The organism is Mesorhizobium sp. M1143 (assembly GCF_040318435.1).
Classification (GTDB): Bacteria; Pseudomonadota; Alphaproteobacteria; order Rhizobiales; family Rhizobiaceae; genus Mesorhizobium.
Genome location: NZ_JAMYMJ010000012.1, coordinates 1 through 56,297, shown reverse-complemented (window position 1 = coordinate 56,297; position 56,297 = coordinate 1). Strand labels below are relative to the sequence as shown.

The window sequence follows — 56,297 nt, the reverse complement described above, 5'->3', positions numbered from 1 at the left end:
ATCGTCATGTTATTAACTGGTATAATCACCTTACCACGAATTGAGGAGTTGAACAGGGCTTTGATGAGGCCATGCGGTCGTCTGTTTGGCATTCCGCTCGCACGTGGCGGGCCTATAGCTGCCTGGGTCCCTGGTCTTCCCAGCCCGAAAACGATCCCTGCGCTGCGACTCCTGGTAGCGCCTTCAGGATCCAGTCACGCGCCGGCGTCGTTCTTCAACCAATTGAAACCGGTAGCGGTCGCGCACGAACTCGTTGAAAAATTGCCCTTTCGAGAAGGCGGCCCGGAACGCCGCATAGGTCTCGGGCTCGACCTCTTCATAGTCGTAGCGGGCTCCGCTCGGGACGAACCAGACCGAGAGGATTTTCGTCGACGGGTCGTAATGGGTGTTGCGGATGGCGGTGGACGGCATGTCGAAATCCTGCTTCGTCCCCAAATCTTTCGCCCCAAATCCTGCTTCGAACATGCGTAATGCCGCAACGATGCGGAGGTTCCGACAGGGAGGCGCACCACAACGCCGAATCTTGCCCGGGTGGCGAGGCTTCCTATCTCTCCGTCAGATGGCACAGACGAAATCCAGTACAACAGCGTATGCCAGCCAGGGCGATCTCTTCGGCGCGGCCGACACGCTGCCGGAAGGATTTTCTTACCGGCCTAGCCTGATCACAACGGACGAAGAGGCGGAACTGGTCCGTCACCTCAATGAACTGTCCTTCAAGCCGTTCGATTTCCACGGCCACCTTGCCAACCGGCAGGTCGCCGGCTTCGGCTGGCGCTACGACTACGACCGGCGCCAGGTCGTCGAAGCGCCGCCCATCCCGAAATTCCTGCTGCCGCTTCGCGACAAGGTCGCGGATTTTGCCGGCAGGCAGGCCACGGAATTCGCCCAAGTGCTCATCAACGAGTATCCGCCGGGCGCGGGCATAGGTTGGCATCGCGACAAGCCGCATTTCGATCTCGTCGCCGGCGTCTCGCTGCTGGCGCCCTGCAGCTTTCGGCTGCGCCGCAAAAACGGCTCCAAATGGGATCGCGAGACGATCGAGGTCGAACCGAGGTCCCTCTATCTCATGGACGGTCCGGCGCGCCACGAGTGGGAGCACAGCATTCCGCCGGTCGCCGGTCACCGCTACTCCATCACGCTGCGCACTCTGAAATAGGCGATACTCCAAGCCACGCAGCAGCCGCTCTGGAAGGCCGAGCGCTGTTGTGCTTCGATTGCACATGAGCGTTGACCGCAGCAGAATTTTAGTTACCCGCGTAGCGCCCTTTCTGTGGGCATGCCTGTCCTGCCTGCTGGCTCTGCAGTGGCTCGTCGACCTTGGCATGGTCGGCTTTCCCGACGGATACATAACGCCCTATGCAAGAGCAACGAGCACGCTGTTGCATGTCCTTGTCTGGGCGTGCCTGGCTCAAAGTCTCTACTTCGCTTGCCGAGCCTTGTTTGGCAAACGCTTCGAGCCTGCTCCTCTCTTCCTGCAAATCCTGATCGCCGCCGCACTGACTGTCGTGCCGGCATTCATCGTAAAACACTGTCCGCGGTCTCAGGTATGCAGCAACATCTATGAAGCGCTCACGAATACGATGATGGACGACGGCACCGGCGGATGACGTTGTGTCTCCAGTAACTGACGAGAGTTAGAACTTTGGCGTCGCGCCGCGCGGTGGCGGTAAAACCTGGAGGAACCATGCGAAAGATCCTGGCATCGATGCTGCTGTTCGCGGCAGCGCTATCTGCAAACCCCGCTCGGGCGCTGGACAGTACCATCCCGCCGGTTGTCGTCACACCGCTTGCCGATCGCAGCCAGACGGCGTCCAGCCAGCCGATCGTGCTGCCGCAGAAAAATGTCCAGGTCCTGGTTTCAACCTATGACATTGCGGTCGGTGCCACTCTGCCGGTGCACAAGCACCCGTTTGCCCGCTACGCCTATGTCGAGGCCGGGACACTCAAAGTGACGAATGTCGAGACCGGCAACAGCAACACCTACAAGACGGGCGATTTCATCATCGAGATGATCGGCCAGTGGCACCAGGCCACCAACATCGGCGACGGCCCGGTCAAGCTGCTGGTCATCGACCAGGTCGAACAAGGCGCCAAGAACACGGTGCTGCGCCAGTAATTGCGGATCGGCCGGGTTGCCGGGCTGGCCCAAGCAGCGACTGGCTGTTCCGGCTTCCCCACCAACCGAGCCGATGCTAGGGCTGGCCGTCATGCAATCATGAAGGATCGCCCCTTGGCCGGAAATGCTCGCCCCCTGATCGAAATCTGCGTCGAAGGCATCGATGGACTGCTGGCTGCGCAGGCCGCCGGCGCCGACCGGGTCGAGCTCTGCGCCAGCCTGGTCGAAGGCGGCATCACGCCCAGCCTCGGCACGGTGCGCGCCGCACTCGAGAGCGCGACAATTCCCTTCCATGTCATCGTGCGGCCGCGCGGCGGCGATTTCCTCTACAGCGAGGCCGAATACAGCTCGATGCTCGCCGATGTCGCAGCGCTTCGTGACCTCGGCGTCGCCGGTGTCGTCGTCGGTTGCCTCAATGCCGACGGCACCATCGATGAAACCCGCATGGGCGCACTGGTCGATGCCGCCGGTCCGCTCGCCGTCACCTGCCACCGCGCCTTCGACATGACGCGCGACCCGGCCGAGGCGCTGGAAGCGCTGATCCGCTGCAAGGTCGGCCGCGTGCTGACCAGCGGCCAGAGGGACACCGCGGTGGAAGGCGCCGGCCTGTTGGCGGATCTCGTCCGCCAGGCCGACGGCCGCATCATCATCCTCGGCTGCGGCGCGCTGGACCCCGAAAACATCGCCGGGGTGCTGGCATCAACCGGGCTGACGGAACTGCATTTCGCCGCGCTCAAGGACGTACCGAGCGCCATGGCCTACCGCAACCCGCAAGTCGGCATGGGCGGCGGCGATCTGGACCGCGAATACCGCACCACAGTCACCGATGGGGCGCTGGTTGCCGCGACGATTGCGGCGGCCAGAGCATGATGAGCGAAGCCGTGACTGGGCCGTCGCCGATCAGCCGTGTCTCGCCTCAGGACGAAGCAGCCATCCTCGCACTCAACAACGAGCACGCCGCCGAACTGTCATGGCTCGAGCCGGAACGGCTGTCCTTCCTGCTTGGCGAAGCGTTTTACGTCAGGCGCATCGGCACGCTCGAAGCCTTCATCATGACCTTCGACCAGAGTGCGGCCTACGACAGCCCGAATTTCCTCTGGTTCCGCGAGCGCTATCCACGCTTCGTCTATGTCGACCGCGTCGTCGTCGCGGCGCAAGCGCGCGGCCGCGGCCATGCCCGCCGGCTCTACGAGGATCTGTTCGGGGAAGTCGCCCGCGCGGGCCACAGCATCGTCACCTGCGAGGTCAATGTCGAACCGCCCAATCCGGCTTCGGACGCCTTCCATGCGGCGCTTGGCTTCGGCGAGGTCGGCGAAGCGGCGATCCATGGCGGCCAGAAGACCGTGCGCTACTACCTCAGGCAGATCGCGGGCTGACACATCGCTGGGCGCCACAGGCCCTTGTGGCCCGCCTGTCACCAATTCCGGTTCAGCCAGGCCCGCGCGGGCTTCTCGACCAGATAGTAGCTGCATAATGCACAGGCGAAGACAGCCGCCAGCATCGGGATCGGTGCACTGCCCTGCTCGGCGACGAATTTGTAGAAGGGCTGTTGCCAGAGATAGAGCGAGTACGACCATAGCCCGATCATCACCATCGGCCTGGATGAAAGCAGGCCGGTAAGATGCCAGTTGCTGGTGTCCAGCGTATTGACGGCAAGCGCCAGCAACGGCACCGCCAGTAGGTAATGGATCGGCGTCGGCACCGGATCGAGGAACAGCAATATAGCCGCCGCCGACACGAGGCTGACATAGGGGCTCGTCAGGAATGCCGGCAGCCGGTCATCGTGCTTGAGCAGGCAGATCGATGCCGACAGCAGGATCGAGGCGATATGCACATCGGTGCGCCAATAGCTGTGCTCGTAATCCATGCCGAGTGCCCAGTACGAAATGGCGCCATTGGCCATCGCCAGCAGCGACAGCGTCACCAGCAGCCGAACGACATTACCCCGCCCGGTCACCACCACGCTGATCAGCGCCAGGATGATGTAGGCATGCTCTTCCACGCATAGCGACCAGATGTGGTCGAGCGCGCCGGCGCGGGTGATGAGAATTCCGGCATAGTTGTAGGTGAATGTCAGCGCCGTCAGCGCCGCCTTCCATTTGAAGCCGATAAAGGTGCCGGAGAGCCCGATCATGGCTGATGTCACGAACACCAGCAGCGCGGGATAGATGCGCGAAAAGCGGCGCTTGAAGAATTTTTTCAGCGGAAAGCGTTCGATGAACAGGATCTCGCCCATCAGCCGGCCTGAAAGCACGAAGAAGAACTCGACGCCGAGCACGCCGAGATTGATCCCGGGAACGGGGAAGAAATGGCCGATCAGCACCAGTGCGATCGAAAGCCCGCGCCAGCCATCGAGATAGGCCAGTCTTGCTCTGGCTGCTTTGTCGGCTGTGGCCCGCGGCAGGGCAACAGACGCTGCGGAGATGTCGGCCATGCCGATCCTCTACGACGCAAGATCTTGGCGCAGCTCACACCGCCGCGCGCAGAATCCACCCCGTGTTCCGCCAAGCTATACATATTGCAGTGCAATATCAGATTGTGCAAGTGCGAGAATGGGGCTGGGCAGTCCCTTGGGAAGTATGCGCCTGTTCTTGCACGGGAATTACCTGAAACAACGGATTTGCGCGTGGCAGCGAACCCGCAAGGACTGGGCAGTTACAGCCCGCCGCAGACGAACAAAGGGGCCGCGATGGCCCCTTTCCTTGTCAGTAGCTTTATGATGTCAGGCATTGGCTGCCGCCACCGCGCGCTTGGCCATCACGGCGATCAAATTGGCGCGGTATTCGGCCGAAGCGTGGAGGTCGGTCATCAAATTCTTAGCCGGCACTTTCACGCCGTCGAGCGCCGATGCGGCAAAATTCTTCGCCAGTGCGGCTTCGATCTCCTTCGAGCGGAACACACCGTCATCGCCGGCACCGGTGACGGCAACGCTGACCCCGTCCTTGCCCTTGGCCACGAACACGCCGACGATCGCATAGCGCGAGGCCGGGTTGCGGAATTTTTCGTAAGCAGCCTTGGCCGGCGCGGTAAAACTCACCGCGGTGATGATCTCGCCTTCTTTCAGCGCCGTTTCGAACAGGCCGGTGAAGAATTTCGCGGCTGAAACCTCGCGCTTGTTGGTGACGATGGTGGCGCCCAGCGCCAAGAGCGCCGCCGGATAATCGGCGGCTGGGTCGTTGTTGGCGACCGAGCCGCCGATCGTGCCCTTGTGGCGCACCGCCGGATCGCCAATCAGCGACGCAAGGTGCGCAAGCGCCGGACAGGCCTTCCGCAGCTTCTCGTCATTGGCGACGTCGTAATGGGTTGTGGCGGCGCCGATGGTGACGGTCTTGCCCGACACCTTGACGCCTTGCAACTCCCTGATCCGCGACAGGTCGATCAGGTCGGACGGTGCGGCGAGCCGCGTCTTCATCGCCGGGATCAGCGTCATGCCGCCTGACAAAAGCCTGGCGTCGCCGCTCTTCACCAGCTTGGCGGCGTCGACGACCGAGGCGGCGCGGTGGTAGTTGACTGCGTACATGGGATCCTCCCTTGAAGTGGTTAGGCAGTAGTGAGTAGGGAATAGGGACGCTGTCATCTCCGGCGATGCCCATTCCCTACTCACTACTCCCTACTCACTCATTTCTTCGCCCGTATCGCCGCCCACACCGTCGACGGCGAGGCCGGCATGGCGATGTCCACAATCCCCAAAGCGTCGGTGATGGCGTTGATGACCGCCGGCGGCGAGCCGATGGCGCCGGCCTCGCCACAGCCCTTGATGCCGAGCGGATTGCTCGGACACGGCGTGTTCGAGGTCGACACCTTGAATGACGGCAGGTCGTCCGCGCGGGGCATGGTGTAGTCCATGTAGCTCGCCGTCAAAAGCTGCCCGCTATCGTCATAGTGAGCGCCTTCCAGCAGCGCCTGGCCGATGCCCTGGGCGATGCCGCCATGCACCTGGCCCTCGACGATCATCGGGTTGATGATGTTGCCGAAATCGTCCGCGGCGACGAACTGGACGATCTCGGTCGTGCCGGTTTCCGGATCGATCTCGACCTCGCAGATGTAGCAGCCGGCCGGGAAAGTGAAGTTCGCCGGATCGTAGAAGGCGGTTTCCTTCAGTCCCGGCTCCATGCCTGCCGGCAGATTGTGAGCGGTGTAGGCGGCAAGAGCCACCTGGAACCAGGGCAGGCTCTTGTCGGTGCCGGCAACCTTGACCTCGCCATTCTCGATGACGATGTCGCCCTCGTCGGCCTCGAGCAGATGGGCGGCGATTTTCTTGGCCTTGGCCTCGACCTTGTCGAGCGCCTTGGCAATTGCCGACATGCCGACCGCGCCCGAGCGCGAGCCGTAGGTGCCCATACCCATCTGCACCTTGTCGGTATCTCCATGGACGATCGAGACCGAGTCCAGTGGCACGCCAAAACGCTGGTTGACGAGTTGCGCGAAGGTCGTCTCATGGCCCTGGCCGTGGCTGTGCGAGCCGGTCAGCACCTCGATCGTGCCGACGGCATTGACCCGCACCTCGGCCGATTCCCACAGACCGACGCCGGCGCCGAGCGAACCGACCGCCGCCGACGGCGCGATGCCGCAGGCCTCGATATAGCAGCTCATGCCGATGCCGCGCAGTCTGCCCTGGCTGGCGGCCGCCGCTTTGCGCTTGGCAAAGCCGGCATAGTCGGACGCCTGTGTCGCCGCATCGAGTGAAGCGCCATAGTCGCCGGCGTCATAGTTCATGATGACCGGCGTCTGGTGCGGAAACTCGGTGATGAAATTGATGCGCCGCAACTCCGCCGGAGAGACCCCAAGTTCACGCGCGGCGGTCTCCATTGTCCGTTCGAGCAGATACGTGGCTTCCGGCCGCCCTGCCCCGCGATAGGCATCGACGGGTGCCGTGTTGGTGTAGACGGTGCGCACATTGGCGTGGATCGTCGGGATGTTGTACTGGCCCGACAGCAGCGTCGCGTAGAGATAGGTCGGCACGCAAGACGAGAACAGCGACATGTAGGCGCCGAGATTGGCGATGGTGTCGACTTTGAAGCCGGTGATCTTGTTGTTCTTGTCGAACGCCATTTCGACCGTCGAGACATGGTCGCGGCCATGTGCGTCGGTGAGGAAGCTTTCGGTGCGGTCGGCGACCCATTTGACCGGGACGCCGGTTTTCTTGGACGCCCACAGGCAGACGATCTCTTCGGGATAGATGTAGATCTTCGAGCCGAAGCCGCCGCCGACATCGGGCGCAATGACGCGCAGCTTGTTTTCCGGCGCGACATTGTAGAAGGCGCTCATCACCAGCCGCGCGACATGCGGGTTCTGCGACGTCGTCCAACAGGTAAAATGGTCCTCGGCCTTGTCGTAATGGCCAAGGGCCGCGCGCGGCTCCATGGCGTTGGGAACCAGCCGGTTGTTGACGATCTTCATGCGGGTGACATGGGCCGCCGCCTGGATCGCCGCGTCGGTCGCCTTGGCATCGCCGATCTCCCAGTCGAAGATAAGATTGTCCTCGGCTTCGGCATGGACCTGCGGCGCACCTTTTTGCAGCGCCTTGGTGGCATCGACCACCGCCTTCAATTCCTTGTAGGTGATCTCGACCGCTTCGGCCGCGTCGCGGGCCTGGCCCTTGGTTTCCGCCACCACGATGACGACCGCGTCGCCGACATAGCGCACCTTGTCGACGGCCAGCGGCGACCACGCGCCCATCTTCATCGGCGAGCCGTCCTTGGAATGGATCATCCAGCCGCAGATCAGGTTGCCGATGCCGTCGGCCTTGAGCTCCTTGCCGGTCAAGACGCCGATGACGCCGGGCATCGCCTGCGCTCGTCTGACGTCGATCTTCTTGATCTGAGCATGCGCGTGCGGGCTGCGCACGAAAGCGGCATGCTTCATGCCGGGAACCACCATGTCGTCGACATAGCGGCCGGCGCCGGTGATGAAGCGTTTGTCTTCCTTGCGCACGACCCGAGCGCCGATACCTTCAATGCCCATAGGAATTCCTCCGGAATAGCGAATAGTGAGTGGCGAATAGTGATTAGTGAGTGGGGAATTGTGCTCGGAGCGGTTCGGCTAAACCGACTACTCGCTACTCCCTATTCGCTACTCGCTTCTTTCTTACGCTGCCTGTTTCGCCCTGCCCTTCGGCACCTTCGCCATAGTCTGCGATGCGGCGAGGATCGCCTTGACGATGTTGTGGTAGCCGGTGCAGCGGCAGATGTTGCCTTCGAGATCGGCGCGCACCGTCGCCTCATCGAGGCCTTCGGGATGGCGCGCGATCATGTCGGTCGCGGTCATGATCATGCCCGGCGTGCAGAAGCCGCATTGCAGCCCATGATGTTCCTTGAACGCGGCCTGCATCGGATGCAGGTCGCCGCCATTGGCAAGCCCTTCGATCGTCACCACGGTCGACCCGGAGGCCTGCACGGCCAGCATCGAACAGGACTTCACCGCCTTGCCGTCGACATGCACGACGCAGGCGCCGCATTGAGAGGTGTCACAACCGACATGCGTTCCGGTGAGACCAAGATTTTCGCGCAGGAAATGAACCAGAAGCGTTCGGTCCTCGGCAGCGCCGCTGATCCGTTTTCCGTTCACGACAAACGAAACGTCCGACATGCATCCTCCCTGGGTATGACCTTGGTAGTCATGCTGCCGATGCGGCTTTGGCGCTCGGCCATGCGCTATTGGTACACTGCACAAAGCGCAAAAAACACACGGCGCTCATTGTACTTTCGGTCATGGAGAAAACGAAAATCATGGGCCTGTCCGCCCCATTGCCAAAGAGCGAATAGGGGGCAACAATGCCCTCGACGCCAGCGCGCCGAGAGACATAAAACGGGCGCGCGCAGGAAGCGTCGGAGGATATCGGGAGGAAGCCTCTGGCCAGTTCACGGACGAGCTATGCATCCGGTCTGTCGGCGCTCACCACCGACGAGCCCGACGCCGATGCATTCGCCCTGGCGGTCGCCGTCGAGGCCGCAGCCATCGATGCCGGCTTTGCCCTGCTGTTCTTCTCCCAGAGCCTGTTTGACGCGAGCGTCCTTTCGCAAGGGCTGAAGACCCACGCGCCGACGCTGGCCTACGCCGCCTGCTCGACCGCCGGCGAGATTACCCCCCAGGGCCTGGAGGAAGGCCATGTGCTGGCGCTGCTCTTTCCCTCCGCGTCGTTTTCGGCGGTCAGCACCATGGTCGACAATCTCTCCTCGTCGGGCATGGACAGGATCACTGATGAAGTCGAGGCCCTGCGGCGCCTACTGCGCGGGCGCCTCGGCTGTTGCCATACCAAAAGCACCTTCGCGCTCTGCTTCATCGACGGCCTGTCCTTTGCCGAGGAAGCGGTGACCTCGGCCATCCATTGGGGGCTGGACGACATCCCGCTGCTCGGCGGTTCGGCGGGCGACGACCTCAAATTCGAAACCACCAGTCTGATTTCGAACGGCAAGGTGGCGTCAGACAGCGCCATCATCGTGTTGATTGCTACCGAAATTCCCTTCCACGTCTTCAAGACCGACAATTTCATCCCCACCGACGAAAAGCTGGTGGTGACGGCATCCGACCCGGACCACCGCACCGTGCGCGAGTTCAACGCCACCAATGCGGCCGAGGAATATGCAGCCTCGGTCGGCATCGTTGCGCAGAACCTGACGCCGCTGAGCTTCGCCTCTCACCCCGTTGTGGTGAAGGTGGGCGGCGAATACTACTGCCGCTCGATCCAGAAGATGCATCCCGACGGCTCGCTGTCGTTCTTCTGCGCCATCGACGACGGCGTCGTGCTGTCCATCGCCCAGCCCAAGGACATGGTGGAATCGACGCGCGCCGCACTGCGCGACGTCGAGGAGCGGCTCGGCGGCATCGACATGATCCTCGGCTTCGATTGCGTGCTGCGCCGGCTCGACGCCCGCAACCGCCAGGTGTTCCGCGACATTTCGGAGCTTTACCGGGTCAACAATGTCATCGGCTTCGGCACCTATGGCGAACAGTATCGTTCGATGCACCTCAACCAGACTTTCACCGGCATCGCCTTCGGCGAACGCCAGGCGGCGGAATAGCCCATGCCGCTCAGGGACATCGACGACGTCGACAGGCTGAAGAAGATCAACGCCGCTCTGGTCAGCCGCGTCGAGCGCTCGATGGACCAGCAGGGCAATGCCTTCTCGCTGTTCCAGACTGCAATTTCACTGGAAAACCGGGTGCGCATGCGCACCGAGGAACTGCACTCGACCTTGCGCCGGCTGGAACAGTCGAACATCGACCTCAGCGCCGCCAAGGAAAACGCCGAGCTGGCGAACCTGTCCAAGACCAGGTTCCTGGCCGCCGCCAGCCATGACGTGCTGCAGCCGCTGAACGCCGCCCACCTCTCGGTCTCGGCACTGGCCGAAGTGCAGACCAGCGACGAGGGCAAGAAACTCGTCCGTCAGGTCGAGCGCTCGCTGGAGACGATGGAAGACCTGTTGCGCACGCTGCTCGACATTTCCAAGCTCGACGCCGGCGTGGTCCAGCCCGACATTGGCGACGTCAATCTGGAGACGTTGTTTTCGTCGCTGCGCTCGGATTTCAAGCCGGTTGCCAAGCTGAAGGGGCTGACACTGAAATTCCGCCCGGTCAGCGCCGTGGTGCGTTCGGACCGCACGCTTTTGCGCCGCATCCTGCAGAACATCCTGTCCAATGCGCTGCGCTATACCCGCTCGGGCGGCGTGCTGGTCGGCACCAGGCATCGCGGCGACACCATCCGCATCGATGTCGCCGACACCGGCTGCGGCATTCCCGACGACCAGCGCGAGGCGGTGTTCGAGGAATTCCATCGCGGCTCCGCCATTCCGGCCGATACCGGAATTTCCGGCGGCGGGCTGGGGCTGGGCCTTGCCATCGTGCGGCGCATGGCCGCCGCGCTCGGCCACCCCGTGACGTTTTCGTCGAAAGTCGGGCGCGGCACCATCTTCCACATCGATGTGCCGGTCGGCATCGGCGCCAGCGCCGACGCCATCGCCAGCCTTGCCGAGATGGAGCGGCCGCGCGGCTACGGCCTGTTCGGCACCAAGGTGCTGCTGGTCGAAAACGACGCCGATGTGTTGCAGGCGATGACCTTCCTGCTCGAGCGCTGGCAGTGCCTGGTGCGTGCCGCGACCTCGACCGAGGATGCGCTCAGCCTGCTCGGCGACACCGACTGGGTGCCCGACATCGTCATTGCCGACCAGCATCTCGACGACGGCGACCTCGGCACCGCAACAATAGCCGAAGTGCGCGATTATCTCGGCCGCGCCGTGCCGGCGCTGATCGTCACCGCCGACGGATCGGAGGCCGTCGCCAAAGCCGCCCGCGCCGCCGGCATCGAACTGATGCGCAAGCCGCTGAAACCGGCGCAGCTAAGGGCGCTGCTGGCGCATCTGCTGGCTTGAGCCCCATACCCTCCCCTTGATGGGGAGGGTCGGCGCGCAACGCCGGGGCGGGGTGCAGCGCCAAGGTCCCCCACCCCGCTCCGCTTCGCGGATCGACCCTCCCAACAAGGGGGAGGGTAAAGATCAAAACCCGGCCTGATCGCGAAACAGCTCCGCATTGTCCAGCTTCGACACCTCGATCACCGCTTGCGTGCGGCTGTAGACGTTGAGCTTGCGCAGGATCTCCGAGACATGCGCCTTGACCGTGGTCTCGCCGACCTGCAGCTCGTAGGCGATCTGCTTGTTGAGCAGGCCTTGGCGCAGCATCTGCAGCACGCGCAGCTGCTGCGGCGTCAGTTTGGCCAGCCGCTGCACCATGTCGGCGCGGTCGGCGCTGTCGGCGTCGGGCGGCTGTCCCTCATAGGTCTCCGGCACATAGATCGCGCCCTCCATCACCGAGCGGATTGCGGCCGCAAGATCGCTCTTGCGCGCCGATTTCGGGATGAAGCCGGCAGCGCCATAGGACAACGCCTCGGAGATGATCTTCGGCTCCTCATAGCCCGAGACGACGACCACCGGCAGCCGCGGATGGCGGGTCCTCAGCTGCAGCAACCCGTCAAAGCCATGCACATCGGGCATGTTGAGATCGAGCAGCGCCAGATCGAACGGTTTTATCCCACCCAGGAGATCGAGCGCTTCGGCAATCGAGCGCGCCTCCACCGTGTCGACTTCCGGGTACGCCATCTGCACGGCGCTGTGCAGCGCCTCGCGAAACAGCGGATGGTCGTCGATGATCAGAAACCGGGCGCGATCGTTGATTGCGGTCATGGTGTTTGTTTCAGTTCTCCGTGGGCACGATACTCCCGCTGGTATGGCCAGCTTATTGGCAAATAGTCTATCGCCATCTTAACCCCCGGAGGCGAAGCCGACTTTATCCGACAATCAAGGCGCAGCTCGTGCTTTTGCGGACGCTGATGCCTTGCCCGGGGGTTCAAATCGGTCAAATGTGCCGTCAAGATCCCAAGCAGAGACCCGCGCATGACAGACTTCGTCCTTCCCCTGCCCGCAACACCATCGGTCGCCGTCGCCGGCTCGGCCGAGCGCTTTGCGGTGCGCCGCATCTTCTGCGTCGGCCGCAACTACGCCGCGCACGCCCGCGAACTCGGCAATGACGAACGCGACCCGCCCTTCTTCTTCACCAAGCCGGCCGATGCGGTGGTCGATAGCGGCACCACGGTCCCGTACCCGCCTTTGACCAAAAACCTGCACCATGAGATCGAGCTGGTGGCGGCGATCGGCAAGGCCGGCTTCCGCATCCCGCGCGCGCAAGCGCTCGACCATGTCTGGGGCTACGGCGCCGGTATCGACCTCACCCGCCGCGACCTGCAGGACGAGGCCAAGAAAGCGGCGCGGCCGTGGGACTGGTCGAAGGCCTTCGACCGCTCGGCGCCTTGCGGCCCGTTGGTATCAGCCGCCAAATCCGGCCACCCGCAAAAGGGCCGCATCTGGCTCGCCGTCGACGGCACGGTGAAACAGGAGGGCGACCTCGCCGAACTGATCTGGCCGATCGCCGATATCGTTTCGATCTGCAGCGGTGCGGTTGTACTACAACCGGGCGACCTGATCTTCACCGGCACGCCGGCCGGCGTCGGCGCGGTGGTGCCGGGCCAGACGATGACCGGCGGCGTCGACGGCATCGGCACCATCGAGATCACTGTCGGCCAAGATTCGATCGGCCAAAATTCCACCGACAAGCCGTGATCCAATGAGCGACCTCGTCCTCCACAACTACTACCGCTCCTCCACCTCCTATCGCGCACGCATTGCGCTGGAGATGAAGGGCCTGACCTACGATTACGTGCCGCATCATCTGCGTCATGGCGACCATCTGGAGCCGGCTTACCTGGCGGTCAATCCGCAGGGGCTGGTGCCGGCGCTGATCCTGGGCGACGGCACGCTTTTGACGCAGTCGCTGGCGATCATCGAATATCTCGACGAGACCCATCCCGAACCGCCGCTGTTGCCGAAGGACGCGCTCGGCCGGGCGCGCGTGCGAATGTTGGCGCAGATGATCGCCTGCGACATCCACCCGGTGAACAATCTGCGCGTGCTGACCTCGCTGCGCACTTTGTTCGGCGCCGGCGACCAGGATGTCATCCACTGGTTTCGCCACTGGGTGAACGAAGGGTTCCAGCCGCTTGAAAAGATTCTGGCTTCATCGGATGAGACCGGCACATTTTGCCATGGCGACGCACCGGGCCTCGCCGACATCTGCCTGGTCGCCCAGATCGCCAGCAACGCCCGCTTCGGCGTCGACCTGACACCCTACCCCGAGATCTCGCGCATCCACGCCGCCTGCATGGCGCTGCCGGCCTTTCAGAAGGCGGCGCCGGAGAATCAGATAGATGCCGAATAGGCTCACAATGCCGGAGCAGAGCACGGGGAGTTGCCGATGAAAGCCGTCGTCTTCGAAAAATTCGGTGAGACGCCGAGAATCCTGACCGTGCCGGATCCGAAACCGGCTGCCGACGGCGTCGTCATCAAGGTCGAGGCGACCGGGCTCTGCCGTAGCGACTGGCATGGCTGGATGGGTCATGATGACGGCATCACGCTGCCGCATGTGCCGGGCCATGAACTGGCCGGCATCGTCGTCGCCGTCGGCAAGCAGGTGACCCGCTGGAAGGCCGGCGAACGCGTCACCGTGCCGTTCTGCGTCGGCTGCGGCCGCTGCTTCGAATGCAATTCGGGCAATCATCAGGTCTGCGAACAACAAACGCAGCCGGGATTCACCGCCTGGGGATCGTTTGCCGAATATGTCGCCATCGAGCATGCCGACACCAATCTCGTGCGCCTGCCCGAGGAGATGGAGTTCGCCACCGCCGCCAGCCTCGGCTGCCGCTTCGTCACCTCGTTTCGCGCCATTGTCGACCAGGGCCGGGTGACGCCGGGGGAATGGGTGGCGGTGCATGGCTGCGGCGGCGTCGGCCTGTCGGCGATCATGATCGCCAGTTCCATGGGCGCCAATGTCATCGCCATCGACCTCACCGACGAGAAACTGGACTTCGCCAGAAAGATCGGCGCCGTGGCGACCATCAACGCCTCGACCACGCCGAACGTGGTCAAGGCGGTCAAGCAGATCACCAATGGCGGGGCGCATATGTCTATGGACGCGCTCGGCCACTCCACGACCTCGTTCAATTCGATCGCGAACCTGCGCCGGCGCGGCCGCCATGTGCAGGTCGGCCTGATGCTGGGCGAACACGCCCGCCCGCAAGTGCCCATGGACAAGGTGATCGCCTTCGAGCTGGAAATCCTCGGCAGCCACGGCATGCAGGCCTACCGCTACCCCGCAATGATGGAGATGATCCGCACCGGCAAGCTCAAGCCCGAACTGCTGGTCGGCAGAAAGATCAGCCTCGACGAGGCGCCTGCGGCGCTGATGGCAATGGGCGGGTTCGAGGGGATTGGCATTGGGGTGGTGACGAAGTTCTAGGGCGGAGTCGCCCTCCACCACCAAACCCCTAGCGTGCAAACTTCTTCGCCCCGAACACGCAAGCCACCACGCCGAGCGTGACGACCACCATCAGCGGGCTGACCTGCTCGTGCAGCAGCGACGCTGCCAGCGCGAGGCCGAAGAAGGGCTGCAGCAGTTGCAACTGCCCGACCGCGGCGATGCCGCCTTGCGCCAGGCCGCGATACCAGAACACGAAGCCGATCAGCATGCTGAACAGCGAGACATAGGCGAGACCGACCCAGGCGCCGGAGCCGACGCCGGCAAAGGATGGCGGCAGCGTCGCAAAGGTCAGCACAAGCATGATCGGCAGCGAGATCGCCAGCGCCCAGCAGATCACCTGCCAGCCGCCCAGCCTGCGCGACAATGCGGCCCCCTCGGCATAGCCCAATCCGCAGACGATGATTGCGGCCAGCATCAGGCCGTCGCCGACAGGTGAGGCCGTCACGCCTTGCATCAGGGCAAAACCGGCGACCAGCGCGCTGCCGATGCAGGAAAACAGCCAGAAGGCCGGGCGCGGACGCTCGCCACCGCGCAGCACGCCGAAGATCGCGGTGGCCAGCGGCAGCAGGCCGACGAAGATGATAGAGTGGGCAGAGGTGACGTGCTTGAGCGCCAGAGCGGTGAGCAAGGGAAAGCCGACAACCACCCCAAGGGCGACGATCACCAGCGACAGAAAATCGCTGCGCGCCGGGCGCTTCTGCTGGAACAGGACGAGCATCGCGAGACCAAGCAGCCCGGCAATCGCGGCGCGGGCCGAGGTCAGGAATGTCGGATCGAACTCCGCCACGGCGCCGCGCCGCGCCGGCAGCGAGCCTGAGAAGATCAACACGCCGATGAATCCGTTCACCCAGCCGCTCGCGGTCTTGTCCATTCCAGGCTCCATTGCTTTCGCCCTCTATCGGGCACGTGCCTATGGTGCAGCCAGAGACAATGCAGTACAATTCCATCAAACTGTAATGGCTGATTGAGCAATACAGATGACTGGTCTCGTTCTGGAAGTCGACACCGCACGCACTGTTGCCGCGGCCACTCTGGTCGAAACTGTCATGGCGACCATCCGCCAGCGGATTGCCGCGCGCAGCCTGACGCCGGGCGCGCGGCTGCCTTCGATCCGCGCCTTCGCCAAGGCCATGCAGGTGTCCAAATCCACCGTCGTCGAAGCCTATGAGCGGCTTGCTGCCGAAGGCGCGATCCGCTCGCGGCCGGGCTCGGGTTTCTATGCCGCCGGATCGCTGGCGCCGCTATCGCTGGCCGAGATCGGCCCTCGGCTCGACCGCGCTGTCGATCCGCTTTGGGTTTCGCGCCAGTCGCTGGAAGCCGGCGACGAGATGCTGAAACCCGGCTGCGGCTGGATGCCGGCCTCATGGATGCCGCAGGCGGCCTTGCGCCGGGCGCTGCGCACCGTGGCGCGCGCCGACGATGTCGACCTCGCCGATTACGGCACGCCGCTCGGCCTGCCGCCGCTCAGGCAATTGCTCGCGCGGCGCATGGCTGGCCACGGCATCGAGGTCTCGCCCGAACAGATCATGCTGACCGAATCGGGCACGCAGGCCATCGATCTTCTGTGCCGCTTCCTGATCGAACCCGGCGATACCGTGCTGGTCGACGACCCCTGCTATTTCAATTTCCACGCGCTGCTGCGCGCCCACCGCGCCAAGGTCGTCAGCGTGCCCTACACGCCATCCGGGCCTGATATCGAGCTGTTCGCCCAGGCACTGGCCGAGCACAGACCGCGCCTCTACATCACCAATTCCGCCATCCACAACCCGACCGGCGCGATCCTGTCGCCGGTCACCGCGCACCGGCTGCTGAAACTCGCCGACCAGTCGGACCTGACCATCATCGAGGACGATATCTTCGCCGATTTCGAGCACAGCCCCGCGCCCCGGCTGGCGGCGTTCGACGGCCTCAACCGCGTCGTCCATATCGGCAGCTTCTCCAAGACGCTATCGGCATCGGTTCGCTGCGGCTTCATCGCGGCACCGCGCGACTGGATCGAGCAACTCACCGACCTCAAGATTGCCACCACCTTCGGCGGCGGCCGGCTGGCGGCCGAACTGGTGCTGACGCTGCTTAGGGACGGCAGCTACCGCAAGCACATGGAATTGCTGCGCGCGCGGCTTTCCCGCGCCATGGGCGAGACGGGCGCGCGCCTGAAGGCGATCGGCATCACGCCCTGGATCGACCAACCGGCCGGCTTGTTCCTATGGTGCAGCCTGCCGGATGGCGTGGACGCGGCTGAAATCGCCCGCCGCGCGCTGGCCGACAACATCGTATTGGCGCCCGGCAACGCATTCAGCCTGTCGGGAACCGCCAGCCGCTTCCTGCGCTTCAACGTTGCCCAGTGCCAGGACGAGCGGATTTTCAGGGTGCTCAAGGGGGCAATGGCGCGCTGAGGGCTCAGCGGGAGGCCGCGCAGACCTCCCGAACGCAATCTCGCAGCCAGCGTTGCGCCGGATCGGCATCGAGCCGTGGATGCCAGAGCATCGAGATGGTGACCTCCACCGTGGCGACCGGCAGCAGAAAGCTGACCATGCCGGCGCGTGCGCCTTGCGTGTGCCGTTCGGGCACGCTGGCAATAAGGTCCGAAGCGCGCGCCATGGAGAGTGCAGCCGAAAAGCCGGAGACCATGCACGCCACGGTTCGCTGCAGGCCGAGCAGCGCCAAAGTCTGATCGATCGGCCCTCTTTCCCGACCCCGCCGTGAAACGCTGATGTGGCGGCCGGCCGCGTAGCGTTCAGGCGTTACCGCGCCTTCACTCAAAGGGTGGCCGGCTCGCACAGCACCGACGAAGCGGTCGCGAAACAGCGCCTGTATCAGCACTTCAGGTCCGGCCTCGCCGGCAACGCCGATTTCGAGGTCGATGTCCGCGTCGCGCAGCGAGGCGACATCCTTGTCGGATTTGGGCCTAAAGCGCAGCCGCGCGCCCGGCGCCTCGGCCTGGATGCGGGCGACAAGACGCGGCCCGAATTCCTCGACGAACCCTTCATTGGTGCGCAGCGTGAAGATCTGGTTCAGCTTTGCCAGATCGAGCAGCCTGGCGGGACGCAATAGCGTTTCCGCATCGTGGACGACACGGCCGGCCTGCTGCCGCAATGCCTCCGCGCGCGGCGTCGGGACCAGGCCGCGGCCGGCGCGGACCAGCAGCGGATCGCCGGTCGCTTCCCGCAGCCGCGCCAGCGTGCGGCTCATCGCCGAAGGGCTGAGCCGCAGCCGGGTTGCCGCGCGAGCCACGCTACCTTCGGTCAGCAGGACGTCGAGAGCGAACAGCAGATTGAGATCTGGCGATGCCATCGGCGGATTGTAGCACATGCCATGGCGTTTGGTGCACGAATAAGATGCAAATGATGCGCCTTCCGCCATTCCATCCTGACGACTAGATCTCCGACAGGTCCGGTTGCGGGACTGACAAGGAGGAAATCGCCATGGCAATTGCTGAGCAGAACGAGTGCGCATCGGCGCCGCACAACACCCGGTCCGCAGGCCTGGCCCACTCTCCTGTCTTGGCATTGGCCAGCCTGTCGCTCGCCACGCTGCTGTCGTCGCTTGGAACCAGCATTGCCAGCGTCGGACTGCCTTCCCTCATGCAGGCGTTCGGTGCGCCGTTCCAGTCCGTGCAATGGGTGGTTCTCGCCTATCTGCTCGCCATCACGGCCCTGATCGTCAGCGCCGGTCGGCTGGCCGATATGCTCGGCCGCCGGCCGTTGCTGCTCGGCGGCATCGCGCTGTTCACACTGGCTTCGGTGCTCTGCGGCCTGGCGCCGACGCTCTGGCTGCTGATTGCGGCGCGCGCCGTACAAGGACTGGGTGCCGCGCTGATGATGGCGCTGACGCTGGCCTTTGTCGCGGAGACCGTGACCAAGGAGAGAACCGGCAGCGCCATGGGCCTGCTCGGCGCCATGTCGGCGATCGGCACGACGCTCGGACCCTCGCTCGGCGGCTTGCTGATCGCCGGCTTCGGCTGGCGGGCGATCTTCCTCGTCAATGTGCCGCTCGGCCTCCTGACCTTTGCCCTCGCCTCGCTGGCCCTGCCTGCCCGCGACAAGACTGCGGAAGCAGCTCAAAACAGCTTCGATGCGATCGGGACGGTCTTGCTGGCCCTGACGCTGGCCGCCTATGCATTGGCCATGACGCTCGGCCGCGGCCATTTCGGCGCCCTCAACACCGGCCTGCTGGTTGCCGCCGGCATCGGCGTCGTTCTGTTCGGCGTCGCGCAGAAGAGGGCGAAGAATCCCTTGATCCGGCTTGCCCGGTTGTACGACATCCGGCTCAGCGCCAGCCTCGCCACGAACCTCGTTGTCGCCACAGTGATGATGGCGACCCTGGTGGTCGCTCCATTCTATCTGTCGCGAGCGCTGGGGCTCGATGCTGCGATGGTCGGCGTGGTCCTGTCGACAGGTCCGCTGGTCTCCGCGCTCTCGGCGCTCGTCGCCGGCCGCCTCACCGATCGCTTCGGCGCGCACAGGATGATGGTCGTCGGACTGTTCAGTCTTGCCGTCGGAACCTCATTGTTGTCGCTCGCCGCAACAAAACTCGGCATTGCCAGCTATATCGTGCCGATCGCCGTCACCTGCTTCGGGTACGCCCTGTTCCAGACATCCAACAATGCCGCCGTCATGAGCGGTGTCGCTGCCGGCGAGCGCGGCGTGGTGTCCGGCCTGCTCAATCTGTCGCGCAATCTCGGCCTGATCACCGGCGCATCGCTTATGGGCGCCATTTTTGCGGCTGCCTCGACGGGAGAACGGCAAAGCCAGGACATGCTGACCTCAGCGGCAGCCGCGCGCGGCATGCAGGTTACCTTTCAGACGGCAACGGTCCTGGCGGTGGCTGCGCTGTTGCTGGCACTGCTCTCGACCCGCGCCGGCGGCAGGCTGTCGGTGCGGCAACAGCCATCATGACCGAAGATAGGGAGCTTACGCTCCCGCCCGCTTGCGCCGCTCATAAAGCATGACCAGCGTTTCGGCGGTCAGCGCCGGCCTCTGTTCGCCCTCGATCTCGACCGTATTGGCGGCCTTCATCAGATACTGGCCCGGCCCCTTGTCCTCCACCGACAACAGCGTCGTGCGCAGCCGGATGCGTGCGCCGACCCTGACGGGCGCCAGGAACCGCACCTTGTCGAAGCCGTAATTGAAGGCGGCTTGCGTGTTTTCGGGGACGATGCCCATGCCCAGCGCCAGCGCGCCGATGATCGACAGCGTCAGATAGCCATGCGCGATCGTGGTGCGAAATGGGCTCTGCCGCTTCGCCCGCTCCGGATCGACGTGGATCCACTGATGGTCGCCTGTGCATTCGGCAAACTGGTTGATGCGGTTCTGGTCGACGGTCGTCCATTCCGACACGCCGAGCTCCTGCCCGGCCATCGCCCTTAACTGCTCGAAGGTCGGCGGCGTTTTCGGCCGTAGTTCCGTCATTCCTGCTTTCCCGGTGGCTCCCAGTGCCTCGGACCACGAACGGACGGCTCCTGTCAATTCGCCCGTTGCGATTCCGTTCCGCCATTTTCCGCCAAACAGCGTCCCTCGTCCATGCTCATGCGCCGCAACCGGCCACTCCTCTCATGGTTGCGTTGAGAGTCACTTCTTGTCATAGCCCGAGCGGATTTCCTCCATCGCTTCCTTGATGCGGCTGCGCAGGATTTCGATCGATTCGGTGCCGGATTTCTTGACCAGCTCGGCCACTTCGCCGGCATTTTTCAGGGCGGCTTCGAAGGATTTCCTGGCGAACTCCGCCTGTTTTGTCATCAGTTCCTGGGGATTGCCCGGCGCCTTGTAGCTCTGCGCCATGTCGCTGACTTCACGCAGCGTGTCCTGCAGCATCTCGCGCTGTCTGGACAACAATGAGGTCGCGCCGGCAGCTCCCGCCCGCGCCGATCTTTCCAGCGCCTCGAGGTTCTTGCGGTGATGCGCGAGGATCGCCTCGACATTCGGCACCTTCAGGTCACGGCCGAACCGGCTGAACATGTCCAGGAACGAATCGGAGTCGGGTTGTTTGGCCATTGCTCGTGCTCCCCAGTTGTCGCAAATGCTGAACCCTGTTCTGGACAATAGCACTCGCGCGCCGTGTGTCCATTCGCACGCCCAAGCAATTCAGCGGCAAATGCAGCATCAGCCAGCGAGAAACAGCCTCTCCGCCGTGTAGAGCACGATACCCGCCAATCCGCCGATAATCATGCCGTTGAAGCGGATATATTGCAGGTCCTTGCCGATGTTCATCTCGATCAGCCTCGTCAGCTGGGCGAGGTCCCAGCGCTTGACCTGGTCGGCGATGAATGTCGACACACCGCTCTTCTGGCTCTCCACGAACGACGACAGCGCCACGACAAAGCCCCGGTTCATGTCGGCCCTGATCTGCGGATCGCCTGAGAGATGGCGGCCGACCTCGACGAACATGTTGGCGAGATGCGCGCGAACAATCGAATTCTCCGCCTTGGCGTCCTGTTCGATGAACACGCTGAGGCTCTGCCACATGTCGCCGGCGAGCGACTTCACTTCCGGCCGCGCCAGGAAATCGCGCTTCAGCTTCTCGGCCCGTTTGGCGTATTGCTTCGAGGTTCTGAGCCGCTCGATGAAGCTGTGCGCGAAACGGTCGAATTCGGCGCGCATCGGATGGTCGGGATCGGCCCGCACCTCGTCAAGCAGCGAACCGGCGGAAGCGACGATCTTTTTCAGCAGATAGGCGTCGGCTCTGAACAGGTTGAACAGCGACGGCAATTCCTCGCGGATTTTCTCGCGCATGGTCGCCAGCGCCTCTTCATCGTTCAGGAACCGGCCGATCACCCTGGTGAATTCGTCGAAGAGTTTCTGGTGGCGGCGGTCGTCGGTCAGTGCCGACAGCAATTCGGCCGCGAGCGGCGCCAGCGGCACCTTGTCGATCTGCTCCAGCATGCGGCTGGTGACGAAGCTCCGCAGGCCGGATTGCTCGATCGCCGCAAGCGTCTGCGGGACCAGCCGTACGACGAAGCGCGACAGGCCGGCAGAGCGTTCGGCGTCAGTCAGCCAGTCGGCGACGAGTGCTGCAAAATCGACCTCGGCCAGCTTTTCCCGCACCGGCCCGGGCGCCAGAAAATTGACCTCGATGAAGCGGCCCAGATTATCGGCGATGCGGTTCTGGTTCGCTGGGATGATGGCGGTGTGCGGGATCGGCAGGCCCAGCGGCCGCTTGAACAGCGCCACCACCGCGTACCAGTCGGCCAGGCCGCCAATGGTCGCCGCCTCGGCGAAGGCCGCCACGAAGCCCAGCCACGGATACTTGGCCTCGAACGATTTGGCCACGGCAAAAACCACGACGCAAAGCACCAGCGCAGCCGTGGCGAGGAACTTTGTCCGCCGCAACGCGAAAAGCTTGGCGCCCGTCTCGGCATCAAAACCGCCAGGCGCCAGGGACGAAGCCGATTGGGACATGATACGCCGCTCCTCATCGATCTCTTGGCTATCTGGCATGGGCTATTTAGGGGGTGTTTGGGCCCGTAGCATGATCGGATGGGCCGATTTCGTCCGGGAATTGCCGGTTTCGCACGCAAAGTTGACAAGAATGTTCATCTATCATGCAATCCCAGTCTGGAATTGTTCCAAGGTATAGGCCATATTCCGATCAGGCCAGTGTGGGCGAATCCGAAACTCCGGGTGAGAAAGCTGCACCAGCACAATCTAAAATCTGGTGCAGTTCCAGCGCGCCAGCACTCGGTGAGGAATGAAATGCGGCTGACGCGCCAGACCAACTACGCCATGCGCATCCTGATGTATTGCGCCGCCAACAACGATCGCCTGAGCCGCATCCCCGAGATTGCGGCCGCCTATTCGGTGTCGGAGCTTTTCCTGTTCAAGATCCTGCAGCCGCTGGTCGAGCATGGCCTGGTCGAGACAGTGCGCGGCAGGAATGGCGGCGTGAGGATCGGCCGCCCCGCCGAGCAGATCAGCCTGTTCGACGTCGTACGGGTGACAGAAGAGAGCTTTGCCATGGCCGAGTGCTTCGAAAACGACGCCGCCGAATGCCCGCTGGTCGACAGCTGCCAGCTGAATTCGGCGCTGCGCGAGGCGCTCAACGCCTTCTTTGCCGTGCTTTCCCGCTACACGATCGCCGATATGGTGGCGGCGCGCCCGAATGTGCGTCATTTGCTCGGCATCGACATGCTGGTCCAGCGAGCACCGGCCGCCTGAGTTTTCTAGTGCATGTCGCTCAAAAGTGGCCCCGGTTTTGAGACAATGACATGCATAAAAACAAAGACCTAAAGCGCGTCGCCTGAGTCCGTTCAAACGCGACGCGCTTTAGGCGGCTGACTGCGGCAAGACGAACGGCATGTTCGCCGCCGGCAACACACCGACCCTTAGCCGACAATCGAACACCTTTTCGATCAGATCGTCGCTCAGCACCTCCTGCGGTGAACCGTCGGCGGCGAGCCGGCCGCGATGCATCACGAAAATCCGGTCGGCATACATGGCCGTCAGATTGAGGTCGTGCAGGATGGCGATCACACCGCCGCCGCGCCGGGCGAAATCGCGGGCGATGTTCATGATGATCAGCTGGTGCTTGATATCGAGGCTGGAGACCGGCTCGTCGAGATAGAGATAGCGCGGCTTGCCGTCGAGCACCGGCGCCCAGACCTGGCACAGCACGCGCGCCAGCTGCACACGCTGTTGTTCGCCGCCCGAAAGCTCCTGATAGAAGCGGCCGGCAAAGCCGTCGAGGTCGACCCGCGCCAGCGCCCGCTCGGGCAGACGATCATCTTCGCCCGGCAGAACGCCGGAACGGCCGCCGATAAGGCCGAGCCTGACCACTTCGTGCACGGTGAAGGGAAAGGACAGCGTCGCGGTCTGCGGCAGCACGGCACGCACGGTCGCGGCCTCCACCGGCTTCATCTCGGAGAGGTCGCGCCCGTTGACGGCCACTGTCCCCGTAAACGCCAGATCGCCCGACAACGCCTTCAAAAACGTCGTCTTGCCCGAGCCGTTGGGTCCGACGATTGCCGCAATTTCGCCCGGCCGCGCGACGAAATCGACATTGGCAACAATGCGCTTGCCGCCGATCGCCACCGAGACATCGCGTGCTTCGATCATGCCGCCTCACAAGTCGATTACCCCGCGCTTGCGCAGCAGGATCCAGAGGAAGAACGGTGCGCCGGCGATCGCCGTGACGATGCCGATCGGCAGTTCGGCCGGCGCCACGATGACGCGGGCGACGGCATCGGCAATCAGCAGCATCGAGGCGCCGAGCAGCGCCGAAGCCGGCAAGAGATAGCGATTGTCCGGACCGATCAGCAGCCGCAGCAGATGCGGCACGACGATGCCGACAAAACCGATGCCTCCGCTGACTGCGACAGAGGCGCCGACCGCTGCCGAGACGCCGACGATCGCGGTGTATTTCAGCCGCTGTACCGGGATGCCGAGATGTCCGGCCGTCGCCTCGCCGAGCGCCAGGGCGTTGAGGCCTTTGGCCAGGAACGGCATTGCCGCAAGCGCCAGGATGATGATCGGACCGACGGAAGCGATCTTCGGCCAGGTCGCGCCGCCCAGCGAGCCCAGTTGCCAGAAGGTCAGATCGCGCAACTGCCGGTCGTCGGCCATGAAAATCAGGATACCGGTCAGCGCCATGGCAAGGGCTGCGAGCGCAATGCCGGCAAGCAGCATGGTAGCGACCGATGTGCGCCCCTGCCGCGTGGCGACGCGGTAGAGCACCAGCGTGACCGCAAGGCCGCCGCAGAAAGCGGCGAGCGGCAAGGCCAGCCCGCCGAGCGCCAGAGTGAGCGGCGCCAGCCACGTCGTGCCGAGCACGATGACGGCGACCGCGCCGAGGCTCGACCCGGCGGAAACGCCGATCAGGCCGGGATCGGCGAGCGGGTTGCGAAACAGGCCTTGCATGACCGCACCCGATACGGCCAGTGCCGCCCCGATGAGCACACCGAGCAGTACGCGCGGCATGCGGATATCGTAGACGATCAACCGGTCGCGGGCACCAAGCGCGGCGTCGTCCGGCGTGGCGCCGGTCAGCCAGTCACGAATGACACCAACGGCCGATGCATCGGAAGCGCCCGACCTCAGCGACAGGAACATCGAAAGGGCAAGCGCCACACACAGGAGCACAATAACCAGGCGAGCGCGCCCGGAACGATCGCCCTCGGCCACCTTGCCCGCCGCGCCGGCGATCGACTGATCCACCATCGGCTCAGTCCGTGACCTGGCTGCCATAGAGCGAGGCGGCCAGATCGTGGATGGCATCGGCCGTGCGCGGCCCGAAGCCGAGGAGATAGCTGCCATCCATCAGGGTCAGCTTGCGGCCTTCGCCCGCCGGCGTCGAGGTGATCGACGGGATGGCGAACAGCTCGGCCTCCGCAATCGGCGGGCCGGCATTCTTCATGGCCAGGATCACGTCCGGCCTGGCAGTGACGATCGCCTCGTCGGACATCTGCTTGTAGCCGGAAAAACCTTCGACCGCATTGACGGCACCGGCGAGCTTGATGATGCCGTCACCGGCGGTGTCGGTGCCGGCGGCCAGGATCTTGCCGCCCTGGATCGACAGCACGAACAGGATGCGCTTGCGCTGCTTGATCGACGCCGTCTGCTTCTCGGCCGCCTTCAGCTTGGCGTCGGTCTCAGCCACCAGCGTCTCGGCCTTGGCGTCGACGCCAAGCGCCTTGCCGACGATGCGGATCTTTTCCAGGATGCCGTCATGGCTGTAATGCTCGGGCACGTCGATGAACGGAACGCTCGACTTTTTCAGCACATCGACCGCTTCCTTCGGCCCACTGCCATGCAGCGCCAGAATGCCCGAAGGATTGACCGACAACACGCCTTCCGGCGACAGCTGGCGCATATAGCCGACGTCGGGCAGCGCGACCGCGGCGGCGGGGTAGCGGCTGGTCGAATCGCGGGCGACGAGATGACCTTCCTCGCCAAGCGCGTAGACGATCTCGGTGATCGAACCGCCGATCGCCACGATCCGCGACGTGTCGGCCAACACGGCCACGTTCTCGCTGGCCGGCACTGGGGCGGCAATAAACAGCGACAGGCCCATGGCCGCGGCAAGCGTCCTGAACAGTGAAATCATCGTCGTTTCCTCAGGCTGCGGTCGGGCTTGGAATGCGCGGCAGGTTCTCGGCAAGGAACCGCCAGTCGTCGCGCTCGCCCTCGCCTTCACGGCGCTTGCCGAAGAACTGGATGATCATCTTGCCGTCGGCGCCATAGGCTTCGAGCGAGGTGAATGACCGTCCTTGGTCGGTTTGCGCACCGCCCACACCTCCTGGATGTGGTCGGTGCGCAGATGCAAATGGAAGGTCTCGTCCATGACGTTGATCCACGGCCCCATCGGCTTGATCGACTTGACCGGGCCGGAATGGATCTGGATGCAGCCTCGGTTTCCGACAAAACACATGATCGGCATGCCGTCGGCGGCGGCATGGTGGAACATGGCGCCGATGGCGTGATTGTCGAGCAGCCAGGCATAGTCCTGGCCGACCATGCGCACGGCCTGGCGGCGGCTGAGCTTCAGCGCTTTCAACATGCCAAAGAACTGGTGGACGTCGGTCAGCCGGCTCCAGCGGTCGCGCAGATCATCGATGTCTGCGGCAATGCCCGACGTCTCCGCGTCGTCGTCGGCCAGGCCTGCGATAGACACGGTCGCCTCCTGGTTCGGCGATTCGAGTGCGGCCACGAGCTTCTGGTAGGCATAGAGATTGGACGCCGGCCGCAGATGCACCTTGTGCACCGCATCGCCGGCCGCGTCGAAGAATTGCAGGCTGCGGCGGATGTCGCCACCGTCGCGCTTTTCCACGGCAAAGCCATGCGCCCAGACCTTTGGAAAGATACGCAGGTCGATGTTTTCGCCCAGCACCATGGCATTGTGCGCGCCTGTGACAACCTTGTCGTAGACGCCGATCTTCTCGTGCACCGCGCTTTCGTTGCGGGTCAGCGCCATCACTTCGCCGACGGCGTCGAGGCCGGTCAGAAGATCGTTGACCCTGGGCTCGACGCGCACGACACCGTCGCCGCAACGCGCGGCCACCAGCTCGGCTTCGGAAATACCGAGCTCGGCGGCAAGATCGCGCTCGCGCGCTTTCGGATTGTCTGCCCGCGCTCGCCGGATTTCATGCGGTGCGGATTTTACGCGCTGGTCCATGTCCTGCTTACCTGTCCTGCCTGGCGTTTTGGCCTGCCTGGCTGTTTCGTCACTTGTTGAGGATGAGCTTGCCCTGGCGGGTGATCTTCAGCCGATAGAGCGCCCCATGGTGCTCGATGCCGATCTCGTGCTCGCCCTGGAACAGCGTGTTGGAGGACAGCGTCCGCACCGCCAGCGGCACCCGGTCGAAGCGGGTCGGCGTCTCCTCGGAACGGCGGACGCGGTAACGGAAGTCGTTGGGATTGTGGGTGTTCATCTCTTTCGATCCCTTTCCTGTGCCGGGCAACTGGCTAGCGTTGTAAAAATGCCGATTCATTCTTGACTCGAATAATCATGTTTATTAGTCAGTGCAATACCGGACAAAATGAGTCAACATTTAAGACGCCGGACAGAATGAAAAATGCCAGCGAGCACCAAGCCAGCCAGCATCGAACCTGGAATTTTGGAGTTGGGGCATGGGCTTGGGAAATTGTGGACGACTGGGTCTGGCGAACGCCGATCCGGTGCATCGGCCTATGGCAAAGGCAATGGCAGCCTTGCTTGCGGGGGCAGCGACGATCGCGCTGCTGACATCGCCGGCCAGCGCTCAGCAGGCTGCTCAGCCGGCCGCTGACCAGGCCGACCAGACCAGGAAAACCGAAGACACCAAGCCGGCGCCCGCCGGCGCGACCCTGCTGGACAAGATCCTCGTCATCAGCCGCACCGGCGAGACGGCAATCGAATCGCTGGCCTCAGCCAGCCATGTCGACCAGGAACAGCTCGACCGCCGCATGGCGACGACGCCGAACGAAATGCTGCTCGGTGTGCCTGGTGTCGCCGTGCAGGCCGATGCGCGACGCGTCAGCTCCAGCATCAACATCCGCGGCCTGCAGGATTTCGGTCGCGTCGCCGTCATCGTCGACGGCGCCAGGCAGAATTTCCAGCGCTCAGACCACGGCACGCAGTCGACCTTCTATGTCGATCCCGAGCTCATCAAATCCGTTGACGTCATTCGCGGACCGACCGCCAACACCTACGGCTCCGGCGCCATTGGCGGCGTCGTCTTCTTCGACACCAAGGATGCGGTGGATTTCCTCAGATCGGGCGAAACCTGGGCCGGCTCCGTCACCGGGCGCTATGAAAGCAACGGCAAGGGCTGGACCGCCAGCGCCAGCGGCGCCTACAAATTCAACGACGATTTGGATGTGCTGGGCAACATCGTCTACCGCGACTACGGCGACTACAAGAATGGCAGCGGCGACACCGTCGCCGGTACCGGTTTCGACGTGCTGAGCGGCCTGCTCAAGACCACAATCCGCCCGAGCGAGAACAGCGAATTGAAGCTCGGCTGGGTCGGCTCGAGCGACGGCTGGACGGAAACCAGCGGCGGCGTGCCGGCCAACGACGTCGACCTGAAGTCGAACACCTTCACCGCCCGCTACAACATCACTGACGACGCCAAGAGCTGGCTCGACCTCCACATCAACGCCTCCTACAACAAGACCAATCTCGACCTCACCACGCTGGTCCCGCAGAACCGCTTCGATCCGTCGACCGGCCTTCCCGTGCTGCTGCCCGTCGGTTCGACCTCGACCTTCGACGTTGGCACGGCCGGCGTCGACATCTGGAACACGTCGCGCTTCGAAACAGCCGGTGTTGCGCACGAATTGACCTATGGCGGCGACTGGGTGGGTGACGATGTCGAGACCGGCGGCACCGCCGGCGGCGACAGCTTCTACACCCCATCGGGCAAGCGTAGTGTTTCGGGCGCCTACATCCAGGACAAGCTCACCTGGGACTGGCTCGAGGTCATTGCCGGGCTGCGTTACGACAATTACAGCCTCGAAGACAGCACCCACGAAACGTCAGGTGATCGTCTGTCGCCGCGCATCACCGTTGGTGTCACGCCCTTCGAAAGCGCCAGCCTGGCGGGCCTGCAGTTCTATGGCACCTACGCGGAAGGCTACCGCTCGCCGTCGCTGACCGAAACGCTGATCAGCGGCAACCATCCGGCGGGCGTCACCTTCCCGTTCCTGCCCAATCCGAACCTGCGGCCAGAAACCGGCAAGACCACTGAATTCGGCGTCAACTACAAGCTGAACGACCTTATCGAGGCCGGCGACGCGTTCCGGCTCAAGGCCGGCTACTTCCACAACGATGTCGACGACTACATCGAAGGCGTCACGTTGTCGGCATTCGACCCGACCAGCGGTTGCCCGTTCGGCCCCGGCATCCCGATCTGCTTCCAGTACCAGAACGTCGCCCAGGCCAAGATCAACGGCTTCGAACTGGAAAGCGTCTACGATGCCGGCTGGGGCTATGCTGGCCTCTCAGCCTCGATCATCAACGGCCACACCATCTCCGATGAAGGCGTGCGGGCCGACCTTGCCACCATCCCGTCCTCGCAGGTCACCGGGCAGCTCGGCTTCCGCTTCCTTCAGGACAAGCTGACCGTCGGCGGCGAGGTGCAGTACAACGGCAAGCCGAAGGGCAACCCCGTGGCCAAGGATTATACTCTGGTCAACGCCTTCGCCAGTTACCAGGCCACCGACAATCTGAAGGTGGACTTCCGCGCCGACAATTTGTTCGACGTCAAATACACCAACCCGCTGAACGGCGGTACCACCGCCGTCATCTATGAACCCGGCATCACGCTGAAGTTGGCCGCAACCATGCGCTTTGGAGGCTGACACCCATGACAAGTTTGACGGCATCGCTTCGCCTCCTGACCTCGACGCTGGCGATGTCGCTTGGCTTGATGCCGGCGTGGGCTCAGTCCGCGTCGGCTCCGCAACTCAGCCTCGAGCTCAATGCCGCGCAGCCCTCCGAAAAGGGTTGCCGGCTGACCTTCGTCGTCAACAATGCGCTCGGCGCCGATCTTTCCAAGGCGGCATTCGAAATCGCGCTGTTCAACGAGGCCGGCATTGTCGACCGCCTGAGCGTGCTCGACTTCAAGGACCTGCCGGCCGGCAAGACCAAGGTGACCCGCTTCGACCTCGCCGGCACCGACTGCACCAAACTCAGCCGCGTGCTGATCAACAGCGCCACCGAATGCGCCGGCGTCGAACCGGGCGCCTGCATGCGCGGCCTGAAGACGCAGACCAAGACCGGTATCGCATTCGGCGTCTGAGGTGGGCCTGCATCCCGCCTTCCTGCACGACAATGCGACACGACCCGTCGCAGCTCCGCCGTCATGGCCGGCAACCGATCTTGATTTGACAATCCCACCCCGCTCGCGGCAGGTCTCGCCGCGAACCATGCAGGACATCACCCCCCTCCCCGACGCCGGCAACGAACCGGCGATTACGATGGACGAGCTCGCACAGCCGGCAGCCGCGGACCGCAAATGGACTGTGGCGATCGTCGCGTCCTGCCTGCTCCATGCCGCTGCCGCAGCGGCGTTCTTCATCGGACCCGCAGGGACATTCGATTCCAGTAACGCGATACAATCCGAAGGCACCGACCAATCGGGCGCCGAGGTGGTCGGCAGCGCCTTGGACAGCCAGGCTCCCGACGCGGTCGATGTTACCCTGGTAACCGATCCGCAGCCGGCCAAGCCCGAGGCCGTTCGACCCGTGCCGCCGACCGAGGCGCCTCAACCGGTAAAGGAGCCGGCGGCGCCCAAGCCTGCGCCGGAAGCCGCCGAACAGGCGACCGCCGCGCCAGATACACTGACGGCCGCCATCCCGAATGATCAAACTGTCGCCCCAAGCGCTGAGACGTCGACTCCGCCAGGGGTTCAAACGCAAAGTTCAGAGGCACCGCCCGCCGACGAGCCCGCCGTTGATTTGCCTGCTGCCAAACCACCAGTCCCGAGCCCGCGGCCGACCCCTCCAGCCGGATCTGGAGATACCCGCGGTGCGGCAGATGGCGAAGAACGCGACGCACCGGCGGTTGCCAGCAAGGGTAAAAACCAGGACGCGGCTGGCAATGCGATGGAATCTCGTTACGGCGGTGAAATTCAAAAGAAGCTTGCCCGCGCTAACCGGCGCGTTTCGAAGGAAATTCAAGCCAAGGCTCGCAACAATGCCAGGGTCTATTTCGTCGTCATGGCTGACGGCAGCGTCAGCGACTTGCAGCTTGTCGAAAGTTCAGGGTCTGCCGAACTAGACCAATTCGCTTTGAAACTGGTGCGCCAGCAAGCCCCGTTCCCGCCCATTCCACCCGAGACCGGATTATCAAGTTGGGTGTTCAGGGCGCGGATCGGTCCGTTTTAACCAGCTCGCAGACCTTCGCCAAATCGTCCATCAATTCAAGAGGAAGCCCAATGTACATCGCCATGAACCGCTTCAAGGTCCAGAACGGCTCGGAGACCGCTTTCGAGGATGTCTGGAAGAACCGCGATTCGAGCCTCTCGGAGATGAAAGGCTTCAGGGAATTCCACTTGCTGCGCGGCCCGGTCAACGAGCCCGAGGGTTACACGCTATTTGCCTCGCACACGGTGTGGGCAAGCCATGAGGATTTCGTCGCCTGGACCAAATCCGAGAATTTTCGCGCCGCCCACCGCAACACCGGCACGTCGAAGGTGCACTATCTCGGCCATCCGCAGTTCGAAGGCTTTTCGGTCGTCGAAGGCGCCTGATTGAGATTTCACCCGTCGACGAGATCTGACGACGGGCAGATGCCGTCATGTTCCGGTTGAATTCCGGCCGCCCAGTCGCTGAAGCCACTGGGCAATGTGCAGGCGCAGCCGCCGCCAGGGCTGTCCGCGTGTCAGGTAGCGCGCCAACCGCGGATCACCGGCCAGCTCCGGGAATTGGCGCACATGCTGCGTCAGGAATGCAGCTATGAAATTGCGCCCGTTGAGATCGCTGAGCCAGGCAGAATTCGCCAGCAAATAGTCTGCGGCATCCGCCGCCAACACGCTCCTGTAGCTCCTGTATGCAGGCGTTTGCCGCACATTGCCGCCGGCAAAGGCAGTTCCGGTGGACAGGTTGGAGCCATGCAGGCGATAGAGCCCGAGACCTTCTGACAGGATGAGGCTGCCGCCGGCCTGGTGCGCGAGTGTCGCCGTCAGATAATCCGTCCCGACCTTGGCCTTGAACGGGAAGGACAATACCGGTTCCAGCGCGCCACGCCGGTACATGATCGCCGAGCATTGCGACCACAGCCAGCCCGTCACCGCAGGTGCGAAATAGGTTACCGGATGCTCCGATGCGTAGGCGATCCCGGGCGCCATGCCGGCAAGCCGGCCACCGGGCGCTATGGCGACGCCACTGCGATCCGCTCCGGAGCGCGGTTTGCGCAAGGCAAGGAAGGTGCCGCCCAGCAACGTGCCGTCGCCATCGACAAGGAACACATCGGAACTCGAGAGAGCGGCCGAATGCGTCGTGTTGAGATGGGCGGACAGATGCGCGAGGAGAAAATCCGGCAGCCACACGTCATCGGCGTCGAGAAACGCGACGAAGGGCGCGTCGGTTGCGGCAAAGCCGTCGCGGAATCCCGCGGTCTGGCCGCCATTCTCCGTGCGCGCCAACAGGCGCAGGCGCGGATCGTCTATATCCCTTAGAAGCTGTCGGACATGGTCGGCCGAGCCGTCCGTCGAGGCATCGTCGACGATGACGCATTCCCAATTCCGGTAGGTCTGCGCAAGCACCGAGCGGATCGCCTGTTCGACGTACGGCCGATAGTTGAAGCAAGTGATGACCACCGCCACGCGCGGCAGCTCAAACGGTCGGGACGTGTCTTCCATCTGTTCGGCTGCCCCGCTCGAGTTGCTCTCTGTCCCTTGCGCATACCCTTGCAACCCGACGCAGGCAAGCGAGCCGCGAAAAGCCCCCTAGGCCGCCGCGAGCAGGCTGGCATTGCCGCCGGCAGCCGTGGTGTCGACGCAGACAGCGCGTTCATGCGCATAGGCCGCCGGGTTGAGCACCTCGCTGACCAGCGGCACGATCGGCCCGCTGCGGTCGGCAATGACCTTGCGCACGATCCGCGCCGCCTCGGGCCTGCCCGAGAAGGCGACGACATGGACGCGCAGCGAACGCGCTTCGACTGGGTCTGGCCGACCGTCTATGGCCGCCAGCGGCAACCCCTTGCCGGTCAGCGCCGACAGTGCCGCCGGCGCGCTCGGCGCCACGGCCAGCACCGCATTGCCGGCGGCCAGCGCCTGGATCGTCTGGGCAAGCAGCGTGTCGGCGTCCGGACCGAGGCACAGCACCCGGCCACGCGGCGACAGCGACAGCGTGTTGGCCTCGCCGGTCGGTCCGGGCAGGTCGACCTGGCCGAAATCGATGGCGGCTGCAGCGCCGATCGCTGCAGCGCCCTTGCCGCGCAGATGCTTTCTCAAGATGGCGATGCGGTCCGGCCGCGTCGACCAGCCGCCAAGCGTCGGATCGGGCAGATTGTCGGCCAGTTCGGTCGCCGTCACCTTGTGGCCCTCGGCAATCTCCGTGCCCGCCTCCGGCCCCTTGCGGAACCGCCGGAGATAATGCGGCCCGCCGGCCTTCGGCCCGGTGCCCGAAAGCCCCTCGCCGCCAAAGGGCTGCGAGCCGACGACGGCGCCGATCTGGTTGCGGTTGACATAGATGTTGCCGGCATGGATGCCGTCGACGAAATGCTGGACGCGGCCTTCGATGCGGGTGTGCAGGCCGAAGGTCAGGCCATAGCCTTTGCGGTTGATGGCGGCGATGACGGCGTCGATCCCGTCGGCGTCGAAGCTGGCGACATGCAGCACCGGACCGAACACTTCGCGCTCCATCTCCTCGATGCCTTTGACCCGGAACACATGCGGCGCAACGAAGCGGCCATCTTTGGGTGCTTCGAGCTTGGCGATCAGCCGGCCCTGCAGCCCCATTTTGGTGCAATACTCGCGGATCGAGTTCTGCGCCTCGTCATCGATGACCGGCCCAACATCGGTCGAAATCTGCCAGGGATCGCCGATGGTGAGCGCTTCCATGGCGCCCTTCAGCATCTCCAGCATCTTCTTCTCGACATCCTTCTGCACGTAAAGCACGCGCAGCGCCGAGCAGCGCTGGCCCGCACTCTGGAAGGCGGACGCCAGGATGTCGCGCACCGCCTGTTCGGGCAGTGCTGTGGAATCGACAATCATGGCATTGAGACCGCCGGTCTCGGCGATCAGCATGGCGTCGGGCGCAGCTGTCTCGGCCAGTTGCTTCTCGATCAGCTTTGCAACCTCGGTCGAGCCGGTGAAGCAGACGCCGGCAATGCGCGGATCCGCGGTCAGCGGTCCGCCGACCGACGGGCCGTCGCCCGGCAGAAGCTGGATCACATCTTCCGGCACGCCGGCCTCGCGCAGCAGCTCGACGGCGCGGAAGGCGATCAGCGGCGTCTGTTCGGCTGGCTTGGCGATGACCGAATTGCCGGTGACGAGCGCTGCCGCGATCTGGCCGGTGAAGATGGCGAGCGGGAAATTCCACGGCGAAATGCACACGATCGCGCCGCGCGCCTCGGTGCCCGCTTCGTTGTTGGCCGCTTCGGCAGCGTAGTAACGCAGGAAGTCGACGGCTTCGCGCACTTCAGCCACGCCGTCGGCCAGCGACTTGCCGGCTTCCCTTGTAGCCAGCGCGAAAAACTCGACCGCATTGGCCTCATAGAGGTCGGCGGCGCGGTTGAGGATGGCGGCGCGCTCGGCGACGGGACGCTTCGCCCAGGCCGGCTGCGCTTCCACAGCAAAGCGCACCGCGGTCGCGACCTGCTTGGCAGCGGCTTCGGCGACCGTGCCGACGATCTCGGCAGGCTTTGCCGGATTGACCACCGGGCGCTGCTTGCCGTAGCCGGCGGCGCGCGTCATCGGCTTGGCATGCCAGCGCTCGGGCCCGGCAAAGGCCGCCTTGGCCTTGTCGATCGCCGCCAGCGTCACCGGATCGGTGATGTCGAACCCCTTCGAGTTGCGCCGACCAGCGCCGAAGATCGTCGCAGGACGAGCGATTGCCGGATTGGCGGCGGGGCCCTGGCTCTCGACCGTCTCGAGCGGATCGCGCGCAATATCCTCCGGCTCGACGTCCTCGTCGGTGAGCTGATGGACGAAGGAGGAGTTGGCGCCATTCTCCAGCAGGCGGCGAACCAGATAGGCCAAGAGGTCGGAGTGCGCGCCGACCGGCGCATAGATGCGGCAGCGCGTGCCTTCGGCCCGGCGCACCGTCTCATGCAGCGCTTCGCCCATGCCGTGCAGGCGCTGGAATTCGAAAGCGTCACGGTTGTCAGCCATCGACAGGATGGCGGCGACGGTATGGGCATTGTGCGTGGCGAATTGCGGATAGATACGGTCGGTCATGCCAAGCAGCTTCCTAGCGCAGGCCATATAGGAAACATCGGTGTTGGCCTTGCGGGTGAAGACGGGGTAGCCGGAAAGCCCCAGCGTCTGTGCCCGCTTGATCTCGGTGTCCCAATAGGCGCCCTTGACCAGCCGCACCATGATGTTGCGGTCGTACTTTTCCGCCAGCGCATAGAGCCAGTCGATGGTGAAGGCCGCGCGCGGGCCGTAGGCCTGGACGACGACGCCAAAGCCATTCCAGCCGGCAAGCTCCGACTCGGACAACACACGCTCGATCACATCGAGCGACAGGTCGAGCCGGTCGGCCTCCTCGGCGTCGATGTTGAGGCCCATGCGCGAATGGCGTGCGGCCAGCGCCAGCGACAGCAGCCGCTCGGCCATCACCGGCAGCATCTTTTCCTTCTGTGCCTCTTCGTAGCGCGGATGCAGCGCCGACAGTTTGACCGAGATGCCGTGGTTCTGGCGGATATCGGGACCGTTGGAGCCTGAATCGAGCGAGGAGATCGCATCGGCATAGGCCTTATGGTAGCGCAGCGCATCGGCCTCGGTGCGGGCCGCCTCGCCCAGCATGTCGAAGGAATAGAGATAACCTTTCTGGATCATCGACTTGCCGCGCTTGACGGCTTCCGCAATATTGCGGCCAAGCACGAACTGCTCGCCCATTTCGCGCATGGCGGCGGCGACCGCCTTGCGGATCACCGGTTCGCCCAGCCGGCGAACCATCGAGCGCAGCGTGCCTTCAATGCCGCCCTCGCCCTCATCGAGCACACGGCCGGTCAGCATCAGCGCCCAGGTCGAGGCATTGACGAAGATCGAGCTCGAACCGCCCGAATGCGCCGACCAGTCATGCGGTGCGATCTTGTCGGCGATCAGGTCGTCCATGGTCTCGGTGTCAGGCACGCGCAGCAGTGCCTCGGCCAGGCACATCAGCGCCACGCCTTCCTTGGTGGAGAGACCGTAGGCCGAGAGAAAAACCTCCATCAGCCGCGGGTCGGACGAGCCGCGCACCGCGCGCACCAGATCCGCGGCACGGGCCGAGACGGCTTTGCGGTCATCGGCCGAAAGTTCTGTCGCCGCAGCCAGGCGCTTCACAGCCGCGTCTTCGTCGGGCAGGTAGTTGGCGCGGATCTGCTGGCGGATGGTGTCGAGCGGCATGGCGGTCCTGCGGAGCAAGCATCTGGGAGCGGGCCGGCGGTCGCCGGACCGAATGGCGCAAGCTAGCACAGAGCCGCATTTTCGGCCGGTCCAAACAAATCGACATGGCAGGCCGGATGATCTATCATTGCGGCTCAATTGTTGTCAGATGGGCTGTGATATCCGTGACAGAAGACCAATTGGACCGCATCGACAGAAACATCCTGTCGGCGCTGGCGCGCGACGGGCGGCTGTCCATGTCGGAACTGGCCGGCAAGGTCGGCCTGTCGAAGACGCCGGTGCAGGCGCGGGTGAAGCGCCTGGAGAAGGACGGCTATATCAGGGGCTATCAGGCGATCATCGATCGCGAGCGCATGGGCGAAGGCCATGTCGCCTTCGTCCAGGTCAAACTGTCGGACACGCGCTCGGCCGCGCTCGATGCTTTCAACCGTGCGGTGCAGGCCGTGCCGGAGATCGAGCAGTGCCACATGATGGCGTCGAGCTTCGATTATCTCCTGAAAGTCCGTACCACCGACATCGCCGCCTATCGCCGCGTGCTCGGCGAGCGCATCTCGGCACTGCCGCATGTTGCGCAGACCTCGACCTTCGTGGCCATGGAGACGGTGAAGGATCGCTAGCTCACTCCGACAGCGTCTTCAAAAACGCCACCAGCGCCGCGCGTTCGCGGTCCGACAGTTGCAACGGGTGCACTTCGGAGGTGCCTTCAACGGCCGCCTCCGCCTTCGCGTAGTGCGCCACCACCTCCTCCAGCGTGGAGAACTGTCCGGCATGCATATAGGGCGGCCGTGTCGCCGCGCCCCGCAGCGACGGCGTCTTGTAGGCACGCATCAGTTCGGGTGCTGCCTTGACGATGAAGCGCAGTTCTCCGCAGGCGCCGGCGTCGCCATCGCGGAAGGCGCCGAAGCAGTTGAATGGGTCGGCCTGAACCTGGGCCACCGCATCGAAACGGCCGCGATCCAATGGCAAATCCCTGACCGGCCGCACGCCGGTGTTGTGGAAAGCGTTGTCGGTGAAGCGCGGGCCGTTATGGCAGGTGACGCAATTGGCCTTGCCGATGAACAGTTTCAGCCCGAGCATCTCCTCCTGCGAAAAGGCATCGTCGGCTTTCGGCTTGGCGCCTGACGCAAGATCGATGGCAAAGCGGTCAAAGCGCGTCTGTGCCGGTTCGATCGACCGTTCGAAGGCGGCGATCGCCTTGCCGATATTGGAAAAGACGCGGTTGACGCCCTCAGCCTGAGTTGGGGTCATCGCCTTCCAGGCCGCCTGCTCGGCCTCGTTGCCAAGCGGGCTGGCGTGGGCCGGCACGGCGGAAAGATCCGGCAGTGGCCCGAAGATGCGCTCGTAGCGCGCACCAAAGCGCTTCTGGATGTAATGGGCGAAGGCGGCGCGGTTTCCCGCCTGCTCGAGCGGATTTTCCAGCGGCGTCAGCGCCTGCGCCCACAGGCTGTCGCGCCGCCCATCCCAGAAGAACCACGGATTGCGGGCAATGCCGGCCAGCGGCATCGAGCGCCTGTTGGTTCGGCCGACGCCGACGGATTGCGGCAGGTCATCCTGGAACTGCCGGTCGATCTTGTGGCAGGTCGAGCAGGATACGTTCCCGTCACGGCTCATCCCCTGGTCGAAGAACAGAGTGGAGCCCAGGGCGGCGGCGGCCGGCACGTCGGCGAAGCGGTTGGTGGTGTCGGGTTTGAGCGCCGGCAAGGTGTTCAGCGCCAGCGAAGCGATGGTCTTCTTCTCGGCATCGGAAAAATCCGGTTTGCCGCAGCCGGAAACGAGCACGACCGCCGCCAATGCCAGAATGCGCAACAGGCCGTTCATCCGCTCACAGCACCACGTTGAAGACGACCGTGTCGGAACCGGCCGCCGCCGAAATGGCGAAGCGCAACTGCCACACGCCGCTCATGGTGAATTTCAGCCCCTCGATCCTGTAGCGCCCCTCGCCAAGATAGTCGGTCGCCTGCGGACTGGTCGGCAAGCCGTGATTGTGCTGCGGCATGCCGCCGGACACCGAGATCGCCGCACCTTCCACGGAATCGCCCTTGACCGTCTTCAGGGTCAGCAACCAGGATTGCAGTTCGCCTTGCCGGATAACGCCGCGTTCCGGCTGAATGCTGGCGACAAACAAGCCGTTCGCCGTCTTCTTCGAGCGCGAAATATCCGGGCTCGGCGCCGACTGCGGCGCGGTCAGATAGACGATCGCCAATATGCCAGCCAGCAAGGCGGCCAGACCAACGCCCGCAAGAAGATAACGCCATATCGATGCCAAACCGGTTCCTCTTCTGGGCGTAACGTCTCGGGAAGCAATTCGCGTCCCGCCGCTTCTGTGGGAAAACGCTTCTGGCGCAAAAAACCGCCGCCGCCAAGCATGGCGCTGCCGGCCGCAAAAAGCTACAGCAGCGAACTGATCCGGAGACAGATACATGGCAGCAGACGGCGTCGCTTCGATCGGTGAATGCATGCTCGAACTGTCGGGCCAGGCCGGGCCGAACTGGCGCATGGGCTTTGCCGGCGACACGTTCAACACGCTGTGGGCGCTGCATGCGCTGAGCGGCGAGCGGCCGGCGACCTATGTCTCCGCCTTTGGCGACGATCCCTTCTCGCAGGGCCAGATTTCGTTCTTCGCCGAAAACGGCATCGGCATCGGCGCCAGCCCGGTCATCCCAGGCGCGCGGCCCGGCCTCTACGCCATCACCTTGACCGGCGCCGAACGCGCCTTCACCTATTGGCGCAGCGACGCGGCGGCCAGGCGGCTTGCCTCGGACCCGGCCGCCTTGGCAAAAAGCCTTGAAAGCCAGGCGCTTGTGTATTTTTCCGGAATCACTTTAGCAATTCTGGATGCCGCCGCGCGCAAGACGTTGCTGGCAGAAGTGGCCAAGGCGCGGGCTGCCGGTTCGCTCGTCGCCTTCGACCCCAACTACCGGCCGCGCCTGTGGCAGAGCCGCGAGGAGGCGCAAGCCGCGATACTCGACGCGCTTGCCGTCGCCGACATCGCGCTGCCGACCTTTCCCGACGAGCAGATGCTGTTTGGCGACTCGGCACCGCAAGCGACCGCCGAACGGTTCGGAAAACTCGTCGGCGAAGTCGTCGTCAAGAATGGTGAGAAGCCCGCGCTGATCGCCACTGGCGGAGCCCTGCAGCCGGTTCCGGCCCAGCATGTCGCCACCCCGGTCGACACCACCGGCGCCGGCGATTCCTTCAATGGCGGCTATCTCGCCGCCCGGCTTGCCGGCCATGCCCCGGCGGATGCCGTGCAGCGCGCGCATCGCGTCGCCGCCGCTGTCGTGCAGGTGCGAGGCGCGCTGGCGCCGTTCGAGGTTCTAAGAACCGCTTTCGAGGGCTAGTCTAAGACCTTAGGGAAGCCTGAAACGATATTCCGTCACCTGATGATAGATCTGGCCCGGCCACAGCGTGGCCTGCGGGAAATAGGGCCGGTTCGGCGCGTCGGGCCAGGTCTGCGCTTCCAGGCAAAAGCCGGAAAACGCCTTGTAGCGCCGTCCGTCCAGGCCGCCCGAGGTCGGCGCGACATACTGGCCGGTGTAAAGCTGCAGGCCCGGCTCGGTGGTCCAGACTTCCATCTCGACGCCGGAATTGGCGCCTTGCGCCCACGCCACCTGGTGAAGCGGGCCCCGGGCTGACGCCAGGCAGAAATTGACGTCGTAGGGAAGCTGCTCGCCTTCCGTTTCCATCCGCAGCGGCCGCGCCTGGCGGAAGTCGAAGGGCGTGCCGTCGACAGGTTTGACGACGCCGGTCGGGATCATCTCGCCATCGACAGGCGTATAGGCGCCGGCGTTCAGCATCAGCCGGTGGTCGAGAATGTCGCCGGCGCCGCCATCGTCGAGATTGAAATAGGAATGCTGCGCCAGATTGCACAGCGTCGGCTCCTCGCAGGTGGCGGTCAGTTCCATCGAGAGCGTGCCGGGGATCTTCAGCCGGTAGGTGCAGGTGACGTCGAGCGCGCCGGGAAAGCCCATCGTGCCCTCGGGATCGTGCAGGGTCAGGGTGACAAAATCCCGGCCGTGCAGCGAAACCGTCCACGGCCGATGGAAGAAGCCCTCCGAGCCGCCATGCAGCGTGTGCTTGCCGAGGAAATTGCGCTCGGTCTGGTAGCGCTGGCCGGCAATGGTGAAGCGGCCGTCGCGGATGCGGTTGGCATAGCGGCCGACGACCGCGCCGAAGAAGGCCCGGTCAGTCTCGTAAGGCTCGAAGCGATCGTAGCCCAGCACCAGCGGCGCGTCGTGCCCGGCGAGCCGCAGATCCTGGATGATTGCGCCGAGCCCGATGATGTTGGCGCTGACGCCGCCGCCCCGGATGGTGAAACGGCGAACGGGTTCGCCTGCCTGCGTCGTGCCGAAGACTTCGCCGTCCTTCATCGCTAGGTCCAAATGCTAATTCGTCGATCTGTCGACTTAGGCCGGCTGAATGTCGTCTGGCAAGGGCAGGCGCGCGGCCTGCCCTGCCCGTCAATGATTTAGAGGCCGAGACCCCCGATGCAGACATATTTGGTGTCGAGATAGTCCTCGATGCCCTGATGTCCGCCTTCCTTGCCGAGGCCCGATTCCTTGACGCCGCCGAACGGCGCTTCCGGCGTGGTGATCAGGCCTTCATTGACGCCGACCATGCCGTATTTCAGGCCTTCCATGACCCGGAAGGCGCGGCCGAGATCGCCGGTGTAGAAATAGGCGGCAAGGCCGAACTCAGTGTCGTTGGCAAGCGCAATGGCTTCCTCCTCGGTCTCGAACTTGAACACCGGGGCGATCGGGCCAAAAATCTCTTCCTTCATGAAGCGCATGTCAGGCTTCGCGTCGGCGATGACGGTCGGCTGGAAGAATGAGCCGCCAAGCGCGTGGCGCTTGCCGCCGGCAACGACCTTGCCGCCCTTCGACGTGGCGTCGGCGATGAATTCCTCGACCTTCTCGACCGCCTTCACGTCGATCAGCGGTCCCTGCTGCACGCCCTCTTCCAGGCCCGAGCCAACTTTCAGCGCATTGCTGGCAGCGGCCAGCTTCTCGACAAACTTGTCGTAGATGCCGGCCTGCACCAGGAAGCGGTTGGTGCACACGCAGGTCTGGCCTGAATTGCGGTATTTGGCGGTGATGGCGCCGGCGACGGCGCGATCGAGGTCGGCATCGTCGAAGACCAGGAACGGCGCATTGCCGCCGAGTTCCATCGAGACCTTCTTGACGGTGACGGACGACTTCTGGATCAGCAGCTTGCCGATCTCGGTCGAGCCGGTGAAGGTGATCTTCGACACCAGCGGATTGGCGCAGATCTCGTCGCCGATTTCGCCGGCAGCACCCGTCAGGATGTTGATGACGCCCTTTGGGAAGCCGACTTCCTCGGCGAGCGCGCCCCATGCAAGGCCGGAATACGGCGTCTGCGAGGCCGGCTTGACCACGGCGGTGCAGCCGGCGGCAAGCGCGGGGCCAAGCTTGCGGGCAAGCATCGAGGAGGGGAAATTCCACGGCGTGATGGCGGCAATGACGCCGACCGGCTCCTTGGTCACCAGGATGCGGCGATCGCCCCATGGCGATGGCACGACATCGCCATAGGTGCGGCGGCCTTCCTCGGCAAACCACATGATGTAGGCGGCAGCCGAACCGATCTCGCCCTTGGATTCGGCGAGCGACTTGCCCTGCTCGATGGTGAGCAGTTCGGCCAGCACATCCTGATTATCCATCATCGCGTCATGCAGCTTGCGCAACAGCTTCGAGCGCTCCAGCGCGGTCGTCTTGCGCCAGGTCTTGAAGGCTTCGCTTGCGGCTTCGATGGCGCGGCGGGTTTCCGCCTTGCCCGACTTCGGCACGGTGCCGATCTTGAGACCGGTGGCCGGGTTGTTGACGTCGACCGTCTGGCCGCTGTCGGCCTGCACCCATTCGCCATTGATGAGATTGGCCTGGCGCATGAAATGGCTGGTTTTCTGCAGCATGGTCTAGCCTCCGTTCGGCGCACTGACGGGCCGGTTTCCTGGATCTCTTGAACGAGCGTGCACAATGGCGGCGGAGCCGACACGCTGAAGCCACTGCTCTTTACCTAGGCAAGCCCGGCAAGCAATTGCAAGATGGCATATAGGCTTTGGGCCAGCCCAACGCCAGAGAAAATTCACATGTAAATTAGTTTGGGCCGCAGCCTTGCCAAAGACCAGCCTTGCCAAAGACCAGCCTTACAGAAGACCAAGCCTACCCAAAGACATGCACCACCACCGTCAGCCAAAAGGCGGTTGTAACAACCGCGCTTGCCGTGGCGATGGTCACCGGGTTCGACGCCAGCGCCTGGCCGGTGTTGAACTGCACGGCGATGAGATAGGAATTGATGCCGGACGGCAGCGCCGCCACCACGACCGCCACTTTGGCCGTCAAGGGCGGCAGGCCAAACAGCCAGACCAGGCCGAGCACCAGCGCCGGCATCAGGAACAGTTTCAGCGTCGACAGCGCCAGCGCCGGTCGGATGTTACCGGAAATGCCGAAACGGCGCAGGCTGAGCCCCATGGCGAACAGCGCCACCGGCCCGGCGGTGTTAGCCAGCGCATCGGCCAGTCGCATGGCAAGGTTCGGCAGCGGCGCGCCGGTGAGGCGCCATGCCAGCCCGGCCAGGATGCCGATGATCAACGGATTGGTGAACAGTCTTCTCAGAAAGCTCTGGATGATGCGCAGCGGGTGTACGGGCTCGCTGCCGCCGCGGCCAAATATCTCGAACATGATGATCGAAGCCATCATCATGGTCGGCAGATGCACGGAAACGAGCAGCGACAGCACTTCGAATCCGCTGGACCCGAATACGCCGAGAACGAAGGGAATGCCCAGCAACACCACATTCGAGAAGGATGACGACACTCCACCGACGATGCCGGTGCGCGCGTCCCGCCCAAAGATCCGTGTCGTCACCAGATGGCCGGCGGCCCATGTCATTGCAACCGCCGCGAAATAAGCACCCCACAGCGACCAGGGCGCCACGCCGTGGAAATCCGAATTCACCATCGTCCGAAACAGCAGCAGCGGCATCGCGACGTTGATGGCGAATTCGGAGATGCCGTCCCCGCTGGCCGGTTTCAGATAGCCGGTGAGCCCGGTGACATAGCCGAGCGCGACGAGGCTGAAGACGAAAAGAACGGTTTCGGTGAGCGGAGACATTTTTCAGGGATAGGCGAGCCCGGATTCCAGCGCAATCGCCATGATCTTCAGAAACTGATCCTCGATCCGCTCGGCGCCTGAATTTGATCATGGTCGGGTGGCAGCGCTATACAGGCTTGGGATCATCAGGGCGGACACACAGCGAATGGTTGCGACGCCGAAACAGCGTCATTTCAGACAGGCGTGGCTGACGGCTTTCGTCGCCGGGCTGTTTTGCCTTGCCGCGACGGTGCTTGCGGTTGCGGAGACCAAGAGCCTCAAGGGCGTGGCGCTGATCATCGGCCAGTCGAAATACGAGCACATCGCAGCCCTTGCCAACCCGGCCAACGACGCCCGCGACATGTCCAAGATGCTGACCGACCTCGGCTTCGACGCCCGCAACGTCACCGATCGCGATGCCGCCAAGCTGAAGCGCGATATCGATCGGTTTGTCGAGGACGCCGAAGGCGCCGACGTCGCCTTCATCTATTATTCCGGCCACGGCATCGAGGCGGGCGGCGAGAATTATCTGGTGCCGGTCGATGCCGACGTCTCGTCGTTGAAAAATGCTGGTGAGGCGCTGGTGCCGATTTCAGCCGTCATGGACGAGCTGAAAAAGACCGTGCCGGTGACGATCGTGCTGCTTGACGCCTGCCGCACCAACCCGTTTCCGCCGGACGCGGTCGTGCGACGCGGGCCGACGGCTTCCGCCGAGCCTGTCGGCGCCGGCGGGCTGGAACCGGTGCGCGGCGCAAAAGCCCTCGCCGATGCCTCATTGGATGATGCCAGCCTGGGAACCGTGGTCGGCTTCGCCGCCGAGCCGGGCCGACCCGCACTTGATGGCGCCGCCGGCGAAAACAGCCCTTACGCCGCCGCCCTGCTGCGCCACCTCACCGCGATGAAAGGCACGGAATTCGGCTCGGTCATGCGCATGGTCACCGAGGAGGTCTATCTCGACACCAAGGCAAAGCAGCGACCTTGGGTCAGCGAGAGCCTGCGTCGCCTGCTCTATTTCGGCGTCGCGCCGCCGGAACCGACCGACGACGACGGGCTGATCACCGGTGAGCGGCGGCAATTGCTGCTGACCATTTCCGACCTGCCCGATCCCAAACGGGCTCAGGTGGAGTTGGCTTCTCTCCAGGACGGCGTGCCCCTTGACGCGCTCTACGGCGTGCTCAAGGCGCTCGGCACGGAAAAGATCCCTGAGGATCCCAACGACCTGCAGAAGGTGCTGGACAGCCAGGCTGAGCGTCTGAAGAAGATGATGGCCGAGCGCGCCGCATTACGCACCGACGATCCCGAGATCAGTCGCCTGGTCGCATCCGCCGACAAGGCCATAGGCCAGGGCGCCATGGTGACGGCGCGCAAATTCCTCGACGACGCGGTCGGCCGGATCGAGGAAAACAGCGGTGCGGTCGACGAGGCCGAGGACCTGCTACGGCAAAAGCGCATCGCCGACGCCGCCATCTATGCCAAACGCGCCGACGCCGCCGCGCTGGTCTTCGACTACAAATCCGCCGCCAACGACTATGCCAAGGCGTATTCGCTGGTCGAGAAGTGGGACGAAAAGCTGCGCTGGAACTACAAGAACCAGGAGGCCGAGGCGTTGAACGCTCATGGCTACGCCACCGGCGACCTCGATGTGCTGCAGCACTCCATCGAGGCCTATCGCACCATCTTGAACTTCATCCCCAACGGCGAACAGAATCGCGACTGGGCAATCACCCGCAACAACATGGCGGTGGTGCTGCAGACCATTGGAGAGCGCGAAACCGAGACTGCGCATCTCGAAGAAGCGGCGGTGATTTTCCGCGATTCGCTGGTGGTGTTCGAGCGCGAGAAGGACGACCGCAACTGGGCCGCGGCGCAGAACAACCTGGCCAACGTGCTTCTGAAGATCGGCGAACGCGAGAGCGACCCGAAGCGTCTCAATGAAGCGGTGGCGGCGACGCGCGCCACCCTTGAGAAGCGTCCGCGCGACAAGCTGCCGTTGGACTGGGCCGGTTCGCAGAACAATCTAGGCCTCGCGCTCTATGCACTCTCCGAGCGTGAGCCTGCCGGCGAGCATCTCACCCAGGCGGAAGCAGCCTACCGGCTGGCGCTTGAGGAATACACACGCGAGAAAGCACCCGTGGAATGGGCGATGGTCGAGAACAATCTCGGCAACACGCTTGTAACGCTTGGCATCCAGCTCAACGACAAGGCGAAGATCAACGAGGCGGCCGACGCGTTTCGCGCCGCGCTGGAAGTGCGAACCCGCGAAACTTTCCCGGTGTCCTGGGCGACCAGCCGCCTCAACCTGGGCAATGCGCTGAGCGGTATCGCCCGCTTCGATATGGGCACGGCTACGCTCGAAGAAGCTGCTGCTGCCTATGACGACGCTCTGACGGTGTTTACCCGCAAGCGCTTCCCGATGGACTGGGCGTCAGCCCAGAACAATCTCGGCTCGATCTATCAGACGCTGGGCCAGCGCACGCGTGATGCGGCCAAGCTGGAACAGTCGGCGGCAGCCTTCCAGGCGGCACGGCAGGTCTATGTCAGGCGGAAGTTCCCGCAGGACTGGGCGATGAGCTACTACAATCTCGGCAACACGCTGCAGCTTCTCGGCGGCGTCACCGACAAGCCCGAGCATTACAGCGAGGCGGTCGACGCCTACGGCAATGCGTTGCGCGAGTACAAGCGCGAGACCAACCCGCGGCAATGGGCAATGGCCCAGGCCGACCTGGGCTCGACGCTGCACTGGTTGAGCATGAGCAATGGCGATGCCAAGACGCTGCAGGATTCGATTGCGGCGCGGCGGGCAGCGCTCGAAATACTCACCATCGAGGCCGCGCCGGTCGACTGGGCCAACGCTCAAAATGGCATCGGTATGAGCCTGCTCAATCTCGGCAATCTCCAGCGGACCGACAAATATCTCAACGACGCCGAAGCGGCGTTCACGGCGGCGCTGAAGGTGTTTACGCGCGAAAGTCAGCCGCTGCAGTGGGCCTTCGAGCAGAACAATATCGGCGACGTCCACTGGAACCGCGCCAGCTATGGCGCGGGCAAGCCGGAATATCTCAAGGCAATCGAATTCTTCGAGAACGCCAAGCAGGGCTTCACCGAAGCCGGCTACACGATCCCTATCCCGCTCACCGATCAGAAGATCGAGCTGGCGAAGAAGCAAATGGCGAAAATGTGAAGCGAACCGAGGGTTCGCCTTTCGCTTGTCTTTGTGCCGGCTTTCCGATCCCTATATCAGAATGACCGGAGCGGCATCCGGCTCCCGGAAAGGTTTCGATGATTCGATTTGTGCTGTCGCTGTTCCTGCTTGCTGTTCCCGCCGTCGCCCACGCGACCGACGCCGGCTGGGCGCTGCTGCGTGACGGCGGCCATGTCGTGCTGCTTCGCCACGCACTGGTCACCGGCACCACCGACCCCGCCAATTTCGACATCGACAACTGCGCCACCCAGGTCAACCTATCGGCGCGCGGCAAGCAGCAGGCGAGCAAGATCGGCGCGCTGTTCGGCGCCCGCGCCGCCCCCATCGAGCGGGTGCTGTCCAGCCGCTATTGCCGCTGCCTCGACACTGCCCGCATCGCCTTCGAAGCGGAGCCGAAGCTCTTTGCGCCGCTAGACCTCCTGAGGAGCGATCCGACCGAGAAGGCCGCGCAGCTCGACGCGGTGATGAAGGAAATCCGCGCCTACACCGGTTCCGACAATCTGGTCATGGTCACGCATCTCGAAAACATCGTCGCGCTGACCGGCGTCTCGCCGCGCGAGGGCGAAGCGGTGGTGGTCGAGCCGCAGGGCGATGGCTTGCGCGTGCTCGGCCGCGTCACGTTCTGAGAGAGCCAGTGGTCAAGCTCCGTGAAAACTAAGCTGACGTAACGTCAACTGGAAGGGCCACCGGCTTGTCGGGCGGCCCTTCTTGTCTTCACGGGAGGGCCATCCCACCTGCGCCCCGCGCATCAGGCCTTTTCCTGCCGGGAAAAACCGATTAGACAGCGCCCAAACCAGATGCGGACAGATTCCGCCCGCAACCGAAGGAAGAGCCCTTGTCCACCACGTTCGACAAAGTCGCCAAGATCATTGCCGACACCAGCGAGATCGATATCGACACCATCACTCCCGAGAGCCACACGATCGACGATCTCGGCATCGACAGTCTCGATTTCCTCGATATCGTCTTTGCCATTGACAAGGAATTCGGCATCAAGGTGCCGCTGGAAAAGTGGACCCAGGAAGTCAATGACGGCAAGGCTTCGACCGACGATTACTTCGTCATGAAGAACCTGTGCGCCAAGATCGACGCGCTGGTCGCCGCCAAGACCGCCTGATATCGGCTGGCGCGCGGCCTTGACGGGCTGCGCCGCCTGACCCACAAAGCCGCTCATGAGCAGCCGTCGCGACGTCGTCATCACCGGTATCGGCCTTGTCTCCTCGCTGGGAGAGGGTCCGGATACCCACTGGCAGAAGCTGGCGCAGCCCGGCTTGCAGCCGGTGCTCGAAGCCGCGCGCTTTGCGCCCTACACCGTGCATCCCCTGCCGGAGATCGACTGGAACCTGCAGATCGCCAAGCGCGGCGACCAGCGGCAGATGGAAACATGGCAGCGGCTCGGCACCTATGCGGCCGGCATGGCGCTGGACGACGCCGGCATCAAGGGCAATGACGAGCTCTGCACGACCATGGACATGGTTGTCGCTGCCGGCGGCGGCGAGCGAGACGAGGCGGTCGATGCCGCCATCCTCGCCGCGTCCGAGAGCCGCAACGACCGCGACGTGCTGCTCAACGAGAAGCTGACCACCGAATTGCGGCCGACGCTTTTCCTGGCCCAGCTCTCCAATCTGCTCGCCGGCAACATCTCCATCGTCCACAAGGTGACGGGATCGTCGAGGACCTTCATGGGCGAGGAAGGTGCCGGCGTCGCCGCCGTCGAGACCGCCGCGGCGCGCATCCGCTCCGGACAGTCGACCCACATACTGGTAGGTGGCGCCTTCCAGACCGAACATTCCGACATGCTGCTCGGCTATGAATTGGCCGGCTATCTGCATCGCGGCCCATGGAAGCCGGTCTGGCAGAGACAGGGCGCCGAGGGCGGCGGCCTGGTCTCCGGCTCCGGTGGCGCCTTCCTGGTGCTGGAGCAGCGCGAACACGCGCAAAGCCGTGGGCGGAAAATCTATGCCGAGCTCGGACCGGTCGTCTCAGGCCGCGCCCGGCGCTCGCGCGGCGAGCTTGACGCGGAGATCGCGGCATTGCTCAAACAGGCGGCTCTCCCGAACGGCAAGTTGCTGGCCCTGTCGGGCGCCTCCGGGGCGCATACCGCAACGTCAGCCGAAAAGTCAGCGCTGGATGCCAATCCGGCGATATCGGCGCGCGGCTTCGCCACGCTGACCGGGCATATGAAGGAAGCGCAGTTTCCATTCGCGGTCGCCCTCGCCGCCCTGGCCGTCGACCGCAAGGCCGCCTACCCCGTTTTCGACGCCGCGGCCGAGAAGCCGTTCGAAGGCATTCCCGAAACCGTGCTCGCAACGGCGATCGGCTATCACCAATTCGAGGGCATGGCGCTGGTCAACGCTGCTTGAAGCAGCGCTGCGCGATCATGCTGCAAAGTTAAGAGGTTCCGGATGGCCAATCTCAGAGATCACATGGGCAGGCCGATCGTCGCCGTCACCGGCATCGGCGTGGTAACGTCGCTCGGCATCGGCAAGGCCGATAACTGGGCGGCACTGACCTCCGGCAAATCGGGCATCCACCCGATCACCCGCTTTCCCGTCGACCACCTCAACACTCGCATCTCCGGCATGGTCGATTTCCTCGACTCAAGCTCGAAAGGCGCCAGCCTGCTGACCTACGAACTGGCCGAAAGCGCCGCGAATGAGGCGGTGGCCGAATCCGGCCTCGATTCCTCTGATTTCGGTGGCCCGCTCTTCCTCGCCTCGCCGCCGGTCGAACTCGACTGGCACGACCGCTTCGCGCTTTACAATTCCGACGGCAAAGGCGCCGGCGCCGAAAGGCTGCTCAGGGTGGCGCGCGGGCTGAAGGAAACAGATACGTTCGCAAGCACGCAGTTCGGCGCGATCGCCGACCGGCTGGCCGACCGCTTTGGCACGCGCGGCCTGCCGATCACGCTGTCGACGGCCTGCGCTTCGGGCGCCACCGCCATCCAGCTCGGGGTCGAGGCGATCCGCCGCGGCGAATGCGACCGGGCGCTGTCGATCGGCGCCGACGGTTCGGCAACTGCCGAGGCGCTGATCCGCTTTTCGCTGCTCTCGGCGCTGTCGACCCACAACGACATCCCGGAAAAGGCGTCAAAACCCTTCTCCAAGGACCGCGACGGCTTTGTGCTGGCCGAAGGCTCCGGCGCTCTGGTGCTGGAATCGCTTGAGGCGGCCCTTGCACGGGGCGCGAGCGTTCTCGGCATCCTGCGCGGCTGCGGTGAAAAGGCCGACGATTTCCACCGCACCCGTTCCAAGCCCGACGGTTCCCCGGCGATCGCAGCAGTGCGCGCCGCTCTTGCCGATGCCGGCCTGAGCAAGGACGAGATCGACTACGTCAACGCTCACGGCACCTCGACGCCGGAAAACGACAAGATGGAGCATCTGTCGCTGTCGACCGTGTTCGGCGATCGCATCGGCTCGATGCCGGTCTCGTCCAACAAGTCGATGATCGGCCACACGCTGTCGGCGGCCGGCGCCGTCGAAGCGGCGTTTTCGCTGATGACCATGCGCGAAAGCGTCATTCCGCCGACCATCAACTACGACAATCCCGACCCGGCAATCGTGCTCGACGTGGTGCCCAACAAGAAGCGCAATGCCGAGGTTCGTAGCGTTCTGTCGAACTCGTTCGGCTTCGGCGGCCAGAACACTTGCCTTGTCATGGCGCGGGAACCGGTCTAAGCGACCTTTTTCAGCCAGACTGAACTGACAGGCCCCATGCGCGCACTGCAACTTATCGAGGACCGCCGTCTTGAAACGGTGGACCTGCCGCCCCCGCCGCCCCCCCCATTGGGCGAAGTCACGCTGCGCATCAAGGCGGTGGCGCTGAACCATATCGACGTCTGGGGCTGGCGCGGCATGGCCTTCGCCAAGCGCAAGCTGCCGCTGGTCGTCGGCGCCGAAGCCTCCGGCGAGGTCGAGGCTGTCGGCCCCGGCGTCTCCAGCCTGCTGCCCGGACAATTGGTGTCGATCTACGGCGCGCGCACCTGCGGCCTTTGCCGCGCCTGCCGCGAAGGCCGTGACAATCTCTGCGAAAATGTCTCGGGCGTCCACGGCTTCCATCTCGACGGCTTTGCCCAGGAGAAGATCAACCTGCCGGCGCGCCTGCTGGTCCCTGCTCCTCCCGGCGTGACCGATGTCGGCGCGGCTGTCGCCCCCGTCACCTTCGGCACCGTCGAGCACATGCTGTTCGACAATGCCAAGCTGCAGCCCGGCGAAACCATCCTCATCCATGCCGGCGGCTCCGGCATCGGCTCGGCGGCGATCCAGCTGGCCAAGCGCATGGGTTGCACCATCATCACCACGGTCGGTTCCAACGACAAGATCGACAAGGCCAAGGCGCTCGGCGCCGACCATGTCATCAACTACCGCGACGATCGTTTCGAAGGCGTCGTGCGCAAGCTCACCAGGAAGAAGGGCGTCGACGTCGTCTTCGAACATGTCGGCGCCGACACCTTTGCCGCCTCGATGCTGTGCCTCAAGCGCGGCGGCCGCCTGGTCACCTGCGGCTCGACCTCCGGCGTGTCGACGCAGATCAATCTGATGCAGCTGTTCCAGCAGCAGCTGAAGCTGCTTGGGTCCTTCGGCTGCCGCATGGAGAACATGGCCAACGCCATGCAGAAGATGGCGGCGGGACAGGTCGCACCTGTCATCGACACCGAAGTCGGCTTCGACGGCATCGACGCCGCGTTGAAGCGCATGGAAGGCCGCGACGTGTTCGGCAAGATCATCCTGCGCGTTTCTTAGGACTATGGTCGGCAAGGTGTTCAAGAAAGCCCGCCGGGACTTCATGTTCCGCTATGGCCGAAGACTGCGCCAGATGGAGCACTGGCTGGTGGCGCGCGTGGCGATGACGATCATCTCGCTGCTGCGCCTCTTGCCCGCGGACAGGGCGCTCAATTTCGCCGACCGGGCGGCACGGCGCATCGGTCCGTGGGTCGGGCGCCACCGTGTCGCCATCAACAATCTGCGCCTTGCCTATCCCGAAAAGAGCGATGTCGAGATCGAGGCCATCGCCTCCGACATGTGGGGCAACATGGCCCGGCTCGCCGCCGAATACATCTTTCTTGACGCCCTCTTCGACTATGATCCGAACGCAGCGACGCCCGGCCGCGTCGAAGTCGGTGGCGCCGATCATTTCCATCAGATAGCTGGCGAGGACAAACCGCATATCCTGTTCACCGGCCATCTCGGCAATTTCGAGCTGCTGCCCGTGGCAGCCGCGACGTTCGGCATGAAGATCACGGCGCTGTTTCGTCCCCCGAACAATCCTTACCTCGCCGATTATATCCATTCGACGCGGCGTTCGAGCATGGGCGCCTTGCTGCCGTCTTCGACCGGCGCCTCCTTCGCGCTGGCGTCGATTCTGGAGAAAGGCGGCAATATCGGCGTTTTGGTCGACCAGAAATTCTCCAGCGGGCTGGAGACGATCTTCTTCGGTCGACCGTGCCAGAGCAATCCGGTTCTGGGCATGCTCGCCCGTCACTATGATTGCGACGTCTATCCGGCGCGATGTGTGCGGCTGCCAGGCAACCGCTTCCGCCTCGAGATCGAGGACAAGCTGACCTTGCCGCGCAATGAAAGCGGCAGCGTCGATGTCGCGGCCACCACCCAACTGCTCGCCGACGTGGTCGAGCGCTGGGTGCGCGAGGATCCGGGACAGTGGATGTGGTTCCACAAAAGGTGGGAAATCTCGGGCCGGCGTCGGCGCCGGCGCGGACAGGCCAACGCCACCGGCCAGCGGCAGCGTCAATCTTAAGTCGTCCATAGCCTCAGTTCGTAACAACGATCCGCGTATTGCCGAAGCCGACTTCGCGCACCATCGCATAGAACATCGCGGCATTGGCGGTGTGCAGCCGCACGCAGCCATGCGATGCCGGACGCCCTAGCTGCCTGACCGCGCCGGTGCCGTGGATGGCGTAGCCGCCATGGAAGAACACCGAGTAAGGCATTGGCGACATGTGGTATTTTTTCGAATACCACATCCGCGCCGTCCGCTGTGGCCGATAGGTGCCACGCGGCGTGAAATAGCCGCTGCGCGCGGTCGACACGCTCCAGCGATAAAGCACCTGGCCGTATTGGCTGACGGTCATGGTCTGCGACGAGACGTCGATGCTGGCCACCAGCGAGGCAGCCCTGCTTTCGATGGACGTGCCGAACAGCATCGCAGCAAAAGCAGCTGCCATGAGAACGATTTTGGTCATGAGATCAAACCCCTTTGATGCCCCTTGCCTGCCCTGTCATCACGCGGTTTTTCATCTTTTTAACGACAGGTGAGTGATCTAACACACACTCCTTGATAAATTCGCCAATCTAAAGCAGCGAATTTGAACGATTTTCCCGCCATAGTTGCCGCTGCGACACGAAGTTTCGGCGCCAGTGGCGCGATGCTTGCAAAACCACCCCCTTGCCTGCTCAAATCCGGGAATGAACGAACGACTCTTCAAAGCGATAGACGCCCGTGTTGATGACTTGGTCGCACTGACCGCCGACCTGATCCGCTTCCCGACCATCAACCCGCCTGGCGAAGCCTATCGCCCCTGCGCCGAATATATCGGTGCGCGCCTAGCCAGGCTTGGCTTCGAAACCGAATTCATCCGCGCCGAAGGCACGCCCGGCGACACCGACCGCTATCCCCGCGTCAATGTCGTCAACCGCTTCGACGGCCGCTCGCCTGGGGCCTGTGTCCATTTCAACTCGCACATCGATGTGGTCGAAGCCGGCGAAGGCTGGAGCGTCGATCCCTTTGCAGGCGTGGTGAAGGACGGCAAGGTCTACGGCCGCGGCGCCTGCGACATGAAAGGGGGCATGGCCGCCTCGATCATCGCGGCGGAAGCCTTCATGGAGGTTTTCCCCGACTTTCCCGGCGCCATCGAAATTTCGGGCACGGTCGATGAGGAGTCCGGCGGCTTCGGCGGCGTCGCGCATCTGGCGAAGCTTGGCTATTTCTCGAAACCCAAGGTCGACCACGTCATCATCCCCGAGCCGCTGAACAAGGACCGCATCTGTCTTGGCCATCGCGGCGTCTGGTGGGCGGAGATCGAGACCAAGGGCGAGATCGCGCATGGCTCGATGCCGTTCCTCGGCGACAATGCGGTGCGCCATATGGGCGCCGTGCTGCAGGCCTTCGAGGACAAACTGTTTCCGGCGCTCGACCGCAAGGTGACGCGCATGCCTGTCGTGCCCGAAGGCGCAAAGCGCTCGACCATGAACATCAACTCGATCCATGGCGGCCAGACCGAGGATTTCCGCCCCGGCCTGCCCTCACCCAACGTGCCCGACGCCTGCCGGCTGACCATCGACCGCCGCTTCCTGCTCGAGGAGGACCTTGCCACGGTCAAGAGCGAGGTGACCGATATCCTCGACCGGCTGAAGCGCGAGCGCAAAAAGTTCGACTACGAGATTCGCGACCTGATGGAGGTGCTGCCGCTGATGACCGAGCGCGACGCGCCGGTGGTCAAGGCGGTGGCGCAAGGCATCATGGCGATCTTCGACCGCGAGCCGGAATATGTCATTTCACCAGGCACTTACGACCAGAAGCACATCGCCCGCATCGGCCACATCTATGATTGCATCGCCTATGGCCCGGGCATTTTGGACCTCGCCCACCGGCCCGACGAATGGGTCGGTATCTCTGATATGGTGGAGTCGGCCAAGGTGATGGCGATCGGGCTGAATGTGCTGCTCAGGGGCACGGCCGCGGACTGAACCATCGACTTCGCTGAAAAAACATTCCTCCCCGCGCCGCTGCAGAGCACGAAACGCAATTTACTCCACCTCGAAATCACGCTTCTATCGCACCAGGGTTCGAGCATTTGGGAGTTGCACGATGAAATTGTGGAAAACCATTCTTGCCGCCGCGGTGCTGGCACTGGCCGGCAGTCAGGCATTTGCCGCACGCACCGACCTGGTGATCGGCATTACGCTCGAGCCGCCACATCTCGATCCGACCGCCGGTGCTGCCGCGGCGATCGACGAAGTGCTCTACGCCAACGTCTTCGAGGGCCTGACCCGCATCGGCCCGAATGGCGAAGTGCTGCCCGACCTTGCCGAGAGCTGGGCCATTTCCGACGACGGCAAGGTCTACACCTTCAAGCTGCGCACCGGCGTCAAATTCCATGACGGCAGCGATTTCGACGCCGGCGACGTGAAGTTCTCGCTCGACCGCGCCCGTGCCGACAATTCCGTAAACGCGCAAAAGGCCCTGTTCGCCGCCATCGATACGGTCGAAGTCGTCGATCCGACAACGGTCAAGGTGACGCTGAAGAACCCGCAAGGGTCGTTCCTTTACAATCTGGGCTGGGGCGACGCCGTGATCGTGGCGCCCGAGAGCGCCGACACCAACAAGGAAAAGCCCATCGGCACCGGCCCGTTCAAATTCCAGAGCTGGGCCAAGGGCTCGTCGATCACGCTGGTGAAATCGGACACTTACTGGGGCGCCCCGGTGTTCCTCGACAAGGCCGAGTTCCGCATCGTTCCCGACGCCGCTGCCGCCGTGCCGGCGCTGCTCTCCGGCGACATCCAGGCTTTCCCTTTCTTCGATCCCGACAGCGTCGCGCAGGTCAAGGACGATCCGCGCTTCAAGGTGGTGATCGGCTCGACTGAGGGCGAGACCATTCTGGCGATCAACAACAAGAAGCCGCCTTTCGACAAGCTCGAGGTGCGGCAGGCAATTGCCTTCGCGCTCGACCGCAAGGCGATCATCGACGGCGCCTCGGCCGGCCTCGGCGTGCCGATCGGCTCGCACATGTCGCCCGCCAGCAAGGCCTATGTCGACCTCACCGGCCTGTACCCGCACAATGTCGACAAGGCCAAGGAGCTGCTGAAGCAAGCCGGCTTCGAAAACGGCATCAATGCGACGCTGAAACTGCCGCCGCCTTCCTATGCGCGGCTTGGCGGCGAGATCATCGCCTCGCAGCTGCGCGATGTCGGCATCGACCTGGAAATCATTCCGGTCGAATGGGCGCAGTGGCTGGACCAGGTGTTCACCAAGAAGGATTACGACCTGACCATCGTCGCTCACACGGAGCCCAACGACATCGATATCTACTCGCGCAAGGATTATTACTTCAACTACGACAATCCGGCCTTCGACAAGATCATCGCCGAGCTGAACCTCACCTCCGACGACGCCAAGCGCAACACGCTGCTCGGCGAAGCGCAGAAGATCCTGGCCGACGACGCCGTGGTGGGGTTCCTCTATGAACTGCCGAAGGTCGGCGTCTGGGACGCCAAGCTGCAGGGCCTGTGGGAAAACGCGCCGATCCAGGCGAATGACCTGACCAAGGTGAAGTGGGCGGATTGAGGCGGCGGGCCAAAGGGCGGCGTTTGCGCTCCGTCACACCCCCCTCTGCCCTGCCGGGCATCTCCCCCGCAAGGGGGGAGATCGGGCTATCATCTCCGCTTTCGCCTATCGCGAACGTTGAACGCTGGTCGACGACACGGAAACTGCTGATCTGCCCCCTTGCGGGGGGTGAGGAGTGGTCCGCGCAGCGGACGGAAAGCCAACTGCTTGGCTTTCCGAACAACGAACGCCCGAAGCGAC

General features: G+C 63.9%; 51 protein-coding genes and 1 pseudogene. 28 read left to right on the top strand and 24 right to left on the bottom strand.

The genetic code is table 11. The features are described from left to right. Window positions 1-183: 183 nt before the first annotated feature. Window positions 184-411, bottom strand: coding sequence for a KTSC domain-containing protein (locus NKH35_RS11850; protein WP_352914618.1), 228 nt, complete (start codon window positions 409-411; stop codon window positions 184-186). A 148-nt stretch (window positions 412-559) separates the two neighbouring features. On the opposite strand from NKH35_RS11850, the gene NKH35_RS11845 reads away from it, so the two are divergent. From NKH35_RS11845 to NKH35_RS11825, 5 genes are all read left to right on the top strand, one after another. Continuing rightward, on the top strand, window positions 560-1,156 hold the full coding sequence (locus NKH35_RS11845) for an alpha-ketoglutarate-dependent dioxygenase AlkB (RefSeq protein WP_023805421.1): 597 nt from the start codon (window positions 560-562) through the stop codon (window positions 1,154-1,156). Between the two features lie 64 nt (window positions 1,157-1,220). Then, window positions 1,221-1,607 (top strand): hypothetical protein, encoded by a 387-nt coding sequence (locus NKH35_RS11840; protein ID WP_023697647.1) that lies wholly within the window; start codon window positions 1,221-1,223, stop codon window positions 1,605-1,607. Between the two features lie 77 nt (window positions 1,608-1,684). Then, window positions 1,685-2,116 (top strand): cupin domain-containing protein, encoded by a 432-nt coding sequence (locus NKH35_RS11835; RefSeq protein ID WP_023805422.1) that lies wholly within the window; start codon window positions 1,685-1,687, stop codon window positions 2,114-2,116. A gap of 99 nt (window positions 2,117-2,215) precedes the next feature. After that, complete coding sequence (locus NKH35_RS11830; RefSeq protein ID WP_488377191.1) at window positions 2,216-2,986, top strand: copper homeostasis protein CutC; 771 nt, start codon at window positions 2,216-2,218, stop codon at window positions 2,984-2,986. After that, entirely contained in the window at window positions 2,986-3,492 is a 507-nt protein-coding gene (locus NKH35_RS11825; protein WP_352914674.1) for a GNAT family N-acetyltransferase, read from the top strand. Before NKH35_RS11830 ends, NKH35_RS11825 begins: the two co-directional genes overlap by 1 nt. A 38-nt stretch (window positions 3,493-3,530) precedes the next feature. Here the strand turns inward: NKH35_RS11825 and NKH35_RS11820 are convergent, their stop codons facing one another. The 4 genes from NKH35_RS11820 to NKH35_RS11805 all read right to left on the bottom strand — a co-directional run bounded on the left by NKH35_RS11820 (window position 3,531) and on the right by NKH35_RS11805 (window position 8,704). Continuing rightward, window positions 3,531-4,550 carry an acyltransferase family protein gene (locus NKH35_RS11820; protein WP_023672621.1) on the bottom strand — a complete coding sequence of 340 codons (1,020 nt, stop codon included), beginning with the start codon at window positions 4,548-4,550 and terminating at the stop codon, window positions 3,531-3,533. 288 nt (window positions 4,551-4,838) lie between these two features. Continuing rightward, on the bottom strand, window positions 4,839-5,636 hold the full coding sequence (locus NKH35_RS11815) for an FAD binding domain-containing protein (RefSeq protein WP_023733719.1): 798 nt from the start codon (window positions 5,634-5,636) through the stop codon (window positions 4,839-4,841). Window positions 5,637-5,734: 98 nt separating this feature from the next. Beyond that, window positions 5,735-8,080 (bottom strand): xanthine dehydrogenase family protein molybdopterin-binding subunit, encoded by a 2,346-nt coding sequence (locus NKH35_RS11810; protein WP_023688177.1) that lies wholly within the window; start codon window positions 8,078-8,080, stop codon window positions 5,735-5,737. Between the two features lie 123 nt (window positions 8,081-8,203). Further along, window positions 8,204-8,704: a (2Fe-2S)-binding protein gene (locus tag NKH35_RS11805; RefSeq protein WP_352914615.1), complete on the bottom strand. Its 501-nt coding sequence runs from the start codon at window positions 8,702-8,704 to the stop codon at window positions 8,204-8,206. A 248-nt stretch (window positions 8,705-8,952) separates the two neighbouring features. Here NKH35_RS11805 and NKH35_RS11800 point away from each other — a divergent pair, with 248 nt between their 5' ends. Continuing rightward, window positions 8,953-10,137 (top strand): FIST N-terminal domain-containing protein, encoded by a 1,185-nt coding sequence (locus NKH35_RS11800; RefSeq protein ID WP_352653838.1) that lies wholly within the window; start codon window positions 8,953-8,955, stop codon window positions 10,135-10,137. A gap of 3 nt (window positions 10,138-10,140) precedes the next feature. Beyond that, the gene (locus NKH35_RS11795; RefSeq protein ID WP_023672626.1) at window positions 10,141-11,484 is read left to right on the top strand and encodes a hybrid sensor histidine kinase/response regulator; all 1,344 of its coding nucleotides are present in this window, start codon (window positions 10,141-10,143) and stop codon (window positions 11,482-11,484) included. A 123-nt stretch (window positions 11,485-11,607) separates the two neighbouring features. Here NKH35_RS11795 and NKH35_RS11790 read toward each other — a convergent pair whose 3' ends face one another. Next, window positions 11,608-12,291 (bottom strand): response regulator, encoded by a 684-nt coding sequence (locus NKH35_RS11790; RefSeq protein WP_023672627.1) that lies wholly within the window; start codon window positions 12,289-12,291, stop codon window positions 11,608-11,610. 210 nt (window positions 12,292-12,501) lie between these two features. On the opposite strand from NKH35_RS11790, the gene NKH35_RS11785 reads away from it, so the two are divergent. Genes NKH35_RS11785 through NKH35_RS11775 form a run of 3 tightly spaced genes read left to right on the top strand, consistent with a single transcriptional unit; the run spans window position 12,502 to window position 14,956 of the window. Continuing rightward, window positions 12,502-13,224: a fumarylacetoacetate hydrolase family protein gene (locus NKH35_RS11785; protein WP_352914612.1), complete on the top strand. Its 723-nt coding sequence runs from the start codon at window positions 12,502-12,504 to the stop codon at window positions 13,222-13,224. 4 nt (window positions 13,225-13,228) lie between these two features. Continuing rightward, on the top strand, window positions 13,229-13,879 hold the full coding sequence (gene maiA, locus NKH35_RS11780; RefSeq protein ID WP_023688172.1) for a maleylacetoacetate isomerase: 651 nt from the start codon (window positions 13,229-13,231) through the stop codon (window positions 13,877-13,879). A 36-nt stretch (window positions 13,880-13,915) separates the two neighbouring features. Next, the gene (locus NKH35_RS11775; RefSeq protein ID WP_023735269.1) at window positions 13,916-14,956 is read left to right on the top strand and encodes a zinc-dependent alcohol dehydrogenase family protein; all 1,041 of its coding nucleotides are present in this window, start codon (window positions 13,916-13,918) and stop codon (window positions 14,954-14,956) included. Window positions 14,957-14,984: 28 nt separating this feature from the next. Here NKH35_RS11775 and NKH35_RS11770 read toward each other — a convergent pair whose 3' ends face one another. Continuing rightward, window positions 14,985-15,848 (bottom strand): DMT family transporter, encoded by an 864-nt coding sequence (locus tag NKH35_RS11770; RefSeq protein ID WP_352914610.1) that lies wholly within the window; start codon window positions 15,846-15,848, stop codon window positions 14,985-14,987. Between the two features lie 106 nt (window positions 15,849-15,954). Here NKH35_RS11770 and NKH35_RS11765 point away from each other — a divergent pair, with 106 nt between their 5' ends. Beyond that, a complete protein-coding gene (locus tag NKH35_RS11765) occupies window positions 15,955-17,373 on the top strand; it encodes an aminotransferase-like domain-containing protein (RefSeq protein ID WP_352914608.1) in 1,419 nt (472 codons plus the stop codon). A gap of 4 nt (window positions 17,374-17,377) precedes the next feature. On the opposite strand, the gene NKH35_RS11760 is transcribed toward NKH35_RS11765, so the two are convergent. Then, window positions 17,378-18,271 carry a LysR family transcriptional regulator gene (locus NKH35_RS11760; protein WP_023688168.1) on the bottom strand — a complete coding sequence of 298 codons (894 nt, stop codon included), beginning with the start codon at window positions 18,269-18,271 and terminating at the stop codon, window positions 17,378-17,380. A 131-nt stretch (window positions 18,272-18,402) separates the two neighbouring features. Between NKH35_RS11760 and NKH35_RS11755 the strand changes: the two genes are divergently transcribed. Next, on the top strand, window positions 18,403-19,875 hold the full coding sequence (locus NKH35_RS11755) for an MFS transporter (RefSeq protein ID WP_023735265.1): 1,473 nt from the start codon (window positions 18,403-18,405) through the stop codon (window positions 19,873-19,875). Window positions 19,876-19,890: 15 nt separating this feature from the next. Here NKH35_RS11755 and NKH35_RS11750 read toward each other — a convergent pair whose 3' ends face one another. From NKH35_RS11750 to NKH35_RS11740, 3 genes are all read right to left on the bottom strand, one after another. Further along, on the bottom strand, window positions 19,891-20,388 hold the full coding sequence (locus NKH35_RS11750; protein ID WP_023681725.1) for a MaoC family dehydratase: 498 nt from the start codon (window positions 20,386-20,388) through the stop codon (window positions 19,891-19,893). A gap of 159 nt (window positions 20,389-20,547) precedes the next feature. After that, the gene (locus tag NKH35_RS11745) at window positions 20,548-20,970 is read right to left on the bottom strand and encodes a phasin family protein (protein WP_023672638.1); all 423 of its coding nucleotides are present in this window, start codon (window positions 20,968-20,970) and stop codon (window positions 20,548-20,550) included. 108 nt (window positions 20,971-21,078) lie between these two features. After that, window positions 21,079-22,374, bottom strand: coding sequence for a DUF445 domain-containing protein (locus NKH35_RS11740; protein WP_352914604.1), 1,296 nt, complete (start codon window positions 22,372-22,374; stop codon window positions 21,079-21,081). Window positions 22,375-22,668: 294 nt separating this feature from the next. Here NKH35_RS11740 and rirA point away from each other — a divergent pair, with 294 nt between their 5' ends. Then, entirely contained in the window at window positions 22,669-23,130 is a 462-nt protein-coding gene (gene rirA, locus NKH35_RS11735; protein WP_023672640.1) for an iron-responsive transcriptional regulator RirA, read from the top strand. Window positions 23,131-23,238: 108 nt separating this feature from the next. On the opposite strand, the gene NKH35_RS11730 is transcribed toward rirA, so the two are convergent. From NKH35_RS11730 to hemP, 5 genes and pseudogenes are all read right to left on the bottom strand, one after another. Then, complete coding sequence (locus NKH35_RS11730; RefSeq protein WP_023815471.1) at window positions 23,239-24,027, bottom strand: heme ABC transporter ATP-binding protein; 789 nt, start codon at window positions 24,025-24,027, stop codon at window positions 23,239-23,241. A 6-nt stretch (window positions 24,028-24,033) separates the two neighbouring features. Continuing rightward, window positions 24,034-25,128 (bottom strand): FecCD family ABC transporter permease, encoded by a 1,095-nt coding sequence (locus NKH35_RS11725; RefSeq protein WP_286488223.1) that lies wholly within the window; start codon window positions 25,126-25,128, stop codon window positions 24,034-24,036. Between the two features lie 4 nt (window positions 25,129-25,132). Beyond that, on the bottom strand, window positions 25,133-26,014 hold the full coding sequence (locus NKH35_RS11720) for a heme/hemin ABC transporter substrate-binding protein (RefSeq protein ID WP_031194752.1): 882 nt from the start codon (window positions 26,012-26,014) through the stop codon (window positions 25,133-25,135). A 10-nt stretch (window positions 26,015-26,024) separates the two neighbouring features. Beyond that, window positions 26,025-27,082: pseudogene (locus NKH35_RS11715) on the bottom strand (hemin-degrading factor). A gap of 49 nt (window positions 27,083-27,131) precedes the next feature. Then, window positions 27,132-27,338 carry a hemin uptake protein HemP gene (gene hemP / locus NKH35_RS11710; protein ID WP_023673860.1) on the bottom strand — a complete coding sequence of 69 codons (207 nt, stop codon included), beginning with the start codon at window positions 27,336-27,338 and terminating at the stop codon, window positions 27,132-27,134. Between the two features lie 271 nt (window positions 27,339-27,609). Between hemP and NKH35_RS11705 the strand changes: the two genes are divergently transcribed. The 4 genes from NKH35_RS11705 (at window position 27,610) to hmuQ (ending at window position 31,643) form a co-directional block, all read left to right on the top strand. After that, complete coding sequence (locus NKH35_RS11705; protein WP_352914600.1) at window positions 27,610-29,751, top strand: TonB-dependent hemoglobin/transferrin/lactoferrin family receptor; 2,142 nt, start codon at window positions 27,610-27,612, stop codon at window positions 29,749-29,751. Between the two features lie 5 nt (window positions 29,752-29,756). Beyond that, complete coding sequence (locus NKH35_RS11700) at window positions 29,757-30,191, top strand: hypothetical protein (protein WP_023673858.1); 435 nt, start codon at window positions 29,757-29,759, stop codon at window positions 30,189-30,191. 127 nt (window positions 30,192-30,318) lie between these two features. Beyond that, window positions 30,319-31,278 (top strand): energy transducer TonB family protein, encoded by a 960-nt coding sequence (locus NKH35_RS11695; protein ID WP_023673857.1) that lies wholly within the window; start codon window positions 30,319-30,321, stop codon window positions 31,276-31,278. A 50-nt stretch (window positions 31,279-31,328) separates the two neighbouring features. Then, window positions 31,329-31,643 (top strand): heme-degrading protein HmuQ, encoded by a 315-nt coding sequence (hmuQ, locus tag NKH35_RS11690; RefSeq protein WP_023673856.1) that lies wholly within the window; start codon window positions 31,329-31,331, stop codon window positions 31,641-31,643. A gap of 45 nt (window positions 31,644-31,688) precedes the next feature. Here the strand turns inward: hmuQ and NKH35_RS11685 are convergent, their stop codons facing one another. Beyond that, window positions 31,689-32,753, bottom strand: a complete 1,065-nt coding sequence (locus tag NKH35_RS11685) for a glycosyltransferase (protein WP_023673855.1) — start codon at window positions 32,751-32,753, stop codon at window positions 31,689-31,691. Window positions 32,754-32,840: 87 nt separating this feature from the next. Next, complete coding sequence (gene putA, locus NKH35_RS11680; protein WP_352914598.1) at window positions 32,841-36,449, bottom strand: bifunctional proline dehydrogenase/L-glutamate gamma-semialdehyde dehydrogenase PutA; 3,609 nt, start codon at window positions 36,447-36,449, stop codon at window positions 32,841-32,843. 164 nt (window positions 36,450-36,613) lie between these two features. On the opposite strand from putA, the gene NKH35_RS11675 reads away from it, so the two are divergent. After that, on the top strand, window positions 36,614-37,066 hold the full coding sequence (locus NKH35_RS11675; RefSeq protein ID WP_023681737.1) for an Lrp/AsnC family transcriptional regulator: 453 nt from the start codon (window positions 36,614-36,616) through the stop codon (window positions 37,064-37,066). 1 nt (window position 37,067) lies between these two features. Here the strand turns inward: NKH35_RS11675 and NKH35_RS11670 are convergent, their stop codons facing one another. Beyond that, window positions 37,068-38,267, bottom strand: a complete 1,200-nt coding sequence (locus NKH35_RS11670; protein ID WP_352914595.1) for a cytochrome-c peroxidase — start codon at window positions 38,265-38,267, stop codon at window positions 37,068-37,070. Window positions 38,268-38,271: 4 nt separating this feature from the next. After that, complete coding sequence (locus NKH35_RS11665) at window positions 38,272-38,715, bottom strand: FixH family protein (protein WP_023691049.1); 444 nt, start codon at window positions 38,713-38,715, stop codon at window positions 38,272-38,274. A gap of 154 nt (window positions 38,716-38,869) precedes the next feature. Here NKH35_RS11665 and NKH35_RS11660 point away from each other — a divergent pair, with 154 nt between their 5' ends. Then, complete coding sequence (locus tag NKH35_RS11660) at window positions 38,870-39,790, top strand: sugar kinase (protein WP_023691048.1); 921 nt, start codon at window positions 38,870-38,872, stop codon at window positions 39,788-39,790. 9 nt (window positions 39,791-39,799) lie between these two features. On the opposite strand, the gene NKH35_RS11655 is transcribed toward NKH35_RS11660, so the two are convergent. The 3 genes from NKH35_RS11655 to NKH35_RS11645 form a co-directional block, all read right to left on the bottom strand. Beyond that, a complete protein-coding gene (locus NKH35_RS11655; protein WP_023733732.1) occupies window positions 39,800-40,819 on the bottom strand; it encodes an aldose epimerase family protein in 1,020 nt (339 codons plus the stop codon). A 98-nt stretch (window positions 40,820-40,917) separates the two neighbouring features. Continuing rightward, a complete protein-coding gene (locus tag NKH35_RS11650; RefSeq protein ID WP_023670445.1) occupies window positions 40,918-42,375 on the bottom strand; it encodes an NAD-dependent succinate-semialdehyde dehydrogenase in 1,458 nt (485 codons plus the stop codon). A gap of 250 nt (window positions 42,376-42,625) precedes the next feature. Continuing rightward, the gene (locus tag NKH35_RS11645) at window positions 42,626-43,576 is read right to left on the bottom strand and encodes an AEC family transporter (protein ID WP_352914589.1); all 951 of its coding nucleotides are present in this window, start codon (window positions 43,574-43,576) and stop codon (window positions 42,626-42,628) included. A gap of 145 nt (window positions 43,577-43,721) precedes the next feature. Between NKH35_RS11645 and NKH35_RS11640 the strand changes: the two genes are divergently transcribed. From NKH35_RS11640 to NKH35_RS11610, 7 genes are all read left to right on the top strand, one after another. Next, on the top strand, window positions 43,722-46,736 hold the full coding sequence (locus NKH35_RS11640) for a caspase family protein (RefSeq protein WP_023733733.1): 3,015 nt from the start codon (window positions 43,722-43,724) through the stop codon (window positions 46,734-46,736). 98 nt (window positions 46,737-46,834) lie between these two features. After that, on the top strand, window positions 46,835-47,383 hold the full coding sequence (locus NKH35_RS11635) for a histidine phosphatase family protein (protein WP_023733734.1): 549 nt from the start codon (window positions 46,835-46,837) through the stop codon (window positions 47,381-47,383). Window positions 47,384-47,592: 209 nt separating this feature from the next. Then, window positions 47,593-47,874 (top strand): acyl carrier protein, encoded by a 282-nt coding sequence (locus NKH35_RS11630; protein ID WP_010909964.1) that lies wholly within the window; start codon window positions 47,593-47,595, stop codon window positions 47,872-47,874. Window positions 47,875-47,929: 55 nt separating this feature from the next. Next, on the top strand, window positions 47,930-49,120 hold the full coding sequence (locus NKH35_RS11625; protein WP_023823058.1) for a beta-ketoacyl-ACP synthase: 1,191 nt from the start codon (window positions 47,930-47,932) through the stop codon (window positions 49,118-49,120). 42 nt (window positions 49,121-49,162) lie between these two features. Beyond that, window positions 49,163-50,434: a beta-ketoacyl-ACP synthase gene (locus tag NKH35_RS11620; protein WP_023733736.1), complete on the top strand. Its 1,272-nt coding sequence runs from the start codon at window positions 49,163-49,165 to the stop codon at window positions 50,432-50,434. A gap of 36 nt (window positions 50,435-50,470) precedes the next feature. Further along, window positions 50,471-51,499: a zinc-binding dehydrogenase gene (locus NKH35_RS11615; RefSeq protein ID WP_352914585.1), complete on the top strand. Its 1,029-nt coding sequence runs from the start codon at window positions 50,471-50,473 to the stop codon at window positions 51,497-51,499. 4 nt (window positions 51,500-51,503) lie between these two features. After that, window positions 51,504-52,511: a lipid A biosynthesis lauroyl acyltransferase gene (locus NKH35_RS11610; RefSeq protein ID WP_031242599.1), complete on the top strand. Its 1,008-nt coding sequence runs from the start codon at window positions 51,504-51,506 to the stop codon at window positions 52,509-52,511. A gap of 13 nt (window positions 52,512-52,524) precedes the next feature. Here the strand turns inward: NKH35_RS11610 and NKH35_RS11605 are convergent, their stop codons facing one another. Continuing rightward, window positions 52,525-52,956, bottom strand: a complete 432-nt coding sequence (locus NKH35_RS11605; protein WP_023681747.1) for a L,D-transpeptidase — start codon at window positions 52,954-52,956, stop codon at window positions 52,525-52,527. A gap of 223 nt (window positions 52,957-53,179) precedes the next feature. Between NKH35_RS11605 and NKH35_RS11600 the strand changes: the two genes are divergently transcribed. Both NKH35_RS11600 and NKH35_RS11595 read left to right on the top strand, forming a co-directional pair. Beyond that, entirely contained in the window at window positions 53,180-54,460 is a 1,281-nt protein-coding gene (locus NKH35_RS11600; protein ID WP_023733739.1) for an acetylornithine deacetylase/succinyl-diaminopimelate desuccinylase family protein, read from the top strand. A 121-nt stretch (window positions 54,461-54,581) separates the two neighbouring features. After that, window positions 54,582-56,057 carry an ABC transporter substrate-binding protein gene (locus NKH35_RS11595; protein ID WP_023733740.1) on the top strand — a complete coding sequence of 492 codons (1,476 nt, stop codon included), beginning with the start codon at window positions 54,582-54,584 and terminating at the stop codon, window positions 56,055-56,057. Window positions 56,058-56,297: the final 240 nt, after the last annotated feature.

Excerpts from the sequence above, each read along its gene's own strand:
- NKH35_RS11850 (WP_352914618.1), bottom strand. The coding sequence starts at position 411 with ATGCCGTCCACCGCCATCCGCAACACCCATTACGACCCGTCGACGAAA.
- NKH35_RS11845 (WP_023805421.1), top strand. The coding sequence starts at position 560 with ATGGCACAGACGAAATCCAGTACAACAGCGTATGCCAGCCAGGGCGAT.
- NKH35_RS11840 (WP_023697647.1), top strand. The coding sequence starts at position 1,221 with ATGAGCGTTGACCGCAGCAGAATTTTAGTTACCCGCGTAGCGCCCTTT.
- NKH35_RS11835 (WP_023805422.1), top strand. The coding sequence starts at position 1,685 with ATGCGAAAGATCCTGGCATCGATGCTGCTGTTCGCGGCAGCGCTATCT.
- NKH35_RS11830 (WP_488377191.1), top strand. The coding sequence starts at position 2,216 with ATGAAGGATCGCCCCTTGGCCGGAAATGCTCGCCCCCTGATCGAAATC.
- NKH35_RS11825 (WP_352914674.1), top strand. The coding sequence starts at position 2,986 with ATGAGCGAAGCCGTGACTGGGCCGTCGCCGATCAGCCGTGTCTCGCCT.
- NKH35_RS11820 (WP_023672621.1), bottom strand. The coding sequence starts at position 4,550 with ATGGCCGACATCTCCGCAGCGTCTGTTGCCCTGCCGCGGGCCACAGCC.
- NKH35_RS11815 (WP_023733719.1), bottom strand. The coding sequence starts at position 5,636 with ATGTACGCAGTCAACTACCACCGCGCCGCCTCGGTCGTCGACGCCGCC.
- NKH35_RS11810 (WP_023688177.1), bottom strand. The coding sequence starts at position 8,080 with ATGGGCATTGAAGGTATCGGCGCTCGGGTCGTGCGCAAGGAAGACAAA.
- NKH35_RS11805 (WP_352914615.1), bottom strand. The coding sequence starts at position 8,704 with ATGTCGGACGTTTCGTTTGTCGTGAACGGAAAACGGATCAGCGGCGCT.
- NKH35_RS11795 (WP_023672626.1), top strand. The coding sequence starts at position 10,141 with ATGCCGCTCAGGGACATCGACGACGTCGACAGGCTGAAGAAGATCAAC.
- NKH35_RS11790 (WP_023672627.1), bottom strand. The coding sequence starts at position 12,291 with ATGACCGCAATCAACGATCGCGCCCGGTTTCTGATCATCGACGACCAT.
- NKH35_RS11785 (WP_352914612.1), top strand. The coding sequence starts at position 12,502 with ATGACAGACTTCGTCCTTCCCCTGCCCGCAACACCATCGGTCGCCGTC.
- maiA (WP_023688172.1), top strand. The coding sequence starts at position 13,229 with ATGAGCGACCTCGTCCTCCACAACTACTACCGCTCCTCCACCTCCTAT.
- NKH35_RS11775 (WP_023735269.1), top strand. The coding sequence starts at position 13,916 with ATGAAAGCCGTCGTCTTCGAAAAATTCGGTGAGACGCCGAGAATCCTG.
- NKH35_RS11770 (WP_352914610.1), bottom strand. The coding sequence starts at position 15,848 with ATGGACAAGACCGCGAGCGGCTGGGTGAACGGATTCATCGGCGTGTTG.
- NKH35_RS11765 (WP_352914608.1), top strand. The coding sequence starts at position 15,955 with ATGACTGGTCTCGTTCTGGAAGTCGACACCGCACGCACTGTTGCCGCG.
- NKH35_RS11760 (WP_023688168.1), bottom strand. The coding sequence starts at position 18,271 with ATGGCATCGCCAGATCTCAATCTGCTGTTCGCTCTCGACGTCCTGCTG.
- NKH35_RS11755 (WP_023735265.1), top strand. The coding sequence starts at position 18,403 with ATGGCAATTGCTGAGCAGAACGAGTGCGCATCGGCGCCGCACAACACC.
- NKH35_RS11750 (WP_023681725.1), bottom strand. The coding sequence starts at position 20,388 with ATGACGGAACTACGGCCGAAAACGCCGCCGACCTTCGAGCAGTTAAGG.
- NKH35_RS11745 (WP_023672638.1), bottom strand. The coding sequence starts at position 20,970 with ATGGCCAAACAACCCGACTCCGATTCGTTCCTGGACATGTTCAGCCGG.
- NKH35_RS11740 (WP_352914604.1), bottom strand. The coding sequence starts at position 22,374 with ATGTCCCAATCGGCTTCGTCCCTGGCGCCTGGCGGTTTTGATGCCGAG.
- rirA (WP_023672640.1), top strand. The coding sequence starts at position 22,669 with ATGCGGCTGACGCGCCAGACCAACTACGCCATGCGCATCCTGATGTAT.
- NKH35_RS11730 (WP_023815471.1), bottom strand. The coding sequence starts at position 24,027 with ATGATCGAAGCACGCGATGTCTCGGTGGCGATCGGCGGCAAGCGCATT.
- NKH35_RS11725 (WP_286488223.1), bottom strand. The coding sequence starts at position 25,128 with ATGGTGGATCAGTCGATCGCCGGCGCGGCGGGCAAGGTGGCCGAGGGC.
- NKH35_RS11720 (WP_031194752.1), bottom strand. The coding sequence starts at position 26,014 with ATGATTTCACTGTTCAGGACGCTTGCCGCGGCCATGGGCCTGTCGCTG.
- hemP (WP_023673860.1), bottom strand. The coding sequence starts at position 27,338 with ATGAACACCCACAATCCCAACGACTTCCGTTACCGCGTCCGCCGTTCC.
- NKH35_RS11705 (WP_352914600.1), top strand. The coding sequence starts at position 27,610 with ATGGCAGCCTTGCTTGCGGGGGCAGCGACGATCGCGCTGCTGACATCG.
- NKH35_RS11700 (WP_023673858.1), top strand. The coding sequence starts at position 29,757 with ATGACAAGTTTGACGGCATCGCTTCGCCTCCTGACCTCGACGCTGGCG.
- NKH35_RS11695 (WP_023673857.1), top strand. The coding sequence starts at position 30,319 with ATGCAGGACATCACCCCCCTCCCCGACGCCGGCAACGAACCGGCGATT.
- hmuQ (WP_023673856.1), top strand. The coding sequence starts at position 31,329 with ATGTACATCGCCATGAACCGCTTCAAGGTCCAGAACGGCTCGGAGACC.
- NKH35_RS11685 (WP_023673855.1), bottom strand. The coding sequence starts at position 32,753 with ATGGAAGACACGTCCCGACCGTTTGAGCTGCCGCGCGTGGCGGTGGTC.
- putA (WP_352914598.1), bottom strand. The coding sequence starts at position 36,449 with ATGCCGCTCGACACCATCCGCCAGCAGATCCGCGCCAACTACCTGCCC.
- NKH35_RS11670 (WP_352914595.1), bottom strand. The coding sequence starts at position 38,267 with ATGAACGGCCTGTTGCGCATTCTGGCATTGGCGGCGGTCGTGCTCGTT.
- NKH35_RS11660 (WP_023691048.1), top strand. The coding sequence starts at position 38,870 with ATGGCAGCAGACGGCGTCGCTTCGATCGGTGAATGCATGCTCGAACTG.
- NKH35_RS11655 (WP_023733732.1), bottom strand. The coding sequence starts at position 40,819 with ATGAAGGACGGCGAAGTCTTCGGCACGACGCAGGCAGGCGAACCCGTT.
- NKH35_RS11650 (WP_023670445.1), bottom strand. The coding sequence starts at position 42,375 with ATGCTGCAGAAAACCAGCCATTTCATGCGCCAGGCCAATCTCATCAAT.
- NKH35_RS11645 (WP_352914589.1), bottom strand. The coding sequence starts at position 43,576 with ATGTCTCCGCTCACCGAAACCGTTCTTTTCGTCTTCAGCCTCGTCGCG.
- NKH35_RS11640 (WP_023733733.1), top strand. The coding sequence starts at position 43,722 with ATGGTTGCGACGCCGAAACAGCGTCATTTCAGACAGGCGTGGCTGACG.
- NKH35_RS11635 (WP_023733734.1), top strand. The coding sequence starts at position 46,835 with ATGATTCGATTTGTGCTGTCGCTGTTCCTGCTTGCTGTTCCCGCCGTC.
- NKH35_RS11625 (WP_023823058.1), top strand. The coding sequence starts at position 47,930 with ATGAGCAGCCGTCGCGACGTCGTCATCACCGGTATCGGCCTTGTCTCC.
- NKH35_RS11620 (WP_023733736.1), top strand. The coding sequence starts at position 49,163 with ATGGCCAATCTCAGAGATCACATGGGCAGGCCGATCGTCGCCGTCACC.
- NKH35_RS11615 (WP_352914585.1), top strand. The coding sequence starts at position 50,471 with ATGCGCGCACTGCAACTTATCGAGGACCGCCGTCTTGAAACGGTGGAC.
- NKH35_RS11610 (WP_031242599.1), top strand. The coding sequence starts at position 51,504 with ATGGTCGGCAAGGTGTTCAAGAAAGCCCGCCGGGACTTCATGTTCCGC.
- NKH35_RS11605 (WP_023681747.1), bottom strand. The coding sequence starts at position 52,956 with ATGACCAAAATCGTTCTCATGGCAGCTGCTTTTGCTGCGATGCTGTTC.
- NKH35_RS11600 (WP_023733739.1), top strand. The coding sequence starts at position 53,180 with ATGAACGAACGACTCTTCAAAGCGATAGACGCCCGTGTTGATGACTTG.
- NKH35_RS11595 (WP_023733740.1), top strand. The coding sequence starts at position 54,582 with ATGAAATTGTGGAAAACCATTCTTGCCGCCGCGGTGCTGGCACTGGCC.